Origin of the sequence: Affinirhizobium lemnae (genome assembly GCF_022968395.1) — a bacterium.
GTDB classification, from domain to species: Bacteria; Pseudomonadota; Alphaproteobacteria; order Rhizobiales; family Rhizobiaceae; genus Neorhizobium; species Neorhizobium lemnae.
Map to the genome: position 1 here is coordinate 1 of NZ_JALJQZ010000024.1, position 56,166 is coordinate 56,166.

At 58.7% G+C, this 56,166-nt stretch carries 54 protein-coding genes and 1 pseudogene; 22 read left to right on the forward strand and 33 right to left on the reverse strand.

Annotation, left to right across the window (positions count from 1 at the left end; translation table 11 throughout):
• Nucleotides 1-184: 184 nt before the first annotated feature.
• Complete coding sequence (locus MUU53_RS14875) at nt 185-577, reverse strand: hypothetical protein (protein WP_247261593.1); 393 nt, start codon at nt 575-577, stop codon at nt 185-187.
• Nucleotides 578-779: 202 nt separating this feature from the next.
• Between MUU53_RS14875 and MUU53_RS14880 the strand changes: the two genes are divergently transcribed.
• Nucleotides 780-3,011: a heavy metal translocating P-type ATPase gene (locus MUU53_RS14880; RefSeq protein ID WP_247261594.1), complete on the forward strand. Its 2,232-nt coding sequence runs from the start codon at nt 780-782 to the stop codon at nt 3,009-3,011.
• Between the two features lie 214 nt (nt 3,012-3,225).
• Here MUU53_RS14880 and MUU53_RS14885 read toward each other — a convergent pair whose 3' ends face one another.
• Nucleotides 3,226-4,137, reverse strand: a complete 912-nt coding sequence (locus MUU53_RS14885) for a CehA/McbA family metallohydrolase (RefSeq protein ID WP_247261595.1) — start codon at nt 4,135-4,137, stop codon at nt 3,226-3,228.
• A 118-nt stretch (nt 4,138-4,255) separates the two neighbouring features.
• Nucleotides 4,256-4,609, reverse strand: a complete 354-nt coding sequence (locus tag MUU53_RS14890) for a hypothetical protein (RefSeq protein WP_247261596.1) — start codon at nt 4,607-4,609, stop codon at nt 4,256-4,258.
• Nucleotides 4,610-5,023: 414 nt separating this feature from the next.
• On the opposite strand from MUU53_RS14890, the gene MUU53_RS14895 reads away from it, so the two are divergent.
• Nucleotides 5,024-6,064 (forward strand): LacI family DNA-binding transcriptional regulator, encoded by a 1,041-nt coding sequence (locus MUU53_RS14895; protein ID WP_247261597.1) that lies wholly within the window; start codon nt 5,024-5,026, stop codon nt 6,062-6,064.
• 554 nt (nt 6,065-6,618) lie between these two features.
• Here the strand turns inward: MUU53_RS14895 and cysN are convergent.
• From cysN to MUU53_RS14910, 3 genes are all read right to left on the reverse strand, one after another.
• Nucleotides 6,619-8,106 (reverse strand): sulfate adenylyltransferase subunit CysN, encoded by a 1,488-nt coding sequence (cysN, locus tag MUU53_RS14900; RefSeq protein WP_247261598.1) that lies wholly within the window; start codon nt 8,104-8,106, stop codon nt 6,619-6,621.
• Nucleotide 8,107: 1 nt separating this feature from the next.
• Complete coding sequence (gene cysD / locus MUU53_RS14905; protein ID WP_247261599.1) at nt 8,108-9,064, reverse strand: sulfate adenylyltransferase subunit CysD; 957 nt, start codon at nt 9,062-9,064, stop codon at nt 8,108-8,110.
• Between the two features lie 103 nt (nt 9,065-9,167).
• Complete coding sequence (locus tag MUU53_RS14910; RefSeq protein ID WP_247261600.1) at nt 9,168-9,908, reverse strand: phosphoadenylyl-sulfate reductase; 741 nt, start codon at nt 9,906-9,908, stop codon at nt 9,168-9,170.
• Nucleotides 9,909-10,210: 302 nt separating this feature from the next.
• Here MUU53_RS14910 and MUU53_RS14915 point away from each other — a divergent pair, with 302 nt between their 5' ends.
• The gene (locus tag MUU53_RS14915) at nt 10,211-10,666 is read left to right on the forward strand and encodes an RrF2 family transcriptional regulator (RefSeq protein WP_247261647.1); all 456 of its coding nucleotides are present in this window, start codon (nt 10,211-10,213) and stop codon (nt 10,664-10,666) included.
• 248 nt (nt 10,667-10,914) lie between these two features.
• On the opposite strand, the gene MUU53_RS14920 is transcribed toward MUU53_RS14915, so the two are convergent.
• The 9 genes from MUU53_RS14920 to MUU53_RS14960 form a co-directional block, all read right to left on the reverse strand.
• On the reverse strand, nt 10,915-11,130 hold the full coding sequence (locus MUU53_RS14920; protein WP_247261601.1) for a hypothetical protein: 216 nt from the start codon (nt 11,128-11,130) through the stop codon (nt 10,915-10,917).
• A 324-nt stretch (nt 11,131-11,454) separates the two neighbouring features.
• Nucleotides 11,455-12,765, reverse strand: coding sequence for a TRAP transporter large permease (locus tag MUU53_RS14925; protein WP_247261602.1), 1,311 nt, complete (start codon nt 12,763-12,765; stop codon nt 11,455-11,457).
• Nucleotides 12,765-13,307: a TRAP transporter small permease gene (locus MUU53_RS14930; RefSeq protein ID WP_247261603.1), complete on the reverse strand. Its 543-nt coding sequence runs from the start codon at nt 13,305-13,307 to the stop codon at nt 12,765-12,767. The genes MUU53_RS14925 and MUU53_RS14930 overlap by 1 nt, the downstream gene beginning before the upstream one ends.
• A gap of 133 nt (nt 13,308-13,440) precedes the next feature.
• The gene (locus MUU53_RS14935) at nt 13,441-14,475 is read right to left on the reverse strand and encodes a TRAP transporter substrate-binding protein (RefSeq protein ID WP_247261604.1); all 1,035 of its coding nucleotides are present in this window, start codon (nt 14,473-14,475) and stop codon (nt 13,441-13,443) included.
• Between the two features lie 435 nt (nt 14,476-14,910).
• Nucleotides 14,911-16,134 (reverse strand): DUF1501 domain-containing protein, encoded by a 1,224-nt coding sequence (locus MUU53_RS14940; protein ID WP_247261605.1) that lies wholly within the window; start codon nt 16,132-16,134, stop codon nt 14,911-14,913.
• Between the two features lies 1 nt (nt 16,135).
• Nucleotides 16,136-17,725, reverse strand: a complete 1,590-nt coding sequence (locus MUU53_RS14945; RefSeq protein ID WP_247261606.1) for a DUF1800 domain-containing protein — start codon at nt 17,723-17,725, stop codon at nt 16,136-16,138.
• Between the two features lie 76 nt (nt 17,726-17,801).
• Nucleotides 17,802-18,254 (reverse strand): periplasmic heavy metal sensor, encoded by a 453-nt coding sequence (locus tag MUU53_RS14950; protein WP_247261607.1) that lies wholly within the window; start codon nt 18,252-18,254, stop codon nt 17,802-17,804.
• Nucleotides 18,251-18,562, reverse strand: a complete 312-nt coding sequence (locus tag MUU53_RS14955; RefSeq protein WP_062552965.1) for a hypothetical protein — start codon at nt 18,560-18,562, stop codon at nt 18,251-18,253. Before MUU53_RS14955 ends, MUU53_RS14950 begins: the two co-directional genes overlap by 4 nt.
• Entirely contained in the window at nt 18,555-19,106 is a 552-nt protein-coding gene (locus MUU53_RS14960) for an RNA polymerase sigma factor (protein ID WP_247261608.1), read from the reverse strand. The genes MUU53_RS14955 and MUU53_RS14960 overlap by 8 nt, the downstream gene beginning before the upstream one ends.
• 223 nt (nt 19,107-19,329) lie before the next feature.
• Between MUU53_RS14960 and MUU53_RS14965 the strand changes: the two genes are divergently transcribed.
• Together MUU53_RS14965 and MUU53_RS14970 are read left to right on the forward strand one after the other, a co-directional pair.
• Nucleotides 19,330-19,551 (forward strand): ribbon-helix-helix domain-containing protein, encoded by a 222-nt coding sequence (locus MUU53_RS14965; RefSeq protein WP_247261609.1) that lies wholly within the window; start codon nt 19,330-19,332, stop codon nt 19,549-19,551.
• Nucleotides 19,548-19,910 carry a type II toxin-antitoxin system VapC family toxin gene (locus MUU53_RS14970; protein WP_343229115.1) on the forward strand — a complete coding sequence of 121 codons (363 nt, stop codon included), beginning with the start codon at nt 19,548-19,550 and terminating at the stop codon, nt 19,908-19,910. The genes MUU53_RS14965 and MUU53_RS14970 overlap by 4 nt, the downstream gene beginning before the upstream one ends.
• A 6-nt stretch (nt 19,911-19,916) precedes the next feature.
• Here MUU53_RS14970 and betA read toward each other — a convergent pair whose 3' ends face one another.
• The 3 genes from betA to betI all read right to left on the reverse strand — a co-directional run bounded on the left by betA (nt 19,917) and on the right by betI (nt 23,885).
• Nucleotides 19,917-21,569, reverse strand: coding sequence for a choline dehydrogenase (gene betA / locus MUU53_RS14975; protein WP_247261611.1), 1,653 nt, complete (start codon nt 21,567-21,569; stop codon nt 19,917-19,919).
• Between the two features lie 244 nt (nt 21,570-21,813).
• On the reverse strand, nt 21,814-23,277 hold the full coding sequence (gene betB, locus MUU53_RS14980) for a betaine-aldehyde dehydrogenase (RefSeq protein WP_247261612.1): 1,464 nt from the start codon (nt 23,275-23,277) through the stop codon (nt 21,814-21,816).
• Nucleotides 23,274-23,885 (reverse strand): transcriptional regulator BetI, encoded by a 612-nt coding sequence (gene betI / locus MUU53_RS14985; RefSeq protein WP_062552960.1) that lies wholly within the window; start codon nt 23,883-23,885, stop codon nt 23,274-23,276. The genes betB and betI overlap by 4 nt, the downstream gene beginning before the upstream one ends.
• Nucleotides 23,886-24,113: 228 nt before the next feature.
• Here betI and MUU53_RS14990 point away from each other — a divergent pair, with 228 nt between their 5' ends.
• On the forward strand, nt 24,114-25,919 hold the full coding sequence (locus MUU53_RS14990; protein ID WP_247261613.1) for a GGDEF domain-containing protein: 1,806 nt from the start codon (nt 24,114-24,116) through the stop codon (nt 25,917-25,919).
• Between the two features lie 124 nt (nt 25,920-26,043).
• Here MUU53_RS14990 and MUU53_RS14995 read toward each other — a convergent pair whose 3' ends face one another.
• Nucleotides 26,044-26,574 carry a hypothetical protein gene (locus tag MUU53_RS14995; protein WP_247261614.1) on the reverse strand — a complete coding sequence of 177 codons (531 nt, stop codon included), beginning with the start codon at nt 26,572-26,574 and terminating at the stop codon, nt 26,044-26,046.
• 351 nt (nt 26,575-26,925) lie between these two features.
• Between MUU53_RS14995 and MUU53_RS15000 the strand changes: the two genes are divergently transcribed.
• Nucleotides 26,926-27,927 carry an NAD(P)H-quinone oxidoreductase gene (locus MUU53_RS15000; RefSeq protein ID WP_247261615.1) on the forward strand — a complete coding sequence of 334 codons (1,002 nt, stop codon included), beginning with the start codon at nt 26,926-26,928 and terminating at the stop codon, nt 27,925-27,927.
• A 72-nt stretch (nt 27,928-27,999) separates the two neighbouring features.
• On the opposite strand, the gene MUU53_RS15005 is transcribed toward MUU53_RS15000, so the two are convergent.
• From MUU53_RS15005 to MUU53_RS15015, 3 genes and pseudogenes are all read right to left on the reverse strand, one after another.
• Nucleotides 28,000-28,503, reverse strand: a complete 504-nt coding sequence (locus tag MUU53_RS15005) for a hypothetical protein (RefSeq protein WP_247261616.1) — start codon at nt 28,501-28,503, stop codon at nt 28,000-28,002.
• Nucleotides 28,504-28,942: 439 nt separating this feature from the next.
• Nucleotides 28,943-29,089, reverse strand: a pseudogene (locus MUU53_RS15010) (type II toxin-antitoxin system RelE family toxin); the annotation flags it as partial.
• Nucleotides 29,090-29,281: 192 nt separating this feature from the next.
• Nucleotides 29,282-30,028, reverse strand: coding sequence for a DUF3750 domain-containing protein (locus tag MUU53_RS15015; protein ID WP_247261617.1), 747 nt, complete (start codon nt 30,026-30,028; stop codon nt 29,282-29,284).
• Between the two features lie 91 nt (nt 30,029-30,119).
• Here MUU53_RS15015 and MUU53_RS15020 point away from each other — a divergent pair, with 91 nt between their 5' ends.
• A complete protein-coding gene (locus tag MUU53_RS15020; protein ID WP_247261618.1) occupies nt 30,120-31,127 on the forward strand; it encodes an asparaginase in 1,008 nt (335 codons plus the stop codon).
• An 11-nt stretch (nt 31,128-31,138) separates the two neighbouring features.
• On the opposite strand, the gene MUU53_RS15025 is transcribed toward MUU53_RS15020, so the two are convergent.
• Nucleotides 31,139-31,492 (reverse strand): hypothetical protein, encoded by a 354-nt coding sequence (locus MUU53_RS15025; RefSeq protein WP_247261649.1) that lies wholly within the window; start codon nt 31,490-31,492, stop codon nt 31,139-31,141.
• A 220-nt stretch (nt 31,493-31,712) separates the two neighbouring features.
• Between MUU53_RS15025 and MUU53_RS15030 the strand changes: the two genes are divergently transcribed.
• Both MUU53_RS15030 and MUU53_RS15035 read left to right on the forward strand, forming a co-directional pair.
• On the forward strand, nt 31,713-32,333 hold the full coding sequence (locus MUU53_RS15030; protein ID WP_247261619.1) for a glutathione S-transferase family protein: 621 nt from the start codon (nt 31,713-31,715) through the stop codon (nt 32,331-32,333).
• Nucleotides 32,334-32,553: 220 nt separating this feature from the next.
• Nucleotides 32,554-33,258, forward strand: a complete 705-nt coding sequence (locus MUU53_RS15035) for a DUF2087 domain-containing protein (RefSeq protein WP_247261620.1) — start codon at nt 32,554-32,556, stop codon at nt 33,256-33,258.
• On the opposite strand, the gene MUU53_RS15040 is transcribed toward MUU53_RS15035, so the two are convergent.
• Together MUU53_RS15040 and MUU53_RS15045 are read right to left on the reverse strand one after the other, a co-directional pair.
• Entirely contained in the window at nt 33,206-33,871 is a 666-nt protein-coding gene (locus tag MUU53_RS15040) for a glutathione S-transferase family protein (protein ID WP_247261621.1), read from the reverse strand. The genes MUU53_RS15035 and MUU53_RS15040 overlap by 53 nt on opposite strands.
• Before the next feature lie 110 nt (nt 33,872-33,981).
• The gene (locus MUU53_RS15045; protein ID WP_247261622.1) at nt 33,982-35,370 is read right to left on the reverse strand and encodes a TIGR03808 family TAT-translocated repetitive protein; all 1,389 of its coding nucleotides are present in this window, start codon (nt 35,368-35,370) and stop codon (nt 33,982-33,984) included.
• A 238-nt stretch (nt 35,371-35,608) separates the two neighbouring features.
• Here MUU53_RS15045 and MUU53_RS15050 point away from each other — a divergent pair, with 238 nt between their 5' ends.
• Nucleotides 35,609-37,153, forward strand: a complete 1,545-nt coding sequence (locus tag MUU53_RS15050) for a diguanylate cyclase domain-containing protein (RefSeq protein ID WP_247261623.1) — start codon at nt 35,609-35,611, stop codon at nt 37,151-37,153.
• 34 nt (nt 37,154-37,187) lie between these two features.
• Here MUU53_RS15050 and bioB read toward each other — a convergent pair whose 3' ends face one another.
• Both bioB and MUU53_RS15060 read right to left on the reverse strand, forming a co-directional pair.
• On the reverse strand, nt 37,188-38,189 hold the full coding sequence (gene bioB / locus MUU53_RS15055) for a biotin synthase BioB (protein WP_247261624.1): 1,002 nt from the start codon (nt 38,187-38,189) through the stop codon (nt 37,188-37,190).
• Between the two features lie 181 nt (nt 38,190-38,370).
• Nucleotides 38,371-38,883, reverse strand: a complete 513-nt coding sequence (locus tag MUU53_RS15060) for a MarR family winged helix-turn-helix transcriptional regulator (RefSeq protein ID WP_247261650.1) — start codon at nt 38,881-38,883, stop codon at nt 38,371-38,373.
• A 114-nt stretch (nt 38,884-38,997) separates the two neighbouring features.
• On the opposite strand from MUU53_RS15060, the gene MUU53_RS15065 reads away from it, so the two are divergent.
• The 6 genes from MUU53_RS15065 (at nt 38,998) to MUU53_RS15090 (ending at nt 46,375) form a co-directional block, all read left to right on the forward strand.
• Nucleotides 38,998-40,512, forward strand: a complete 1,515-nt coding sequence (locus tag MUU53_RS15065) for an MDR family MFS transporter (protein ID WP_247261625.1) — start codon at nt 38,998-39,000, stop codon at nt 40,510-40,512.
• Nucleotides 40,513-40,551: 39 nt separating this feature from the next.
• Nucleotides 40,552-41,562 (forward strand): ligase-associated DNA damage response exonuclease, encoded by a 1,011-nt coding sequence (locus MUU53_RS15070; protein WP_247261626.1) that lies wholly within the window; start codon nt 40,552-40,554, stop codon nt 41,560-41,562.
• A gap of 181 nt (nt 41,563-41,743) precedes the next feature.
• Nucleotides 41,744-43,393 carry a cisplatin damage response ATP-dependent DNA ligase gene (locus tag MUU53_RS15075; protein WP_247261627.1) on the forward strand — a complete coding sequence of 550 codons (1,650 nt, stop codon included), beginning with the start codon at nt 41,744-41,746 and terminating at the stop codon, nt 43,391-43,393.
• A gap of 124 nt (nt 43,394-43,517) precedes the next feature.
• On the forward strand, nt 43,518-44,507 hold the full coding sequence (locus MUU53_RS15080; protein ID WP_247261628.1) for an alpha/beta hydrolase family protein: 990 nt from the start codon (nt 43,518-43,520) through the stop codon (nt 44,505-44,507).
• Between the two features lie 129 nt (nt 44,508-44,636).
• Nucleotides 44,637-45,455, forward strand: a complete 819-nt coding sequence (locus tag MUU53_RS15085; RefSeq protein ID WP_247261629.1) for a L,D-transpeptidase — start codon at nt 44,637-44,639, stop codon at nt 45,453-45,455.
• A gap of 206 nt (nt 45,456-45,661) precedes the next feature.
• Entirely contained in the window at nt 45,662-46,375 is a 714-nt protein-coding gene (locus MUU53_RS15090; RefSeq protein WP_247261630.1) for a L,D-transpeptidase, read from the forward strand.
• A gap of 80 nt (nt 46,376-46,455) precedes the next feature.
• Here the strand turns inward: MUU53_RS15090 and MUU53_RS15095 are convergent, their stop codons facing one another.
• Nucleotides 46,456-47,391: a LysR family transcriptional regulator gene (locus MUU53_RS15095; RefSeq protein WP_247261631.1), complete on the reverse strand. Its 936-nt coding sequence runs from the start codon at nt 47,389-47,391 to the stop codon at nt 46,456-46,458.
• 111 nt (nt 47,392-47,502) lie between these two features.
• Here MUU53_RS15095 and MUU53_RS15100 point away from each other — a divergent pair, with 111 nt between their 5' ends.
• From MUU53_RS15100 to thrH, 3 genes are read left to right on the forward strand one after another with little or no spacing between them, the layout of a single operon-like run.
• Nucleotides 47,503-48,261: a 2OG-Fe dioxygenase family protein gene (locus tag MUU53_RS15100; protein ID WP_247261632.1), complete on the forward strand. Its 759-nt coding sequence runs from the start codon at nt 47,503-47,505 to the stop codon at nt 48,259-48,261.
• Between the two features lie 60 nt (nt 48,262-48,321).
• Nucleotides 48,322-48,951, forward strand: a complete 630-nt coding sequence (locus tag MUU53_RS15105) for a LysE family translocator (RefSeq protein ID WP_247261633.1) — start codon at nt 48,322-48,324, stop codon at nt 48,949-48,951.
• The gene (gene thrH, locus MUU53_RS15110) at nt 48,948-49,559 is read left to right on the forward strand and encodes a bifunctional phosphoserine phosphatase/homoserine phosphotransferase ThrH (RefSeq protein WP_247261634.1); all 612 of its coding nucleotides are present in this window, start codon (nt 48,948-48,950) and stop codon (nt 49,557-49,559) included. The genes MUU53_RS15105 and thrH overlap by 4 nt, the downstream gene beginning before the upstream one ends.
• 35 nt (nt 49,560-49,594) lie before the next feature.
• On the opposite strand, the gene MUU53_RS15115 is transcribed toward thrH, so the two are convergent.
• The 5 genes from MUU53_RS15115 to MUU53_RS15135 form a co-directional block, all read right to left on the reverse strand.
• The gene (locus MUU53_RS15115; RefSeq protein WP_247261635.1) at nt 49,595-51,034 is read right to left on the reverse strand and encodes a serine hydrolase; all 1,440 of its coding nucleotides are present in this window, start codon (nt 51,032-51,034) and stop codon (nt 49,595-49,597) included.
• A gap of 111 nt (nt 51,035-51,145) precedes the next feature.
• Entirely contained in the window at nt 51,146-51,685 is a 540-nt protein-coding gene (locus tag MUU53_RS15120; protein ID WP_247261636.1) for a hypothetical protein, read from the reverse strand.
• The gene (locus MUU53_RS15125) at nt 51,675-51,941 is read right to left on the reverse strand and encodes a hypothetical protein (protein ID WP_247261637.1); all 267 of its coding nucleotides are present in this window, start codon (nt 51,939-51,941) and stop codon (nt 51,675-51,677) included. The genes MUU53_RS15120 and MUU53_RS15125 overlap by 11 nt, the downstream gene beginning before the upstream one ends.
• A gap of 177 nt (nt 51,942-52,118) precedes the next feature.
• Nucleotides 52,119-52,508, reverse strand: a complete 390-nt coding sequence (locus MUU53_RS15130; RefSeq protein WP_062552939.1) for a hypothetical protein — start codon at nt 52,506-52,508, stop codon at nt 52,119-52,121.
• A 115-nt stretch (nt 52,509-52,623) separates the two neighbouring features.
• Entirely contained in the window at nt 52,624-53,595 is a 972-nt protein-coding gene (locus tag MUU53_RS15135) for a YihY/virulence factor BrkB family protein (RefSeq protein WP_247261638.1), read from the reverse strand.
• Nucleotides 53,596-53,705: 110 nt separating this feature from the next.
• Here MUU53_RS15135 and MUU53_RS15140 point away from each other — a divergent pair, with 110 nt between their 5' ends.
• Nucleotides 53,706-55,298 (forward strand): helicase HerA-like C-terminal domain-containing protein, encoded by a 1,593-nt coding sequence (locus MUU53_RS15140; RefSeq protein ID WP_247261639.1) that lies wholly within the window; start codon nt 53,706-53,708, stop codon nt 55,296-55,298.
• An 81-nt stretch (nt 55,299-55,379) separates the two neighbouring features.
• Nucleotides 55,380-56,147: a hypothetical protein gene (locus MUU53_RS15145; protein ID WP_247261640.1), complete on the forward strand. Its 768-nt coding sequence runs from the start codon at nt 55,380-55,382 to the stop codon at nt 56,145-56,147.
• Nucleotides 56,148-56,166 lie beyond the last annotated feature (19 nt).

Consider the following 56,166-nt stretch of genomic DNA (forward strand, 5'->3'; position numbering starts at 1 on the left):
GCCAACTTCATGGGATTCGTCAAACTCGCAGCCATCGCCATCTGGCTCAAATAGCTAAATCGTCACTACCGCCTAGCTCCAGTGGATAGGCCCGCCGAAGCGGGCCTAAGCCTTCACAACTGATCTTCGTCAGGCACGCGGTTGCCGTTCACCGTGACTTCACTGGTGAAGGACATGCACACACTCAATGCCGATGGCCTTCGTCATCCTGGTAGAGCAGTTCATCGAGAATCATCCGGATCGAGGTCGGGCCGCCGTTCAGGGCATAGTGGGATTGCTGGGCCTCGTCCGTTACGACGAAGACATGCGGTATGGCACGCAGCGTCAGGAGTTCGGAAAGATCAAACAGATAGCTCGCCTGCAGCTTGATATCCAGAAGTGCGCCCGCATAGCGCTGGTTTGCGGCCTCTTCCAGCGGTGGATAATCGCTTCGTACGATGAGCTCGCACCCCTCCCGCTGCCAGGCCTGCCGGATCTCCAACGTCACGACATCAGGACGAACGAAAAGCGCGATCTGGTATCCGGTCATTCCCTGCCTTTGCTGCTTCACGGATGCAACACGAATGACCACCGTCAAGGTTCGCAGCCGATGACCACTCCAACCTATATTGGCTGAGTGTCAGGCAAATCAATGTGATAAGAATCAATCCAGCCCGTCTGAAGGCTGTTCTTTTTCACCGGTCATTCAACTCGGAAAAAATTCACCTGCCCTGCGAATTTGCGCTTGCACCTCTAGTGGCTAGAGGTCGCAGACTGTCTTTATCGAAAGGAAAGCAGTCATGGATAATGCGGTGAAGACGAGATTCAGTGTTGATGGGATGGACTGTGCATCCTGTGCAAACAAGATCGATACGGCGGTGCGGCGCATGCCGGGCATTGCCGATGTCTCGGTCTCCGTCACCACGGGTACGATGACCGTCCTGCACGACGGTACGATCGATCTTAATGCCATTGGCCAGAAACTCGCTGGCCTCGGCTATCCCGCGCATGAGGTGAGTACGGCAGCCTCCGGTCATCGGCATGGTCCCGACTGCAATCATGAACATCACTCCGGTCACGACCATGGACATCACGACCGCGCTCATGCCCATGGCGATCAGGATGTCGCGGTCGGGGAGGGGCTGCACGGTCATGATCACGGGCCTGTGGAAGGCCACTGGTGGCGTAGCGGAAAAGGGAAGCTAACCATCGTCTCCGGCGCAGCCCTTGCTGCCGCCTATGCGCTCGGCCATCTCGTTCCCTCCGTCGAAACCTATGCCTTTATCGCGGCACTGCTGGTGGGCCTCCTGCCGATTGGCCGCCGCGCCGGGATGGCGGTTTTGGCCGGAACGCCTTTCTCGATAGAAATGCTGATGACGATTGCAGCCATTGGCGCGCTCTTCATCGATGCGACAGAAGAGGCGGCAGCAGTGGTGTTTCTCTTCCTTGTTGGTGAACTGCTGGAAGGCGTGGCAGCGGGCAGGGCACGCGAAAGCATCCGTTCGCTGAGCGCACTTGTGCCGAAGACCGCGCTTCTGGAAGAGGGTGGCAAGACGCGCGAGGTTGCCGCCAATTCTCTCGCCGTCGGCTCTGTTATTCTCGTTCGTCCGGGTGATCGGATTTCGGCCGACGGCATTATTCTGTCCGGAGATGCAACGATCGATGAAGCACCGGTCACAGGAGAAAGCATTCCGGTGCGCAAGGCGGTGGGAGATCCCGTGTTTGCAGGCACCATCAATGGAGATGCGGCGCTGCGCATCCGCGTGACGGCCCGGGCCGAAGACAATACGATTGCGCGTGTGGTTCGTCTGGTCGAAGAGGCGCAGGAATCGAAGGCGCCGACAGAGCGCTTTATCGACCGCTTCTCCCGATATTATACGCCGGCTGTCGTGCTGGTGGCGGCCCTGGTCGCAATCATTCCGCCGCTCCTCGCGGGCGCAGACTGGAACGAATGGATCTACAAGGGGCTGGCAATCCTGCTGATTGGCTGCCCATGCGCGCTGGTCATCTCCACGCCTGCTGCCATTGCTGCAGCCCTGTCATCCGGTGCGCGCCGTGGTCTGCTGATGAAGGGTGGCGCTGTTCTGGAAGGCCTCGGCAAGTTGACGGCCGTAGCTTTCGACAAGACCGGAACGCTGACGCAAGGGAAGCCGGTCGTCACGGATATCCTGCCCTTCGGCAAGACCGGCTATGAGGTGCTGGCGCTTTCGGCGGCGCTGGAGGTGGGATCGAGCCATCCGCTGGCTCTGGCCATTCTCGAAAGGGCAAAGGACGATGCGGTGGAAATCCCCTCCGCAACAGAGCTTCGGGCACTGGGCGGCAAGGGTGTGAGCGCCCTCATCGACGGGGTCGAGGTCTTCCTCGGTTCGCCCAAATCCGCCGCCGAACGCGTAGACCTGCCTCTGGCGCATTCGAGAGCGATTGCTGCGCTGAATGATGACGGCAAAACGGTCTCGGTTCTTCTGGTGGGGCATCTCCTGGCTGGCGCGATTGCCATGCGGGATGAGCCCCGTGCCGATGCTGTTCAGGGTCTGGAGCGCCTTAAAAAGGCGGGCATCAAGACCATCATGCTGACCGGCGACAACCGGCGAACCGCGACCGCAATAGCCGCACGGCTCGGCATTGAGGTGCATGCCGAACTGATGCCGGAAGACAAGCAGCGGATCGTACGGGAACTGCAATCGCAGGGCTTCATCACGGCCAAGATCGGTGATGGCATCAATGATGCACCGGCGCTTGCCGCTGCCGATATCGGCATTGCCATGGGCGGCGGTACGGACGTGGCGCTGGAAACCGCCGACGCCGCCGTTCTTCACGGGCGTGTTGGCGACATCGCCCTGATGATTGACCTGTCGCGGCGCACGATGAAGAACATCGTCCAGAACATCACGATTGCGCTAGGGCTGAAAGCGGTCTTCCTTGTCACCACGATCATCGGTATCACCGGTCTGTGGCCTGCGATTCTCGCCGATACGGGAGCAACCGTGCTGGTCACGATGAATGCCCTGCGCCTGCTGCGCCCAATTCGTTGAGAGAAGTTATGCTGAAAAAGATCGTCTTTGGAGCAATCCTCGTGCTGGTGGCGCTGTCTGTTGTTTTCAGCATCGTCGGCGTCCTGGCCGTCTGGAACCCGGCTGAATTGTTCAATTACGGATAGGCCAACCAAGCACCTGGCGAGGTTAAGGACTTTTAATCGCGCCTGCCTTGTCTTGCGAAAGTCGTTCGGTTTGTGAGGTTTGGTGTCCGTCAATCCAGCCAAACAGGATTTGTCCAGGCCTGCCGCCCAAGCTCATCCATCACCACCACCCGGCACCAGTCGCCCGCAAAGCGCTTCAGCGAAAGGCGACCCTGCGTCAGCGGCACCGTCTCGGATTGCTCCAGATACTCCGCGCGGGAACCGCGCCCGACCACAGAAATTCCGCGCACCGCTGAACACTCGACGACGATTTCGTCTTCATCAACAGCAACGGAATGAAGCTCGGGGCCTCGAGAGGAGTAGTAGTCACCGCGCTTCATAGCTGCGAGCAGAGCTGCAGGAGTATTGGTTTCGGCTTTCACCATCATCCAGCCGCCCATCCAGTCCCTGATTTTAAAGTGCGCATCATCGGCTGCATAGCCGGAGAGCCGGTAACCTTCGCTCAGAAGCGAATCCAGAAGTGCCGTGCCGTCGCCACGGTCGCATTCGCGCGCGCAGCCGGTGTTCCAGATCTCGACGCTGTGGGCGATACTCGCCATCGAGCGTCCGTCATCGATCGACAGGCCTGACCATTGCGGATGGGCAATCCCGAGAAAAGCTCCGGCCTCCACGGCGCGGCGCGCGAGGCTCACTGCATCTTCGTTCTCGCCAAGCGGCGGAAAATCGAGCGGCAGTCCGCAGGCAAGCAGATGCCAGATTTCGCCATGGCTGTTGGCAGGCGCATGTATTTCGGCACCGAAGATCGTGGTGAAGGTTTCCGTACGGTAGGGTGTGGTATCGACGATCGGAAAATCGAAGTTAGGCACGAAGTGATCGGAGAGGCACAGGAAATCGTAGCCGCCCTCGCGATAGGCCCGGCAAACCTCTTCAGGAGAGCGTACGCCATCGGATCGGGTGGAATGCGTATGGATATTGCCGCGATAGAAATGTCCGGGTGCTGCGAATGCGGTGATGAGAGTCATCCTGTCCTCCGAATCAGATGCAGCTCCGATTCATAGCTTAATTTGATGACGTCAAAGCACCCGGATCACGAACCGGGGAAAATTCCGGCAGGTGACTATTGTCCTGCCGGATGAAGACTTATTCAGCTGTCAGCAGTTCCGTGCAGTAGCTCGGACCCTTGGCGCCGGGACGGTCGGAGGTGATTGTGATGGAGCGGATACGATATTCGGAATCCGCACGAATGGTTGCGCTGCAGCTGACGCTGATCGAGCGCCCCTTCCCATCCTTGATGCGGTTGAACCCGCCGCGCCAGTTGTAGACGGTCTGCGAACCTTCCGAAGAATCGCTGTAGGGCGGTGCGTAACGGGCAAAGAACGAACCGGCCGATTTGCCGACCCAGCGCGCCTCAATGGGGCTCGAGACGGGGCCGACCGTGGTGCATCCGGAAACGACGCCGGCAACGAGTGCCAACGCAACCAAGCGATGATTCATAATATCTTGACCCTTCGAAAGATTGCCGTCCCAGTGGATCTGGGCACCGCAATGAAATTCAGCAGCTCGAGCGTTTGCGCGCGCCGTACCATCTGCCAACTAGCAGATTTGCAGTGAGGGTCGTAAGCGGGATCCAGCACCACCCACAAAAATCCTCGTGAAAGTGCGATTTCTGCCACGTAGACGATGAAAACTTTGCCGTGTAATTGGACCTATGTTCAATTCAGCTCTATCTTGAAACTTGCGAGAACAAAAAGGTGCGTATATCCTTGAAATGGTAGCAAAAATGAGTGAAAGTCAGTTTTATTTCGGACGTCTCGCTTCGGTATACAAACTGCATCTCAGCAAAGCTGCCCGGTTCAATGGCCGTCGAATGTTTCGGACCCGGGTCTGGAACGCAATGCAGGTGAACGAGTGAAACGCGGTAGATCCGAACGGACCACCCTTCTGGACGTCGCAACACGTGCAGGTGTTAGTGCGATCACCGTTTCACGAGTCTTGCGCGAACCTGAAAAAGTTTCCGAGCAGCTGCGGGGACGAATCCTCGGGCTCATCGAGGATATGGGATACGTGCCGGATCAGGCGGCGCGCGCGCTGGCCAGTCGGCATAATTCCACGTTCGGCGTTCTGGTCTCCTCGCTGACAAATCCGGCCTTCGTCAGCTTTATGCAAGGGGTAGAGGAGCGTGTTCGCGAAACGAATTTTCGTGTTCAGTATGCGAATACGCATTTTTGTAGTCATGAGGAGAAGCGCCAGGTCAAGCTGTTGCTGTCGCAGAACACCGCCGGAATGATACTGGCCGGACTGGAAGGGGTAGACGCGGTGAAGGCGCTGTTGAAACACGCAGCCTGTCCGGTCGTGCAGGTGGTCGACATTCACCTCCAGACAGGGGGAGCCTGCATTGCTATCGATCATGAAAGCGCAGCGGCGACCGCAACACGCCATCTGCTGGACTGCGGCTATCGGAAGATAGCGATCTTTGGCCCCGTTGGAGACGAAAGAGGCAGACGGCGTCTGGCGGGATATCGTAAGGTCTTGCAGGAAGCTGGTCTATATGACGAGGATCTCGTGTGTCACGCCGGCCCTGCAACCGGAGCCCAAATCGGTGCCGAACTTTTGCGGGCCACCCTTGTTCGCCATCCGGATCTCGATGCCGTGTTTTGCCAAATGGATGATCTTGCGCTGGGCGTGCTGTTTGAAGCGCAGCGGATCGGCAAGCGTGTGCCGGAAGATTTCGGCATCTGCGGCTACAACGACCTCGATTTTGCCTCTATGATGGAACCGCCGCTGACCACGATTGAAGTCCCGCTGTTCGATATGGGCTACCGCGCCGCCGATATGATGATCCGCGGCGTCGGTGGAACCGTGCCAAGTGAAGCCACATTGGATCTCGGCTTCCGGCTGGTGAAGCGGGGCACGACCCGAAAATCCTCCCCCCAGCTTCCACGGGCATAAATGCGCAGACACCTGATTCTACATCGACCCGGACGATAAAAGCCGCTTATGCGCTGGCTGGCATCTCGCCATGGTGCCACTGGCCCTCTTCGCTGAAGCTGACTGTTTTTACCGTGTCTCCTGCACCGAAGGCCACATCGATCTTATTGCTGATGTTGTCGGAAATGGCGTTGTCGGCTTCCAGATGGCTCTGGAACCAGATCCTGTCCGACAGTTATAGCCCGCTCCAATCAACGCGACAATTTCACGCTCACGATCCGTGAGCGCCTGATTTTGCTCGTTTGACGTTTACATAGGAGCCGTCAAGCAGTGGTATCGATAAAAAATGTTGTTCTGTAGGAAAATATTTGAAAATCATCATAGCAAAAATCATAATTTGAAAGTTGCCACGATATTGAATTAGAGATACACAGTTCTGTATTTTTGTAGTAATATAGACAAGTGTTTAGGTAGTATTGTTTCTAGATTTTAATGGATAAATATTAATTTGATACAAAAATGGCCGACCCCCGATGGAGGTCGGCCATTCATATTCGAATTGGCTGTTGCTGATTCTAGTCCGGCGTTTCGAAAATCTCGTTCGAACGCTGGCCGCTGATCCGGCGGATATCCACGTCATCACGGCGGGCGGCGAACGCCTCGCTCGCCATCAGCTCTTCGGCGAGATCAGCCGGGAGCGACAGGAGAACGCGCTCTCCTTCGCGGTGAATGCCGCCGAGATCCGACCGCTTTGCCGTCACCATGCCGCCCGCAACCGTATTGTTGGTATCCGGATCAATCAGGATGAAGGCGCCCGTTGCGCGGTTCTGCTCATAGGTGTCGAAAACCGCCAGCTCGTCGAAGCTCAGGCGAACCTTGCCGATGGCGTTCATGGCCAGCGTTTCCGCATGAGGCTTCCACTTGCCGCTGGAAAGCTCCAGCTGGGACACTGGCTGCACGACAACACGCTGGCGGCGCGAACCGGCTTTCAGCCAATAGCGCTTGCCGGGCTCGATGCCACCGGGCTGCAGGGCAACCAGCTGCGCATCGAAGCCGAGACCGGTCATGGGCTGGCCATCCAGCGAAGCGATCATGTCACCGCGCGAGACATCCACTTGACGGTCCAGAACCAGCGTGATCGCATCGCCTGCGACGGCGGCATTGCGTACCAGGTCGAACGTGACGATCTGCTTGACGTTTGCCACCATGCCGGATGGCAGGATGGCGACGGAATCGCCCGGCTTGATCGAACCGCCTGCAACAGTGCCCTGATAGCCGCGGAAGCTTTCACCGGGGCGAGAAACGCGCTGGACGGGCAGGCGGAAACCACCGGCTGTTGCCGTGCGAATCGTCGCCAGTTCCAGCGCCTGCACGAGCGTCGGACCGTCATACCAGGGCATGATGGTGCTTGCTCCATAGACGACGTTCTCGCCCTTCAACGCCGACATGGGGATCGCCGTGATCTGGCGCACGCCCAGCGACAGGGCCAGTTCCTTGAACTCGTGCGAGATACGGTCGAACACGGACTTGTCGTAGGAAACGAGGTCGAACTTGTTGACGGCCAGCACGAACTGCTTGATGCCCATCAGTGAGGCGATGGTGGCATGGCGGCGCGTCTGCTCCAGAAGTCCGGCGCGCGCGTCAACCAGAAGAACGGCCAGATCTGCCGTGGAGGCACCGGTTGCCATGTTGCGGGTATATTGCTCGTGGCCGGGCGTATCGGCAACGATGAAGGACCGGCGATCGGTCGAGAAATAGCGATAGGCAACATCGATGGTAATGCCCTGTTCGCGTTCGGCCTGAAGACCATCCAGCAGCAGCGCAAAGTCGGGCAGGCCAAGATCGTTCTGTTTGCCGCTGTCGCGCGAGAGTGCGGCGGCCTGATCTTCCTTGACCGCCTTGGTATCCCAGAGCAGACGGCCGATCAGCGTGGATTTTCCATCATCCACGGAACCGCAGGTGATGAGGCGAAGCGGACGGCTGTCCTTAACGGCCTTCGCGGCCTCTGCTTCCGGCAGGTCCTGAACTTCGGCGAGAGCGGCTGTATTGGCGGGAGCAGTCATCTCAGAAATATCCTTCACGCTTCTTCTTTTCCATCGATCCGGCCTGGTCGCGGTCGATGGCGCGGCCCTGGCGTTCGGAGACGGTGGCGATTTCAAGTTCGGCAATCACTTCGTCCAGCGTCGTCGCGGTCGAGCGAATACCACCCGTCAGCGGCCAGCAGCCCAGCGTGCGGAAACGCAACATGCCTTCCTGGATCTGTTCTCCCGGCAACGGCTGGAAACGCGGATCTTCCGCCCACATCAGCATGCCGTCACGCTCCACGAACCTGCGGTTCTTGGCATAGTAAAGTGGCGGCAGTGGAATGTTTTCTGCCTGGATGTAGCGCCAGATGTCGACTTCGGTCCAGTTGGACAGCGGGAAGGCGCGTACGCTTTCACCACGACGGATGTTGCCGTTGTAGATGTTCCACAGTTCCGGACGCTGGTTGCGCGGATCCCATTTATGGTCCGGCGTGCGGAAGGAATAGATGCGCTCCTTGGCGCGGGAGGCTTCTTCGTCGCGCCGTGCGCCGCCAAAGGCCGCATCATACTTTCCGGCATCCAGCGCCTGGCGCAGCGCTTCGGTCTTCATGACGTCCGTATGGTAGGCCGAGCCGTGGCTGAACGGTCCAATGCCTTCTTCCTGACCGCGCGGATTGGTATGGACGACCAGATCAAGATCGAAGCGTTCCGCCATCTCGTCGCGGAAGGCGATCATTTCCGGGAACTTCCAGCCGGTGTCGATATGCAGCAGCGGGAAGGGCACGCGACCGGGGTAGAAGGCCTTCCGCGCGAGGTGCAGCAGAACGGACGAATCCTTGCCGATCGAATAGAGCATTACCGGGTTTTCGAACTCGGCCGCCACTTCGCGAAAAATATGGATGGCCTCGTTTTCAAGTGCCTTGAGATGCGGATCGAGCGGCGGCTTGGTGACGGGATCCTTTAGGTGAGGGTCGAATTCCGATGTGTGCTTGTGCATGTGGTCTCGGCTTTCCTGCCGGTTGGTCCGGCTATGCGTCTTTGAATGGTCGATAGGCTGTTCGGCGGCTTGCCGACTGCCCCTCATTGTGTGTCCGGGAAAATCAGGCTGGCTGGGGAATAGCGCTGGCCGCTTCGTGGACGTGAAGACCGCATTCGCGCTTCTCGTCGTTCTCCCACCACCAGCGACCGGCACGCTCGGGCTCGCCGGGCTTGATGGCGCGGGTACAGGGCTCGCAACCGATGGAAGGATAGCCGCGCGCATGCAGCGGGTTCACCGGCACGGCCTCACGCTCCACATAGGCGTTGATCTGGTCGAGAGACCAGTCGGCCAGCGGGTTGATCTTCAGCAGGTTGCGGTCTGCGTCATATTCCGCGAAAGGCGTGGTTGCGCGATTGCCCGACTGGCCACGGCGAAGGCCGGTGATCCAGATCTGGGCACCTTCGAGGGCCTTGGCCAGAGGCTTCAGCTTGCGCACGTGACAGCAGGCATGGCGTGCCTCGACGCTTTCGTAGAAACCGTTCAGACCATACTGCGCCGCATAGGCATCGATATCACCCTGCTCCGGCACGTAGCGCTTGATGGACAGATCGAACCGCTCTTCCGTTTCAGCAATCAGAGCAACTGTTTCGGCAAAAAGACGGCCTGTCTCCAGCGTCGAAACGTTGATCGGCAACCGCGCCAGACCGATGGCAGCCGTGATCACCTGGTCCTCGATGCCGAGGCTCGTTGTAAAAACGGCATTGCCCAGCCGCGAAGCAAGCGCCAGCCGGTCTGTTAGATCAAGCTCCGCCAACTGTGCATCCAGTTGAGCGGCCCGACCGGAGAAATCTGTCTGTTCCATGAAAACTGTCCAATCCTGATAGCTATCATTATGGCGGCTTTCAGCGGAACCTGCGAGCAATGCCCTTCCTGTTCGCAACCGGCCCAGAGCAAATCAGTCTCCCGCCGGGGGGCAGACGAAAAAATCCACTCCTGCCGCCGCAGAAATGCGCAATGGTCCCGATCTCCGACCGCCTGATGAAGCCATTTGTATTTTGCATCAGGTTGCGTTACTGGGGGCCGCCCGCAAAAGTACAGTTCGGCGAGATATTCAGCATGATCTGTACAGCTGCGGTTCAGGCATCTCCATTCATAGTGTCGCTGATGATTTCCCAGAAGGCTAAATACGCTTTACGCGCGCTGACTGCCCTTGCCCAGGCGGATGGCCAACGTCCACTGCTGATCAGCGAAATTGCAGTTCAGCAAGCCATTCCGAAGAAGTTTCTCGAGCAGATCCTGCTGGAGCTGAAGCGTAGCGGCCTCGTGGAAAGCCGCCGTGGGAAACTCGGCGGTTATCTGCTGCAACGGACAGCAAGCGAAATTACCTTCGGCGAAGTACTCCGCCTGATCGACGGGCCCATCGCGCCCTTGCCCTGCCTCTCGCTGACGGCCTACCGGCGCTGCGAAGATTGCGATGGCGAGAAACAATGCGAAATCCGGCATGTCTTTGCCCGCGTTGCCGATGCTAGCCGCGATGTTCTGTTCTCCACCACAATTGCCGATGCCGTCAAAGGCACTCGCAACACAACCGAAGAACTTGCCTCTTTGGAAGAGGCTTAGAGCGGAATTCGACCTGATTGGATCATTCTGCGAAAATACATGTCGCCTGAAAAGGTTGGCCGAAACCGGCCGTCCACCTCGTCGAAGAGCCTGGACGTATGCGATAGCGACACTACGCGCCCTTCGTCCCAAGTGGAACGAAACGGCTCGGGCCAATGGAGATGATCCAATCCGCTCGATCTCCGCTCGTATGGTGATCGGGTAAGCGAGACTGTATCCGTCGCAGTCCAATCGGCGTCGTCCGCCTGTCAGCCGCCGACGCCTTCTTTTGCGAAGACGTCGGCGACAAGCGAAGCCGGGACTTCGCCTGTTTGAACGCTGTGGCTGCTGCCAGCCAGGCGTAAAGTTTCGAGGAAGGCCAATCCTTCCTCGAAAATGTACAGACCGGTTTTTAAATTGCTTGCTTCTTTTACGGCGGGGACCGTAAAGAAAACCGTATCTGCTGACGATGCTTCAAATGGCATTGCGAGTAGTAATTCTAAAAATTCCTGTGATATATTGCCTGGGCGCAATATAATGCCCTGTGTAAAAATTATGGATCTTTTATTTATTTGTTTTAATTCGCCAGCTCCTGTTTGCTGGCAACGAGAAACTAGAACTATAGGCCGTGCATGTCTAGTTAAAAATTGCACGCTGTGATATTTAATTTATAAGAAATACAACCTTTTCTTATAACGTGCGATGCCGGGCGATTTTGCTTCCGGCCTATGGCACAGCCGAGAGCCTTTGAGAGGAAAAGGGCCCGTTGCGCGACCAGGCCCTCCAATTGGACGTGTGGATCGGTCCGCTTAGATCAGGAATGTCGAGATGATCGGAAACGCTGTCAGCAGAATGATTCGCAGGAGATCTGCTGAAACGAAGGGTACGATGCCTCGATAGGTGTCGCGCACCGGTACGTCTCTCGACATCGCCGAGATGATGAACAGGTTCAATCCAACTGGCGGGGTAATCATGCCGATCTCCGCCACCATCAGCACCAGGATGCCGAACCAGATGGCAAAGTGTTCCGGGCTCATGCCGAAGTCCATTGCGGTCACGATCGGGAAGAAGATCGGGATCGTCAGGACGATCATGGACAGGCTATCCATGATGCAGCCGAAGATGATGTAGAGCACCAGGATGATGATCAGCACCATCATCGGTGCGAAGCCCTGCGCAGTCACCCATTCCGCGCCAACCTGCGGCAGGCGGGAAAAGGCGAGGAAGGAGTTGAAGACGGTCGCGCCGAGCACGATGAAGAAGATCATGCCCGTGGAGACGGCCGTTTCCTTGAAGCAGGCGATCAGTGACGATCGGTCCAGCCCGCCGTTTTTCCAGGCAACCAGACCCGTTGCAGCAGCACCGACGGCAGCCGCCTGTGTTGGCGTGAACCAGCCGAGATAGATGCCACCCACCACGAGGAAAAAGATGACAACCACCGGCCACACGGCAATGAGGGCAGGAATACGTTCTGCCCAGGGAAGACGAGGGGCCTGACCGGCGCTTTCCGGCTTCAGGCGCACATAGATGGCGATGACCGTCAGATAGGAGATTGCGGCGATGATGCCAGGTACGAAAGCGGCAAGGAAGAGCTTGGCAATGTTCTGTTCCGCCAGGATGGCGTAAATCACCAGCACCACGGATGGCGGGATGAGAATGCCCAGCGTGCCGCCGGCGGCAAGCGTCGCGGTAGACAGTCCGCCTGAATAGCCGTGACGGCGCAGTTCCGGCAAGGCAACCTGTGCCATGGTGGCGGCGGTTGCCAAAGACGAGCCGCAGATGGAGCCGAAGCCCGCGCAGGCGCCGACGGCCGCCATGGCGACACCGCCTTTTCTATGCCCGAGAAAGGCTGCTGCTGCATTGAACAAGGACTGGCTCATGCCGCCGCGGGCCGCGAACTGGCCCATGAGCAGGAATAGTGGAATGATCGAAAGCGAGTAGTTGACGTTCGTCGACCAGATCACCGACTTCAACTGCGAAAGGATGGGCGCCCATTTTCCAAGGACGATCCAGGTGCCCACCACGCCACAGCCCAGCATGGCGGCGCCGATTGGCACGCGCAGGAAAATGAGAAGGATCAGAACCGGAAAGGACCAGAGGCCAATTTCAATGCTAGACATCAGTGGGCTCCCATGGCCGCGACAATTGCCTTGTTGTTGCGTATGTCACGCAGGTCGGCGAGGATGATAAAGAGGCAGACAACGACGTTGGCGATCAGAAGGATCAGCGCGACCAGATAGCCCCACCAGATTGGCCACAGAAGCAGCGGGGTCGTTTCACCGTTCTCCAGCTTGTCGAGAAAGCCGATGCAGTGACGCCAGGTGATCAGGGCGAACAGGCCCGCGATGATGATGTCGCCGATCAACTGCGTCACGTTCATCGCCTTCTGGCCGAAGGCGGCGATCAGCAGGTCGACACCCACATGGCCGCGCTTCAATTGGCAGAACGGAAGGAAGCCGAAGACCGCAAGCCCGCAGAGCAGTTCTACGACCTCGATCTCACCAGGTATTGGGCGAATGGTCAGAGCACCGATGATGGAAAGCCCTGTGAGTGCGCAGGCAGCGACGAGACATAGCCCCGCGAAACCGACGAGAACGACGGCGAGTTGCGTGATGCGTTTCTCCAGACTGGAGAAGGCTGAGTAGGATTCATGGGTTGGCATCGCAGGCCCCCGAGCGCAATTGATGTAAATTGAAACTGGTATGCTGCATCTTTGACAAGGCGCAGATGTCAATCAGACTAAAAAAGCTGGGCAAGATCGTCTGGTACAATCCTGCCCAGCAGTTGAGGGAGGATTATTTTGTGTTTTGCTGGATCAAGGCGACGGCGTCCTTGTAGAGGCCGCTTCCGTCGAGACCCTTCTTGTCCATCTCGGCGATCCAGTTCTTGGTAACCTTTTCGCCCTGTTCTTTCCACTTGGCGGTTTCTGCCTCGTCGATCGTGATGGTGGTATTGCCAGCCTTATCGGCTATGGCCTTGCCTGCCACGTCACCCTGGTCCATGGCCTGACCAAACTTTCGTGCCAGTTCTCGGCCGGAATTGGCGTCGATAACCTTCTTCAGTTCGGGCGAAAGTGCGTTGTAGCTATCCTTGTTCATCGCAAAGAGAAACGCCGCCGTGTAAAGGCCGGTCTTGCCGGAGAACTGCGTATGGTTGGGCGCAAGCTCTGCGATCTTGATCGAGGGCGTCACTTCCCAAGGAACGACGGTTCCATCGATCACGCTCTTTGAAAGCGATTCCGGTACTGCCGTTACCGGCATGCCCACCGCTGAAGCACCCATGGCTTCCAGCATCTGGTTCACCACCTTGGACGTGCCGCGAAGCTTCAGACCCTTCATGTCGGCCAGCGACTTGACTGGTTTGGAGCCGATCGTATGGATCAGGCCCGGTCCGTGGGTATGGACCGCAAGCACGTGATAGTCCTTGTACTCGCTCTTCAGATGCTTTTCATAGAAGTCGTAGAAGGCAACGGAGGTGGCTTCACCGCTCGTGACCATGAAGGGAAGCTCAAAGGCTTCCGATTTGGGGAAGCGACCGGGCGTATAGCCGACGAGGGTCCACACCAGATCGACGACCCCATCCTTGGCCTGATCGACGAGATCGGATGGTTTGCCGCCCAGCTGCATCGCCGGATAGAGCTGAACCTCGATCTTGCCGCCCGAATCGGCCTTGATCTTTTCTGCCCAGGGAGCAAGAACCTTGGCTGGAATGGTGGCCTGCGGCGGCAGCATCTGGTGCAGCTTGAGCACCACATCAGCGGCCGATGCCGAAAAAGCTGAAATCGATAGGGCAACCGCGGAAACACCCGCAAGCATAAATGTGCGCAACATATTCTCCTCCCAGAGCGATACGGTTTCAGGGGTGTGCGGTCATATGTCCAGGATAGGCCGATCAATCCACCGGTTGCCCCCGACACTCCTCCCTCACAGTCACCCTCCGACCTTATCGTATAGACGCCTGCCATCGCCGCAAATAAAAAATCTCATCGAACATATAACTGAAATGATATGTTCTGGTTCAACCATTGGCGGTGTCGAGCTAACCTTAAGGGTAATTCGCCGACCGGTCAGGTCTTTGCGGACTCTCTATTGGATTGTTGGCGAATGGGATCGACAGAAAGGGTTCGGCATTGTCGCGCATTCGGCGCCCTGGGGAGAAAATCCACGCTGTAACATAACCAAGACTGAAGAGTGCGATCGGGCCAGAAACAGCGGACCGGCCGCGGAGGCTGCGACCGGTCCGGGGCAAGGGGCTGCCTGCAGGGTTCAGGCAATCAGCCCCTTCATGGGAGCCACCGCCTGGCTGCCGGGGAAGACAGCATCGGCAAGATGCGCGGCGCTCGCTCCAAGAAGATCGACCGCAACACCCTTGATGACGGAGCGTAGATCGATGGTGGGGTTCAGGTCTCGGGCCTCGAAGAGCTGTTTCTCCTTCAAGCCCGGCCAATCGGTAATCACGCGACCGCCGCGAATTGCGCCGCCCGCCAGGAATGCGACCGTGCCGGTGCCGTGGTCGGTGCCTTCCGTGCCGTTGATGCGTGCGGTGCGTCCGAATTCGGTGGCGACAACGATGGCCGTATCCTTCCAGGCCGGTCCCAGTTCCTGCTGGAACGCGAGAAGCGAATTATCCAGCCCGCGCAGAAGCTTGGCCAGTCGTTCGGTTTCCTGCGCATGGGTATCCCAGCCCTCGAAGGCAAGCGCTGCAACGCGTGGACCATCCTCCTGCGCAATCAGGCGTGCAGCACCACGCGCCATCTGTTCCATGCCGTCAGGATCGCCCGCGCCACCCTTGGCCTTGACGTCGAGGCCGGAGGCTATGCGCCCTGTCTCGATACCCTCCTGCAGCAGTTTTGCCAGAAGCGGATCGGTCTTGCCGTAGAGGTCGGTCAGTCGTGGTGCCAGATCGCCGTCTGCTGCCCGCAGAATGGAAGGCGCCCAGCCGAGCACGGGTGCCTTGCCCCGGATGACCAGCGGCGCCGTGGAACCGACGGACAGGGCGCGCACCCGCTCCGAAGGGCCGGGAGCAATGCGTTCGCCCTGCGGCAACCCCTCCAGCAACCGGTTCAGCCAGCCCGTTTCCACATGGCCGGGGGTCGAATATCCGCTTTCCAGCACATCCTGACCGTCGAAATGAGAGCGCTCGCGATAGGCCGTGGCGCTGGCATGCACCACAGCTGCCTGCTTTGCCTGAAACATCCGCTGGAAATTCGGCATGGAGGGGTGGAGCGCAAAGAAGCCATCCAGCGGCAGCGCTGCGTTGTCGCCGGAAGTATGCATGGCGATCTGCTGGCGCAGGCCCTCATAGTCGGGATCGCCAACCGGGGGAACTGCCGTCAGCCCATCCAGCGCACCGCGCAGGATGATGGTGACGAAGCGTGGATCGCGACCCTGCGCTGCCGTTGCGAATTTCGGCATGAATGCCCAGGCAAACAGCGCGCCGGAGGCACCCAGGATTGCGCGACGGGTGGGGTTGAGGTTTTCGCACAGCATGTCAGCACCTCTGGAATTCAGGGGAAAGGAAGGCGATGGAAAGGCCCTGTGGCCGCGTTTCGGCACGAGATACGGCCTGCAGCGTCTCTGCCGTCAGCAGCGGACCGAACCGATCACCGGCAAAGGAGCGCGGATCGACGGAACCGGGAGCCTGATGGGCAAACAGGTTGGCTGCGTCGATCCGCGTGGCAAGCCCTTCCGAAGAAGCCCAGCCATCGGTGACGTCCGAAAATCCATTCGGTCCGGACGGATCCCAGAGCGGTTGTCCCAGTGCTTTCAGGGTGGAGAGGATCTGCTGTGGCTTGGGCTTGATGCCCGTGCTGCGCAGAAGCGCCGTGACATATTGCAGCGGCGGGCGCAGCTTTTTCAGTTGCGGATCCCATGCCTCATCTGCGTTCAGCATCGCCTTGTAGACGGCAGATAGGTTGCCTTGCGATTTGGTATAGGCCGCAGTCATCTTGTTCACGAGAGAGGGTGGCGGGTCATCCGCCACGAAGTGACGGGCGAGCTTGAACGCCAGATGCCGCGCGGTTGCCGGATGGCGCGAAAGATCGCGCAGCACGGCTCGACCCTGCTCAATGCCACCTTCCGGATAGGTGATGCCCATCACCGTATGATCGCCCGGTTCATGGGCATTGGCGTTGAAGGTAAATGCGCCCTGCGGTCCCGGCCGCTTTTCATCGCGATAGACGGCCCAGCCGGTGATGATCTTCGCGAAGGAGGTGACATCCGTCTGGCTATAGCCGGTGCCGACGCCCAGCGTATGCAGTTCCATGATCTCGCGGGCAAGGTTCTCGTTCAGGCCGCGCTTGCCGTTCTTGTTGGCGGGAGAATTCGGTCCGATCGACTGCCGGTTATCGAGAAAGACCAGCATTGCGGGATGCGTTTCGACAGCGGTCAACAGGTCTTCGAAACGCCCGAATATATGCGGGCGAATTGCCTCCCGCTCGAAGGCGCCAGCGGCAATATGAACCTCGCCGCCCTTGCCGGTCGCAATGGCAAAGTGGTTGGCCCAGAACATGGCCAGCCTTTCGCCAAACCCGATCAGGGGCTGATGGATGGTGCCGTTGAAGCGGGCATCCGCTTCCGCCAGAAGGATCTGCTGTGGCAGATAGGGACGCTTGGACGGCTGTACGTCGGCCTTGTTTGCCTTGCCGTTTCCGGGGGCGCCATTTCCAGTCGCGCCAGTTCCCGGGGCAGGGCCAGCCATTGATCCGCCCATTCCGCCGCCACCCATTCCGCCGCCACCCATACCGCCTGCATCCATGGTGCCGCCCGCCATTTCGGCAGGCTTGGCGCCATTGGCAGCCATCGCCGTCGCGGCTGCATTGGCGGCAACAGCCGGAAGAGGGCGCTCGCGCTCCGCCTTCACTTCGGCTTGAAAGTCGTAGAGGGAAACCAGCAGATCCTGCGTCGAGCGAAGGCTGCCGCCCACTGGGTGCGGCACGGCCTGCTCCGTCACCTCCTGCAAAAGCAGGTCACGCGGATCGCCCTTGATCGCCGAAATGCTGCCTTCCTGTGCGCCGAGGCCAAAACGCCAGAGCGTCAGTGCCGCTTCGAGATCCTTTGAAAGGCCGGGATTATTTGCCATGGCCGATACGAACTCCGTTTCGTTATCGGCTCTTCAACGCACGGACTTTAGAAAATCCGTCGGTTCGAAATTGTGATTATTTCGCGGCAGGCGGTCGAGGTGCTTCACGCTGCACCAGACCATCCGCCAGACGGCGGCGTTCATCCAGCGAAAGACCCGTCGCGAACGAGATTGCACGCTCCTCCGTCGCGGCCCTGACCGCGTATTCCGCATCGCGCGCCCGTTTCAGCGCATCGCGCAAGGCATCGGCATCGAGGTCCGGCTTGCCCATCAGGGCCGCAGCCTCCACGCGCGCCTGCCTTGCCTCCAGCGAAACGGAACGCACATCCCGGCGTGCTTCGGCCAGTGCCTTCTGCAATTCACCCCGCTGCTTCCCCGGCAGTTGCTCGCCAGCCAGCGGCAGGCGGGACGGCGGCTGACGTGTGTCGCCATAGAGATAGTACAGCCCGCCGCCGAAGATTGCGGCAATCAGGAATGTGTTGAACGCCAGCAGGCCGATGACGAGCCTGCGGTAACCTTGCTCGGTCATTGAACCTCCTGCATGTGGCTGGTGTCTCCATCCGGCTGGATGCTGCCGAATGCGGTGTCATAATCGGTCCTGATGATGGATTGGCTGGGCAGCATGAAAGCCACGGCTGTTGCACCCGTCAGTCCGCCTGCCAGCCCGAGGCCCACCAGACCCGCACCGACAAGCCAGCGGATCATCCGGTTTCTCATGGTCAGTCGGCGCTGACCGCTCTCCAGAATTCGGCCGACAAGCGCTGCATCCGGCGGCGCCACGCGGTAGGTTGAAAGCAGGGCTTCCAGTTGCTTGTCGCGATCTTTGCTCTCAGGCATGGTCGTCATCTCCCAGCAGGATGGTTTGCAATGCCCGCTTGCCGCGCGCAAGCAGGCTTTCCAGCGCATCGACGCTGATATCGAGAACCTGGGCCGCCTCGCGGTTTGACATCTCCTGATAGTAGACCAGAATGATGGCTTCCCGCTGGCGCGGAGCAAGGTTTTGCAGTGCGCGTTCGACTCGGGCGGCATCGCCTTCCGCCGCCATGAGACCCGCATCTGGCAGAGCGCCGGGGTCGATCTGTTCCGGCAGGACATCCGTCAGCACGTCACGCTTCTTTCGCAGCCGGTCGTAGCACAGGTTCAGCGATATGCGGTGCGCCCAGGTATCGAATTTCGCCGTGCCTTGCCGCCAGTTCCCGGCATGCTTCCAGATGCGCAGGAAGGTCTCTTGCGCCACGTCTTCCGCCTCGCTGCGGTCACCCAGCATTCGCTGCGCCAGCGCCAGCAACCGCGGCAGCTTGGCAGACACCAGTTCGCGCATGGCGGACGGATCTCCCGCTGCCACACGCCGCACCAGTTCTGCATCGGGATCAAGGCTCATCGTTTGCTGCTACTGCACACGGGCCTCGCGCCACGCGGAGCCCATGATGCTGGCAAATCGCAAAAGGTTCAACAGGATGCGGATCTTTGTTCTCCCGACGCAGAATTTGGTTCAGGTTCGTGTTGAGCCTTGAACGGGCGAGAAAGCCAGATCCGTCGGTCGGGATTGAAACAAAATCGTAGGCAGGATATATATGATATCGTCAATTGATATAAGAGGAACCATGCGCACGCTTGTCGACATTGAAGAAAGCGCTGTCTCCGCTCTGGACCGTATTGCGCGGGAAGAGAAGGTCTCCCGAAGCGCTCTCATCCGGGAGGCGGTGGCAGAGCTTCTGGAAAAGCGGACCCGCTCCGATATGCAGGATGCCTTTGGCCTGTGGTCCAAAACGGCGGACATTCAGGATGGCGTGGAATATCAGCGATCCCTGCGGGAGGAGTGGTGAAAGCGCTCTTCGACACCAACATTCTCATCGATTATCTGAACGGTATCGATGCTGCCCGAAACGAGATCGAGCGCTATCGGCAGCGCGCCATCAGCATGGTTTCATGGATGGAGGTCATGGTCGGCACCGCCGACGACTATCGCCAGGCAACAGAAGCGTTTCTCTCAAACTTCCAACTGGTCGAGATCGATAAGTCTGTGGCCGAGGAAGCAGTGCGTCTACGCCGTCAGTATCGATTGAAGCTGCCGGACGCCATTGTCTGGGCAAGTGCTCGTGTGGGGGATTGCCTGCTGGTGACGCGGGATGCGAAGGATCTGCCGGTCGACGATCCCGGCGTGCGCATCCCTTATCGCGTCTGATCGCATCTACCTATCACTCACCTGCCAATTCGGGTTCGTCCAAGCTTCCTGGTTGCTGCGGGGCAGGGGGTCACGGCCCAGAATATGATCGGCGGCCTTTTCGCCGGTCATGATCGAAGGGCCGTTCAGATTGCCATAGGTCACATGCGGGAAGATCGATGAATCCGCCACGCGCAGACCCTCGACGCCAATCACCTTCGTTGTCGGGTCCACCACGGCCATCGGGTCGCTCGTCCTTCCCATCTTGCACGTGCCGCATGGGTGATAGGCGCCCTCCAGATGTTCGCGCAGGAAGGCATCGATCTCGTCATCGCTCTGGACTTTCGCGCCCGGCTGGATCTCGCTGTCCACATAGGGCGCGAAGGCCGGTTGCGAAAAGATTTCCCGCGTCACCCGCACGGCATGGCGGAACTTCACCCAGTCCTCCGGGTCGCTCATATAGTTGAAGCGCAGCACCGGTGCGTCCTTCATGTCGGGCGAGCGCAGCGTCACCGAGCCGCGTGACTTCGACATGTTGTAGCCCACATGCGCCTGGAAACCGTGGCCCTCAGCCGCCGATTTCCCGTCATAGGAGACCGCGATCGGCAGGAAGTGATATTGAATATCCGGCCATTTCACACCCGCTGCGGAACGTATGAAGGCAGCTGCCTCGAACTGGTTTGAGGTGCCGAGCCCTGTCTTGAAGAACAGCCATTGCGCGCCGACAACGCCCTTCCAGAACCAGTTGTTCTTTGAATGCAGCGTGATCGGCAGCTTCGATTTGAACTGGTGATAATATTCCAGATGATCCTGCAAATTCTGGCCAACGCCCGGACGATCCGCCACAACCTCGATGCCCATTTCCTTCAGATGCGCGGCCGGACCGACACCCGATAGCATCAGGATCTTTGGCGAGTTGAAGGCAGATGCCGCAACGATCACCTCCCGGTTTGCGCGCACCACCTCGATGCGGCCATCGATTTCCACTTCGACGCCGACCGCCTTCAGGCCCTCGAAAACCACGCGCCGCGCATAGCAGCGAATGAGCCGGCAGTTGGGGCGCTTCAGCGCAGGCTTCAGATAGGCATTGGCGGCGGACCAGCGGCGACCGGCCCAGCTCGTCTGCTCCATCAGGCCAAAGCCTTCCTGTTGGCGGCCGTTATAATCGTCCGTCACCGGGAAACCGGCCTGTCGCCCTGCCTCGATGAAAGCGCGGTAGAGCGGGTTCTTCACCTCGCCACGGCGCACATGCAAGGGGCCGTCCGTGCCGCGCCAACCGTCTTCACCACCGTGTGAATTCTCCATGCGCTTGAAGTAGGGTAGCACATCGGCATAGGCCCAGCCTGTCGCGCCCATCTCGTCCCAACGGTTGAAGTCTTCCGCATGGCCGCGCACATAGACCATGCCGTTGATGGAGGAGGAGCCGCCCACCACCTTGCCGCGCGGCGCAATCATGCGGCGGTTATTGAGATGTGGCTCGGGTTCGGAGAGATAGCCCCAGTTGTAGCGGTCCATGTTCATGGGAAAGGCAAGCGCCGCCGGCATCTGCACGAAAGGCCCGATGTCGGAACCGCCGAATTCCAGCACGATCACCGTATGCCTGCCATCCTCGGAAAGACGGTAAGCCATGGCAGAGCCCGCCGAGCCGGAACCGATAATGACGAAATCTGCGTAGCTCATGATAGTCGTTCCGTTAGGTCTTCTGCTTGGGGCTCACCCCCCTCTGGCTTGCCAGCCATCTCCCCCTCAAGGGGGGAGATCGATTTGCGGCACCGCCTCGGTTCTCTTCGGCCATAGGTGGCCTTGTCTTCATTCCGCACCGCCAACAAGTGGGCGATCGGGTACCGTTCTGCCGATCTCCCCCCTTGAGGGGGAGGTGCCCGGCAGGGCAGAGGGGGGTGTTTCCACCCTCCGGCAGTGCTTCTCAATACGGCGCTTCGCACTTACCCATGCCGACGTAGACGGTCTTGAGTTCGCTATAGTGTTCCAGCGCGGCTGCGGAATTTTCACGCCCAAAGCCGGATTGCTTGGAGCCGCCGAAGGGAATTTCCACCGGGCAGAGATTGTAGGTGTTGATCCACAGCGTGCCTGCTTCGAGCTGATCCACAACGCGGTGCGCGCGGCTGATATCGGCGGTGAACACGCCGGCGGCCAGACCGAATTCGGTGGCATTGGCGCGGGCCACCACATCGGCCTCATCCTCGAAATCCAGCACGCACATCACCGGGCCGAAAATCTCTTCGCGCGCAATCACCATGTCGTCGCGCACATCGGCAAACACCGTTGGCTGCACATAGAAGCCTTCGCCCGACACTGCATTGGGAATGCCGCCCCCGGTCACGAGCCTCGCTCCTTCCGCCTTGCCCTTTTCGATGTATGAGAGAACCTTTTCCCGCTGGGCACGCGATACCATCGGCCCCATCTGGGTTGCCTCATCGCGCGGATCGCCCAGCATGATCGCTTCCGTGCGCTCCTTCAGCCGCGCCAGAAAACGCTCCTTCAGCGCCGTGTGAACGAAGACGCGCGTGCCGTTCGAGCACACCTGGCCGGTCGAATAGAAATTGCCGAGCATGGCGCCGGAAATCGCGCTTTCCAGATCCGCATCTTCAAACACGATGAGCGGCGATTTTCCGCCAAGCTCCATGGTCACATGCTTCAACTGGCTGGCTGCGGCACCCGCCACCTTGCGGCCTGTTGGCACCGAGCCGGTCAGCGAAACCTTGGCGACATCCGGGTGCGAGACGAGAAGCGGTCCCGTATCGCGGTCCCCCTGGATCACGTTGAACACACCCTTCGGCAGGCCCGCCTCAATGAGGATTTCAGCGATCTTCAGCGCGCCGAGCGGAGTGACTTCCGAAGGCTTGAACACCATGGCATTGCCCGCGGCCAGCGCCGGTGCCGCCTTCCAGCAGGCGATTTGCTGCGGATAGTTCCAGGCCCCGATGCCGACGACGACGCCGAGCGGCACGCGCTTGGTATAGGCGAAGTCTGACCCCAGCGGGATCTGCGATCCGTTGAGCGCGGTGGCGATGATGCCGCCGAAGAATTCAAGGCTGTCTGCGCCAGACGTCGGGTCGGCCACGATGGTTTCCTGAATGGGCTTGCCGGTATCCAGCGTTTCCAGTTCAGAAAGCTCGCGGTTGCGCTCGCGCATGATGTCGGCAGCACGGCGAAGGATCCGGCCACGCGCTGTCGGGCTCATGGCCGCCCATTCCTTTTGTGCCCGCTTGGCTGCCTGAACCGCCTTTTCGACGATGGCAGGCGTTGCGGCGTGGAGACGCGCAATTACCTCGCCGGTGGCCGGGAAAATGCTTTCGATGACCGTGCCTGCGCTGTCCTCGACATAGGCACCATCAATGAAGTGAGAGGCTTGCGGCTGGGCTTTCATGCTTGTTCTCCGGGGGCGGATGTCTGAGGAAACTGAGTAAGTTGCGCCGTCACATACTCTTCCACCAGCGCAATCGACGCATCGATGGAAAGGGGTGCTGCCCGCAAGGACTGGCGGATATAGAGGCCGTCGATCAGGGCCGCCGCACCTTCGGCAATGCGTGCGGCCTGCGGGGCAGGGGCAAGCTGCTTCAGCGCATGCATCAGGTTGGAATGCAGGCGCCGCGCATAGAGCACCAGCAGGCGCCTCGTTTCCTCTGAACGCTGCGCTTCCACATAGAAGGCAAGCCAGGCCGCCACCGTTTCCGGCGTGAACTGGTTGGCCTGGAACGAGATGCGAATGACGGCGGAAAGCCGTTCACGTGGTGTGTGAGCCTGCTGAATCGCTGTCACAGCATCACGGCGCAACTCCCTCAAAAGACTCCGGATTGTGGCGATCAGCAATTGCTGCTTGCTACCGAAATAATGGTGCGCCAGCGCCGGAGAAACGCCTGCCTCGCGCGCGATGTCGGACATGGTGACATCCAGCGAGCCATGGCTGCCAATCGTCTTCAAGGCTGCGTCCACCAACGCCTTGCGGCGAACCGGCTCCATTCCAAGCTTAGGCATTTCAATCTCCTGTTAAAGCGGATTATATTTTTGATTGACTGATCAATCAATAAAAATCGAAACCACAATTGGTGAGGTCGATGTAGTCGAGTCGATAGTCAAAAGGCCCAATATTCCGGTGATTTAGAGGTTGCTTCTTCACAAAACTATCATACTACATCAACCATCTGTTGATGACTCGGATGTGATGATCTCTCGCAATAGAAAATGCGTCAGGGAGACGTCGTGATGTCCGGGGCCGTGCCCATCGAAACTCCTGTGCTGCGGCGTTTTGCCGACGGGCAATTGCTGAACCTGAGCAAGCTTGTCATCGAAAGCGCCCTGCAGCCCATTGTCGAACTCTCGACGGGCAAGGTCTTCGGCTATGAAACGCTTCTGCGCGGCCATGGCAGGCTGGGCTTTGCATCCCCGCTGGAGCTTCTGGATACGGCAGAAGAGGCGGGCCAGCTTCTAGCGATCGAACAGATGCTGTCGGCCCGTGCTCTGGCGAAATTCGCCACCGTGCCGGATTTCGCTCATGCTACCCTGTTCATCAATCTGGATGGCCGACTCATTCGCTCTGGCGGTCAGATTGTTGACCGAATGCTGCAACAGCTGCGACAAGCCGAAATCCCGCCATCCTCTGTCTGCTTCGAACTGACCGAGCGTTTCGACAATACCAGCGCACCTGAGTTTGCAGCTTTGATGAAGCGCATGCGTCAGGCAGGATTCAAGCTGGCAATCGATGATTTCGGCGTCGGCCATGCGGAGATAAAGCTTCTCTGCGATTTCCCGGTCGATTATCTGAAGATCGACCGGCACTTTATCGCCGGTCTGGATGCCAGCCCGCGCAAACGCCACCTCGTGCGCAATCTCGTCAACATCGCCCATGTACTGGGCATCCGGGTGATTGCGGAAGGTGTCGAGCAGGAGGCGGAGTGTCTGGCCTGCCGTGAGGCGGGTGCGGATATGGTTCAAGGCTGGTTCATTGCCCGCCCCACGACCTTTGTGAATGAATTGCAACCCGCCTATCCTTCGCTTGCCGATTTGGGCCGTGCACGCCGCACCAGCCAGTCGCTGGACGAGATCCTGATTCGCAGGCAGATTGAGCGTCTGCCGACCGTGTTCGAGCACGAAAGCATCGATGCGGTTTTCGAACTCTTTCGTGCCAATCCACGTCAGGCCTTCTTCCCTGTTCTGAATGCCAATGGCGAGCCGCGCGGCATTATCAGCGAGCATCACCTGAAGGAATTCATCTATCGCCCGTTCGGTCGCGACCTTTTGAAAAACAAGCTTTACGAGCGCTCCATTGCGCACTTCGTGGAAGGTGCGCCGATCATCGGGCTCGATGCCAATGCCGAGAGGCTGATGACCATCTTCGCCAACATGGATGGCAGCGATTGTGTGATCCTGACGGAAAACATGCGTTATGCAGGCGTAGTGTCTGCCGCGTCGCTCATTCGCGTCATCAACGAGAAGCAATTGCAGATCGCACAGGATCAGAACCCGCTGACGGGTCTTCCGGGTAATCGGGCGATCCGGGATTTCATGCTGGAAGCGGGTCGCGATGACGACCAGACCCGCTTTTTCTGCTATTGCGATTTCGACTTCTTCAAGCCGTTCAACGATCATTACGGCTTCCAGATGGGCGATCATGCCATCACCCTGTTTGCCGCTCTGATGAAGCGCTACTTCTTCTCGCAGGGCGATTTCCTTGGTCATGTCGGCGGCGATGATTTCTTCATCGGTCTTCGCGACTGGACATGGGGGGAGGCGCAGGAAATTCTCGGCCGCCTGCTGTCGGATTTCCATGATGATGTGGTCCAGCTCTATTCCAGCGAGGATCGCGCCTCTGGTCGAATTCGCGGCCATGATCGCAACGGTATAGAGCGCGATTTTCCGCTGCTGCGTTGTTCGATCGGAGTCGTGGAATTGCCCAAAGGCCTTCTACTGGATGATGTTGGCCGCATCGGCGCCGCCATTGCAGGTGTCAAGGCCAAGGCTAAGGATAGCGAGGCCGGGCTTGCGGTCGCTGTCTTCGATCCGCATCTTTGATAGAAGGAGCGTTTGCCGTTTTTATGAAAACCACAAACGCTCTTTCCTCGAGCATCTTCACCATGTCTGACGGATGTCACGTCGACAGAGATTGTGCGTTCCTGCTCGATAAGGTCACATCAGATCAATAGGGGCAATTCACGGTTGGTGCATTGTTGAGCGTGGAAGATACGCCGGCGGTAACATAGCCCGTCGCAATGTTGAGTACCTGGGTCTGCGTGCTGATGAGGCCGCTGATCGTTGCGCCTGCGTTGGAAGCCGCGCCGCTTGTTGCTGCGCATGTCCAGGCGGTGCTACCGTTTGGAGATGTGGTCTTCATCATCGTCGCCACATTGTAGCAGCTACCGCCCGGCAGGTTGAACTGGCCCATGTTCGATGTCCATTCTCCGCCAGCGCCGTTCTTGTAAAAGTTGTTGGCTGCAACCACAACCTTGCCACCGGTATTAGTCAGGGCGTTACCAACATTGGTAACGACGATGCCCGTTTCTGTGGCTGATGTTGCGCCCGCCACGAATACGGCATCACTGGCCAGGCAAAATGCGAAATCGCTTGCTGGCAGCGCAGCGAGCTTGAGATCCGCAGACTGAGCATGACCGACGTGTGCCATCGTCGCACCCATAATCAAAGCGAGGGAGGCGGTAAGATAGGTCTTCATTGCAATTTCTCCGTGTTAATGAATCATGTGCGCAATCTAGATACGAAAACCCATCTGCTTTGTCTTGTGAATTCACGTAAAAGAAGCGTGAAAATATTTAAATCAATCATACGTAGATTTTGTCCGAGTTCCAAATTCTCGGCTTGCCTACCTTCTGCTTATCCTTCGAGCTGTGAGGGCAATCTGCCGCCTTTAACCGCGTAGGCTTGCGCCCTATCTTGCCATTCGACTTGAGCACATCGGCGAGGATGAAGAAGCTTTGCGTGCGAATATGCGTGAAAGCGCAAAGAGCGAGCATTGAAGGCAAATCCGTGTTTGCCGCATATATAGCCTAATGGGAGAATTTATTTAATGTCTTTGGCAACCACCATGCGTCACGTCGATCTGACATCCTTCGGTGCCCCCGACGTCATGAGCTTCACCAACGGTCCGGTGCCGCAACCGGGAGCGGGCGAAATTCTGGTGAAGGTGCAGGCGGCAGGCGTGAACCGTCCCGATGTCGCGCAGCGTCAGGGCATCTATCCGCCGCCGAAGGATGCAAGCCCGATCCTCGGCCTGGAAGTGGCCGGAACGGTTGCCGCAGTGGGGGCAGGGGTCACGGATTTCGCCGTCGGTGATCAGGTCTGTGGCCTTGCCAATGGCGGCGGCTATGCGGAATTCTGCATTCTCCCGGTCGGTCAGGCACTGCCTTTCCCCAAGGGATATGATGCGGTCAAGGCGGCAGCGGTTCCGGAAACCTTTTTCACTGTCTGGGCCAACCTCTTCCAGATGGCGGGCCTGACCGAGGGCGAAAGCGTGCTCATCCATGGCGGCACGTCAGGTATCGGCACGACCGCGATCCAGCTTGCCAAGGCGTTTGGCGCCACCGTCTACACGACGGCGGGGTCTGCAGAGAAGTGCGAAGCCTGCGAAAAGCTCGGCGCCACCCGCGGCATCAATTACAAGTCGGAGGATTTCGCCGCCGTCATCAAGGAGGTGACCGGGGGCAAGGGCGTCGATGTCGTGCTCGACATGATCGGTGCTGCCTATTTCGAGAAGAACCTGAACTGCCTTGCCAAGGATGGCTGCCTGTCCATCATCGCGTTTCTGGGCGGCAATATCGCGGAAAAGGTGGACCTGCGGCCCATCATGGTCAAACGCCTCACGGTGACCGGTTCCACCATGCGCCCGCGTACGGCTGAGGAAAAGCGCGCAATCCGCGACGAACTGGTGGCTCAGGTCTGGCCTCTGCTGGAAGCCGGATCGGTCGCGCCGGTCATTCACTCCGTCCTGCCCTTCGATCAGGTGGTCGAAGCGCATCGCCTGATGGAAAGCAGCAGCCATATCGGCAAGATCGTCCTGACGCTGGAGTAACTCGGGCGGCTATCCGAATACTCACCAAGGTGTTTCAGCCTCCCATTGGCAGGGAGGCTGAAACGCAAGAACTCAATTGCCAGTCGGCGGGCAGTTGATAACCGGTGCATTTTCGCTGGCATGCACCACGCCTATGACTTGTCCCGAAACTACTCCGGCGCTGAAGAGCAGAACTTTACCTGTCACATTCAGATTTCCGCCCACGCATGACCATGCAGCGCTGCCATCCGGCTGGCTTGGTTTGGTCATGATGGCAATATTGTAGCAGCTTCCCCCCGCAAGCCGGTGCAGGCCCATGCCTGATTTGAAGAAGGGGCTTGTTCCAGGCTTTCCAAAATAGTTGTTGGCCGAAATGGCGATCTGTCCCTTCGGGTTGGTGGCGGAGGCGCCGACATTGGTAACAACGACGCCCACTTCATTCTTGGTCAAGACGGTCAGGTCGATTGAGCCTTCGTCCTTGAGGCAGAAACCGATGTCCGTTTTTGCCTGTTCTGCAGCGCTGGCAATATTTCCCAAGATACTAAGGGGAAGGGATGTCGAAAGAAAAATAATACCAGAAATAAAGGAAATACGCATCAATAATCTCCGCATCTATGCGATCTGTAAACCCTCCATAATCCTGAACCTGCTTCCGCAACAAGGACGAATTACAATCTCTGGATGAAAAAAATATCTGATACTTTCAACGGAACTGATGCATGAGGCGGCTTTAAATGAGGAGTGACTGGATCACCCTCCGCCCGTTCAAAATCAGCGTCGGCAAGATACATTTCGTGCCTTGAAATAACGAAAGGTCGAGCCTACCTTCTTGTCATGTTCAACGAAACGAAAGGAGGTGATCCGATGTCTAGTGAGATTGCGGTTAGCGAAATGGACATGGGAAAGGTTTTGGTGACGACGGGGCAGCCCTCGGCCTGATCCACACCTCCTGCAGGTTCCAGCCGCTTCGGTGGTGCTGAACCGGGTTCCTTTCGGACCAATACTCATGGAAGGGTCGCCAGTTGTGCGACCCTTTTTATTTTCTGTAGACTTCCCGGCGATGGCCGATTTCAATCACAAGGATGTCGAATGAACTGTCGGTAATGCGGCAGATGATTCTGTGATCCTTTATAAGATACGACGCGAGAGGTTCCGGCCTTAGACAGACCCCTCCCCAACCCTCCCCACAAGGGGGAGGGAGTTCCCTCGCATTCTTGGCGACCGCCTGTGTTCCCGTTCCAGGTGATCATGGTAGCGGCTTGCTCAACCTGCTCCCTCCCCCTTGTGGGGAGGGTCGGGGAGGGGATCTTTAGCTGCGCCGAGAACTGCGCTCCGCGCTCTCCGAGCCAACATTATAGCGAAGAAGCGGCGGGTGTCACACCCCGATCCGGCCGAAGGCGGGGATCTTGATGCCCGGCCGCATCACGTCGATGCCAGCCACCAGCCCCAGAAAATGCACCTCGAAGCCGCTGCGTACGCCGGCAGACAGGCCGATCAATCCGCGGATCGTCAGGTGCAGATCCTTCCCATCCTGATCCAGATGCACGAACGCGCCATCCGGCAGATAATCGCGGCCCACCGCATGCGGTGGCAGGACTGCGCCCAGTTCCGGCACGCTGCGCAACACATGTGCGACGAAGGTGTTGGAGTTCGGCCCCGGCCAGATGGTGTATCCACCGGGCTCGGCATAGGGGTAGGCGGCAATGGCCGCTTCCACCTTGGGAATGAGCGCCTGCGCATCTTCGCCCGTTATCTTCGTCACCAGTTCCGGTGGGTTGGAATACCAGAAGGCGTCCGCTGGGCGGTGATTACGCCGGATGGGTGAACCCCAGCCCACCTTGTCATAGCGGGTATAAATCCTTGCGCCTTGTTCCTTCGTCACGATCCACGCATGGCTGGCAACGGCGCCTTTCAGTCCACCGGTCTTGGCGGAAAATACGTAGACCGCTGCCTCGTCGCTTTGGGAAGCTTCCGGCAGAATGCCCGCAGAACCCCAGTTGGCCTCGCTCCAGCGGGCAGGGCGGTCCTGCAGCGCCCACCATCCGGCAGAGGCAAAGGTAGGCAGAAGGTATATGGCGAAGATCGCCAGAAACAGTCGCTTGAGGAAGATAAAGGTCGTCATGAAGAATACGGGTGCTCGTCAAAATCTGGCTGGTTGTCGTCCTGTTCTCTCGCTATGAAGATCAGCAAAGCATCATCTTCGAGGCAGGCCCATGCAAAATCCCGTGACCGTTGAAGTAACCCGTGGTTCTCTGGTCGAAAGCCGTCATCGCGGCATGGCCGTGGTTGTGGATGGCGCGGGCAAGGTGCTGTTTCAGGCAGGCGATATCGAGGCCGCCGTGTTTCCCCGGTCCGCCTGCAAGGCCATGCAGGCCATTCCGCTGATCGAAAGCGGCGCTGCGGATGCCTTTGGCCTAGCTGCAAAGGAACTGGCGCTCTCCTGTTCCTCCCATTCCGGCGAAGACGAGCATGTCTCGACGGCAGCGGGAATGCTGGCGAAAGCCGGACGCGATGTCAGCGCGCTCGAATGCGGTGCGCATTGGTCGTCCGACCAGAAAACGATCATCCATCAGGCCCGCACGCTGGAGGCGCCCAATGCCTTGCATAACAATTGCTCCGGCAAGCATTCGGGCTTCATCTGCACCTGCGTTCAGTCCGGATGGGACCATGCAGGCTATATCGGTTACGATCACCCGCTTCAGGCTGAAATCCGCGCCGTGATGGAGGATCTGACGGGGGCGGCACTCGGAACCGATAATTGCGGCGTCGATGGCTGTTCCATTCCCACCTATGCCGCACCCTTGAAAGGTCTCGCCCACGGTTTTGCGAAGATGCTGACGGGAACGGGTATCTCCAGGACCCGGGCCGACGCCTCGCGCCGCCTGATGGAGGCCTGCATGGCGGAACCCTTCTACGTGGCGGGTACGGGTCGCGCCTGCACGAAGCTGATGCAGATTGCACCCGGCAAGATTTTCGCCAAGACGGGCGCGGAAGGCGTGTTCGTCGCGGCGCTGCCGGACCACGGCGTGGCCATAGCTGTGAAGTGCGAGGATGGCACGACGCGCGCGGCGGAAAGCATGATCTTCGCTCTCGTCGCGCGCTATTTCGAAGCCGGCAGCCAGGAGCGCGAGGCGCTGATGGCGCTCGCCAACCGCACCATGAAAAACTGGAACGGCATCACCGTCGGCGAAATCCGGGCGACCGACGCCATGTTCGCCTGACTCTTTGAGGGTCAGATCCCGTCACCGATCCGGGCGGTGCCCACCTGACCATTATCGCGCACCCAGCGCAGCGTCTTTGAGCCTGTCTTGTAAAGCTCGAAGCACATGGGCGCGCCCTTGTACCAGGTCTGGAACTGCTGGCAGAGGCGGTCGCCCTTGATCCACCATTTGCCGGTGTCTTCCGGCTTGACGAAACGGCCGAGCCCCAGCGCTTCGCCGGATCCATCCACGACGCCGTTCTTGCGATAGTTCAGCGGGAACTCGCCGCCCATCGGCGTTGCCAGATAGATCCGCTTGCCGATGATCATCGACTGGATGTCCTGCGCGGAATAGGCCTGCTCTGAAGCCTGCGCGACATGCGGCATGACGAGACAAGCGGAAACAATCGCGGCAAAAAGAGGTTTGGCCCACAGCACGGGAAGCAGCGTTTTCAAGGTCGTTCTCCTGTTACGTGCACACATGCAGAAATAACGCAGACTGTGCTGAACCGGATCACCCTTCGCGAACGGGAAAGCCCAACTTCCCATCTTGCGCAACTGTACAAACATCGAAAAACTGCCAAGCCGAAAGTGGAGGATTCGCCAAGTGTATCAATTGTTTTTCTCTCCGGGTGCCTGCTCGCTCGCCTCACATATTACGCTTCGAGAGGCGGGACTTCCCTTTGAGCTGAAACGGCTGAAATTCGCAGAAGGCCAGCAGCGTTCACCGGACTATCTGAAGGTTAATCCGAAAGGTCGGGTCCCGGCGCTCGTCACTCCGGAGGGCACCATTACGGAAACCCCGGCCATCCTGTTTTATATCGCGCAGATCGCGCCGGACAAGAAACTCGCGCCGCTCGACAATCCGTTCGAGCTGGCACGGCTTCAGGCCTTCAACAGCTTCATCGCGTCTACCGTTCACGTGGCCCATGCCCATGGACCGCGCGGCTCCCGCTGGGCAACCGAGCCCACCTCGCTGGAGGATATGCGCCGTAAGGTGCCCGAAACCATGCGGGACAGCTTCCGCCTGATCGAGCAGGATCTGACCGGGGATTTCGTGATGGGTGACCGGTTCACGATTGCCGATCCCTATCTTTTCACCATGTCCAGCTGGCTGAAGGACGATGCCGTAGAGATATCCGAGTTCCCCAGAGTCAAGGCGCATTTCGAGCGTATGCAGGCCCGGGATGCTGTGCGGGAAGCACTTGCGGCAGAGGCGGCGGGTTGACATTGGACACATTACCCAGAGTCAGCCGGTTGACGTCTGCGGCAACTATGCGTATCCCTTGTGTCACAGGGTCCGCAGTTCACCCAGGCGTCACCGCCCGTTTTTGACGGGAGCTAAACCTGCCATCACTCCCGTTTACACGACAGGTTGTCCTTCGTGCCGGGTCGGAAGACGGTGACCACCGACAGCATTCCACGGCACGATATCGAGGATAATGACGATGTCGAAACCTGTATCGGGCATGGTGGTGACGGATGTCTCCGCCTTCGCCAAATCCATCCGCAAGGAGCTTCTGGCGCGTGAGACCGGACCTGATCATAAGCCGGTCAGCCATCTGGAGCTTCTCAACATTCTGGCTCGCAGCGCAGGCTTCCGGAATTTCCAGCACTTGAAAGCATCGGACCGAAAAGTGGACACCGGTTTTCGGGCAATCCGATGCGAGGAAGAAGCATCGTGCCGTGTTGCCGAAACCCGTCTTGATGCGCGCGAGACGTTAGAGCCGGAACCCGTCGATCACCGCAAGATCGAGCAGATCCTGCGCTGTTTCGATGCGAGCGGCGTGCTTTTGCGCTGGCCGAAAAAGACCTCGCAACAACGGCTGGCACTGTGGTGGTGCTGGGCGGCGATGCCATCCAGACGGGATCTGACCGAGCCGGAGGTCAATGTAGTCCTGAAAGCGTTGAATGGCTTTGGGGATCACGTGCTGATGCGCCGCGAGATGATCGACTGGGGTATGATGACCCGCTCGCTGGACTGCAAGGTCTATCGCCGGGTCGAAACAAAACCGCCCGCGGAAGCGGCAAGCCTGATTGCCCGCCTGAAGGAGCGCAAGCGGGCAGGGATTGTTCCAAGACCATCAGGCCGCGAACAGTTCAGACTGGCCCGGATGCAGGCTCCGCCAGCCGCTTCTCCCATATCGCCTTGAAGGCGGGGCGGGCCTGCGCCCACTCCAGCCAGCCTTTGAGGGCAGGGCGGGTCTCGAACAGAGGTGCGTAGGGTTGAGCATAGCGCACGATTTCAGCCACGTTGATATCGGCCGCGGTGAAGCGCTCGCCCACCATCCAAGTCCTGGCTTTCAGGTGCTTTTCCAGCACGTCGAAGGAGCGGGTAAGTGCCGCAGCGGCAGCTTCCATCGTCGCCTTTGTCTCGTCCGTCTGCTTACCGAGCGAAGCATAGGAAATCTTCAGGGCCGTCGTCTCAATTTCCGTGGCAACGAACAGCGACCATTGCATCATCGCCGCATCTTCAGCGACATCGCGAGGGCCAAGATCACCGCCGTATTTCTTGGCGAGATAAAGCGTGATGGCGAGCGATTCATGGACTTTGACATCTCCGTCTTCCATGGACGGGATGGTGCCCATCGGGTTTACAGAGAGAAAGGCTTCAGACTGGGTATTGATCGGCGCATCGGAGCCAAGCGGGTTTTCCAGTCTCTTGGCCTGCACCACCGGAATATGCTCGAACGGGATCCCGAGTTCTGTCAGAAGCCAGAGCGGGCGCGTGGCGCGCGAACGGTAGGAGCCGTATAGTTTGATCATGTCTTGCAATCCCTTCTGATCGTGCCCACTGATCGTGGTGGTCGCAGAGTAGGGAGGGCCGAGGTTGGAGAAAAGCTCAATCCCCGTGAACTGGCCATGATATTTTTAGATCAACCACTCCGATTGTTCATGATCGTCAGGTGCTTGTATGCGCTGCTGCCGGCAACGAGATCGCCTGTTGCTGCATCGTGCCAGCGATACCCGATGATGGCGCCCTTGGGCGTCTTCTCGAACAGATTGTTGGCTATGCTCGCTTGTCCGGCCTCTTCCACCACGGAAACGGCCATGCCCGTTTGCGCCTCGCGGATGATGTTGCCGGTGACCAGCACATTGCGCAGATAGGCGCCCCAGCCCGCCAGAAGCCCGAAGCGTGCCACGCGCTCCACCACATTGGCCGAAATCACGGCGTCTGCCTCCGCCGCAATACCATAGCCGAAGCCGACGCTGTCATGCACGTAAGGGCCGGTATCCCGGATATTGCGCACGATATTGCTGGAGATGACACCCAGCCTGCCGCCGGAATCGAAGTTCACGACGGAAATGCCGTTCGCGCCGCCATCCACCAGATTGCCGCTGACGAGCGCTCCTTCGAAGCCGAACTCGGAATAGATCGCGGTTTCGCCGGAGTTGAGACATTGGTTGTTGGTGATCTGCACATTGGAAGCTGCATTGGCGCGAATGGCCGTGAATGCGCTGTCTGCAATGTGGTTGCCGCTGACGAGCACATCATCGGCGCGGTAGAGGTTGATCGCATTGCCAAAGGGGCCGGTGCCGCCATAGTCGGCCCTTGTTTGCAAGATCCTGTTGCCGGTCACCAAGGTGCGGTCGGACCCTTTGACCGTTCGGTGAACCAGGATGCCGCCATTGCCGCAGTTCGTAACCTCATTGTCGGTCATGGCACTGTTGGTGCCATCGACGGCCAGAACACCGTATTCCGCCACATTGCCAATGCGGCTGCGGCGAAGCGTGGCGCGGCATCCCTCCATATAAATACCGCTGAGACGGGAGCCTGAAAATTCGCAATCCTCGATCACTAGGTCGTTGACCGATTGCGCGGAAAACAGAGCCTTCGCCTCGGCGCCAAGCGGCAGGTTGGCGCCATCGATGACAAGGCTGGAAAGGCTGAGGCGTTTCAGCCCGCGCGCGCGCAGAAAATGACTGCCGCCGGTGAAGACGATGCGGCTGGAACCGGCAATGCCGGTCAGTCGCGTATTCTCCGGAAGATCCAGCTGCGAGAGAGGATAGGTGCCAGGCGGCAGGAATACCGGCATATCGCGCGCTGCCGCCTTGCGCAGAAGATCGCTGAGGTAAACAGCGCTTGAGCGAGAAGCGTCCGCTACTACACCAAAGCGGCCGGGATCAATCGTGCCGCGAAGCTCAGGTTTCGTCTCCGGGCGTGATGCAGCGAGGGAAGAAGAGGGGCGAATCATAACCGTGCCAGCGGCCGCACCCAACAGGAAAAAGTCTCGGCGTGACAAAGACTTAATAAAGTTCATCATGATGCGCTCATTGATCGGCATCCGTCACTGTATCGGATTGACGCACCGGTTTCACCCCGATCCGGCACAAATGGAAATCTCGTCGTTTTGCGCTGTGCAAGTTAAGCAAGGGTAAGGGATTCTACCCCATTATTCACACTGTTGCACCTACGCGTGCATAGTTCGGGAGTTATGTCTGCCAGCAGCGGGAAAGTGGTGGAGCCCGGATATGTCGAATGTGCGCGGGAAGAGATTGCTTATGACAGATACTTTGGCTGGTGGCGGTTCTTCACCGTCGCTGGATGATCCCCTGCAGGAACTGAAACAACGTCTTATCCGGATCTCGACACTGTTTTCACCGGAGGATGGACAGTCGACCGTTTTCCAGACGTTCGATGCCCGCTCGCTGCTGGATCAGTTTTCAGAAGAAGTGCATATGACCGACCGGCTGGGCCGATTGATATTTGCCAATTCGGCGGCCATGGCGCGTATACGCACCTGCGCGCCGCTGACCTTGACCGCCGAGAACATCTATTGCGATGAGGTCGAAGCACGCTTCCTGCTGGAGCAGGAATTGATGGCGCGCGGCACGGTGGACGAACGCGAGGAGGTTATTGCCGAACCGGATGGTCGAAAGATCTGGTTGCTCACCACCCGCACGCCGCTTCGTAACGATGAAGGTCAGGTCGTTGGTCTGATGGTTATGTCCCGCGACATTACGGAACGCAAGCAGCATGACGAAATTCGTCAGTCCTATGCGCAGACGCTGGAGATGATTGCCCGAGGCAAGCCACTTCGTGACATTCTGGAACGCATCTGCCTGATGGTGCAGCAGCCTTTGTCGGGCATCTACGCGTCCATTCTTCTGTTCGAGGAGGAGACTGCCACCTTGCGGCACGGTGCTGCGCCAAGCCTTCCGGATGCCTATACCCGGATCGTCGATGGCATCCAGATCGGGCCACGCGTTGGCTCCTGCGGAACGGCTGCCTGGCGTCGGGAGGCCGTCATCGTCCGCGATATCCAGTCCGATCCTCTGTGGAGCGACTTCAAGGAACTGGCGGGCGCCTTCGATTTGCACTCCTGCTGGTCGACACCGCTTCTGGGCGCGGACGGAGCGGTGCTCGGCACGTTTGCCCTCTATTCGCAAACCGTTCGCGAACCGAGCGATGCTGAGATCAGGATGACGAGCCTCGCCTCGGATCTCGCGGGTATCGCCATAGAACGTGCGCGCACCGAACAGAAGATCCGTTTCATGGCGCACCACGATCCGCTCACCGGCCTGCCGAACCGGGCTATGTTCTGGCCGCAATTCAGCCGGGCGCTTGCACAGGCCGCACGCGAAAATCGCAAGATCACCGTCGCTTATATCGATCTCGACAATTTCAAACAGATCAATGACGGACTCGGCCATGCGGTGGGAGACGAGGTCCTGAAGGTGATTTCGCACAGGCTGATCGAGTCGATCCGCTCCACGGATCTCGCAGTCAGGCTGGGCGGCGATGAATTCGCGATCGTCTTCAGCAATCCCATGCAGGATGAGGCGCATGTCCTGCGGCGGCTGGATGATATCCGCAGGCTCATGGCGGCTCCCATAGAACTGGAGGGTCACAGCATCCATGCGACGTCCAGCATGGGTGTAGCCTTCTTTCCAAAGGATGGAACAACCCCCGAGGAGCTTCTTGCGCGTGCCGATGCGGCCATGTACGAGGCCAAGGCCGGAGGGCGCGATAAGCTGGAGGTCGCCCCAATGACCCGTATCGTCTCCGGGCGCTCGCTTCTGGCAGAAGCCTGTCCGGCCGAGTGAGCGGCTTCCCGTGGCCGCTCTCCGCCATCCTGGTTTAGGTCAAAGCAGTATCGTGAACTTGTGCGCCGATGGCACCGAAGAGTGCTGCATCCTCGCCAAGTTCCGCGTTGGGCGTGGTCAGCAGCTTGTCGCCGTAAAAGACGGAATTTGCTCCGGCAACCAGGCAAAGGATCTGCGCTTCCCGGTTCAGGCTGGAGCGTCCGGCGGACAGGCGGACCGTGGACGTCGGCATCACGATTCGTGCCGTTGCCACCATGCGCACCAGTTCAAGCGGATCGATAGGCGTGCGATGCCCGAGCGGCGTGCCTTCGACCGGCACCAGCGCATTGATCGGAACGCTTTCGGGATGCGGGTTCATCGTTGAGAGAACATGCAACATGGAGGCACGGTCGCGCAGGCTCTCTCCCATGCCGATTATACCGCCGCAGCAGAGATCTATGCCGTAGGAGCGAACGGTTGCCAGCGTCTCCAGCCGGTCTTCATAAGTGCGGGTGGTGATGATCTCGCCGTAGAATTCCGGGCTTGTATCGAGATTGTGGTTATAGGCTGTCAGTCCTGCTGCGGCCAGCCTTGCCGCATGGTGGGGCTTCAGCATGCCAAGCGTGACGCAGGCCTCCATTCCGAGATCGCGCACGCCTTCCACCATCTGCACCACGGCGTCGAACTCCTTGCCGTCGCGAACCTCGCGCCAGGCAGCCCCCATGCAGAAGCGTTCGGCACCCGCCGCCTTCGCCTTGGCTGCAAGGCCGATCACCGTGGCCGGGTCCATCAGCCGGTCCTTGGTCAGGTCCACCTCGCGATGATGGGCCGACTGCGGACAATAGGCACAGTTTTCTGGGCAGCCACCGGTCTTGATTGAAAGCAGGCTCGCCTTTTGCACCTTGTTGGGGTCGTGATGCTCGCGGTGAACGGCATTGGCGCGACCGAGCAGTTCCAGCAGGGGCAGTTGGTGCACAGCCAGGATTTCATCCACCGTCCAGTCCACCTGGGTGTCAAGGGAAGCTACCTTTGATGTCTCCTTGCCGTTCCTGACCATGCCACAATCCATCACGTCACCTTTTTATCTATAATTTTGAAACAGAGTGACGCATACAGTCACAAAAATCTCGTTGCCGCAACCTTCTGTGGATGTGATTCCAGATGTTTACGGTGCAGGGTTCAATTTTATAGATAATTTTGTGTTGGATAAACAAAGGCGATGAGGATGATTGCGAAATTCAATCCTGATCGGAAAGCTGCGAGATCTGGTCGAAGCGGTCGATGAAACGTTCGAAAAGGGCACCGAAGACGTGACGTTCTTCCGGGCTCCAGTCCTCCAGAACCTGTTCGATCATGTCCTGTTTGACATTGCGCAGTTCTGAGAGAAGGGCTTCGCCCGCATCTGTGATCTGGATGAGCGAGCGCCGCCCGTCTTCCTGGCAGGCGTCACGGCGCAAGATGCCGCGCGCAACCAGTTCCGCCACCAGCCGACTACCGCGCGAGGCATCCAGCCGCATTGCATCGGCAATCGCGCCGACGGTCACCGGCTGCTGGTCAGCGCGCAGGCGCCGCACGACATCGAGAATATCCAGTTGCGAAAGTTCAAGTCCCGGTGCTGCCCGCGCAATGGCCAGACGGCTGATGACACGGCGACCCATCATCACCCGCATGCGCGTCATCGTATCGCCGATGCGCTGCACATCGGGGTAGGCCTGTTCCGCGTTTCGAAGTCTGAGCTGATCCTTCGTCATCGCGAAGCCGTATACCAAATGCATGTTTCATTCAAGCATATGCATAGAACATGCGTTTGACGTTGACAATTATGTGCGTTCAGCACATGAATTGCCAAAATTCAGGATCAGCTCATGGATATGCCCTCCCGCCCGGCCGAACCGATGGCCAGCCCTCTGGTGACCAGTCACGCCCGTCGGCTTGTCATCTTCCTCTTTCTGCTCACTGCCATGTTCATGGCAACGCTCGACAACCAGATCGTGTCGACTGCCCTGCCGACGATCGTGGGCGAGTTTGGCGGGCTGGAAAGGTTCGGCTGGGTGGGGTCTGCATTTCTGCTGGCCACCAGCGCCGTCATGCCAGTCTATGGCAAGCTGGGCGACCTGTTCGGCCGCAAATATGTGATGATCGGCGCTGTCACCCTGTTCACCATCGGGTCTCTGCTCTGCGGTCTCGCCTGGTCGATGAATTCCCTCATCGCAGCGCGTGTGTTCCAGGGGCTGGGCGGCGGTGGCATCATGGTCTCCATCTTCGCCATCAATGCCGATCTGTTCGAGCCGCGGGAGAGGGCGCGTTACCAGAGTTATTCCAGCCTCGTCATCATGGCCTCGGGCAGTCTCGGGCCACTGATCGGCGGCACCATGAGCGATCTTTTCGGCTGGCGCTCCATCTTCCTCATCAATTTGCCCATCGGCATCGTGGTTCTCGCGGGCCTCATCTTCCTGCTGCCGAACCGGCGTCCGAGCCGCCAGCCGAAGATCGATTATCTCGGTGCAATCCTGCTGGCAGTGGCCAGCACTTGCGTCGTGCTATTGACCGATGGGGTCTCGCTGTTTGGCTCTATTTTCTCACTGGGCAGTCTTGCTGTACTCGCGCTCGGCGTGGTCGCAGCCGTTACCTGGGTTATGGTGGAGCGGCGCGTCCCGGAACCCATTGTTCCGCTTCGCCTGTTCAAGGATTCGACCTTCTCGCTGTTCCTGATTGTCTCATTGATGACCGGTGGGGTGGCCATCGGCATGGTCAACTATTTCGCGCTGTTTTTGCAAACCACGACGGCGCTGTCGCCCACGCAGGCGGGACTGTTCTTCATCGCGGTCACGGGCGGTATCGTCATCGGCTCGCTCACGGCCGGTCGCCTCATCTCGATCACGGGGCGCTACAAGCCTTTCGTGGTGGCGGGCCTCGTGCTGAATGTCATTACGCTGCTGCTGTTCTCGCAATTGCATGCGGGAAGCTCGCTGGTCTTTGTTGGTATCATCATGTTGCTGCAGGGCCTGTCTGTCGGGCTTGGTCAGCAGGGGCCGATCATCGGCGTCCAGAACGCGACGCCACGCGCCGATGTGGGATCGGCAACCGGAGCCGTGACCTTGACCCGCATGGGTGGCGCGGCAATCGCGATCTCCGTCTATGGCGCGATCATCGCCTCGCACATGCATGGCGTCAGTATTCCTGGCGTCGAGAATGCGGCGGCCATTTCACCAGACCAGATGGCGAAGTTGCCGGACGCCACGCGTCAGGCCATCGCCAACGCCTATGCCAGTGCCTTCGAGCCGATGTTCCTCACGGCAGCGGGTTTTGCTTTGGTCGGCCTGATTGCGGCGCTGATGTTGAAGCCCATTCGCCTGCCGGTGGCAGACAGAATAAAATGATCCCTTTCAAAGGTAGGATTTCTGCCTATCTTCAAGGGCATGAAACCAGAGGCGCTGCTGCATCCCACGCCCGCCGGGCTCTTTTGCCCGCTCGGTAAGTTCCACGTCGATCCCGTGCGCCCTGTTGAGCGGGCGCTCATCACGCATGGTCATTCCGATCACGCGCGCGCAGGCCACGGCAAGGTGCTGGCGACACGCCAGACGCTGGATATCATGGCGTTGCGCTATGGCGAGGATTTCACCCGCAGCGAACAGGCGGCCGAGTGGGGCGAGGTGATCGATGTCGATGGCGTATCGGTCCATTTTCATCCCGCAGGTCACGTGCTGGGATCGGCTCAGATCGCCATTGAACGGGATGGCCTGCGCATCGTGGTATCCGGCGATTACAAGCGCGGGGTCGATCCGACCTGCGCGCCCTTCCAGCCGGTGCCCTGCGATGTCTTCATTACGGAAGCCACCTTCGGCCTGCCGGTTTTTCATCACCCCGATCCCAAGGCGGAAACGCGCAAACTGCTGGCCTCCATTCGCCAGTTTCCGGAGCGTACGCATCTGGTAGGCGCCTATTCGCTTGGCAAGGCACAGCGTGTCATCCGCCTCATCCGCGATTGCGGCTATGACAAAACCATCTTCATCCATGGCGCTTTGGCAAAGCTTTGCGACTACTATGTGAGCCAGGGCATCGAGCTTGGGGAACTGCGCCCGGCAACCATCGAGAAGAAAGATCCTTCTGCCTTTCATGGCGCCATCGTCGTCGGCCCGCCTTCGGCGTTTCAGGATCGCTGGGCGCGACGTTTTAATGAGCCCCTGATTTCGTTTGCCTCCGGCTGGATGATGGTGCGCCAGCGCGCCAAGCAGGGGGGTGTGGAACTGCCGCTGGTCATTTCCGATCACTGCGACTGGCCGGAGCTGCTTGAGACAATTCGGGAAATTTCCCCGCAGGAAGTGTGGGTCACGCATGGCCGGGAAGAGGCGCTGGTGCGCTGGTGCGAGCTTCAGGGCCTGCCTGCCAAGCCTCTGCATCTGGTTGGCTACGAAGACGAGGGGGATTGAACGTGGTGTTGACCATGGTGAAGGAAAACCCCTCCCCACCCTCCCCACAAGGGGGAGGGCTTAACCCAGTCGCACTGTCGCGGTTTAGTCGAAGCGAGCGCTTGCCGCGGGGTTTCTCCCCCCTTGTGGGGGAGATGCCCGGCAGGGCAGAGGGGGACTTTCTTGTCGGAGCGTTACTCCCATGAAACCCTTCGCAACACTGCTCGACCGCCTCGTTCTCACCCCATCGCGCAATGGCAAGCTGACTTTGCTCACCGATTATTTCCGCTCGACCCCGGATCCGGACCGTGGCTATGGGCTGGCGGCACTGGCCGGAACGCTGGATCTGAAGGCCATCAAGCCTGCACTGCTGAAGGAACTGGCGCTCGAAAAGCTCGATCCCGTGCTCTTTCAATATTCCTATGATTATGTCGGTGACCTCGCCGAAACCATATCGCTGATCTGGGATGGCGGTGAGAAGGAGCATGTCGGCGAGGCGGAGCAGCCGCGTCTTGGCGACGTGGTGCATCGCATGAATTCGCTGGGCCGCACGGAAGTTCGCGCCGCCGTGCGCGATCTGCTGGATCAGCTCGATCACTCCAGCCGTTTCGCTTTCCTCAAGCTCGCCACCGGTTCTCTGCGCATCGGTGTTTCGGCGCGTCTTGCCAAGCAGGCGCTGGCCGAGATGAGCGGTCCAGATGGCCTGAAAAAAGACGTCACCGAAATCGAAACGCTCTGGCACGGACTTGAGCCGCCCTACGAGCCGCTGTTTGCCTGGTTGGAGGGCAAAGCACAGAAGCCGGTGCTGGCAACGCCTGCCATCTTTCACTCCGTCATGCTGGCCAATCCCGTGGAAGAGGGCGATCTCGACAAGCTCAACCCGGATGATTACGCCGCCGAGTGGAAATGGGATGGCATTCGTGTCCAGATGTCGAGCTTCGGGGGAACGAAGAAGCTCTATTCTCGCTCCGGCGACGATATTTCTGGCGCCTTTCCGGATGTGATCGAGGCGATCAATTTCGAGGGCGTCGTCGATGGCGAGCTGCTGGTTGGAGGCACTGCCCGCTCCAACAGCGCCACTCGCACCTTTTCTGATCTTCAGCAGCGGTTGAACCGAAAAACCGTCAACACCAAAATGCTGGAAGACTATCCGGCTTTCGTTCGCGCCTACGACCTGTTGTTCGACCGCGATGAGGATATCCGCGCACGCAACTATCTTCAGCGGCGCGAGGAGCTGGCAGAGGTCATCGAAAAAGCGCCGCATGACCGCTTCGACATTTCCCCGCTGATCGATTTCCAGAGCTGGTCGCAACTCGATCAGCTACGGCTCGCTCCCCCCGATCCCGTCATCGAAGGTGTCATGATCAAGCGGCGCGACAGTGTCTATCAGGCCGGACGTCTGAAGGGGCCTTGGTTCAAGTGGAAGCGCGACCCGTTCAACATTGATGCCGTCATGATGTATGCGCAGCGCGGCCACGGCAAGCGCTCCAGCTATTACTCGGATTTCACCTTCGGCGTCTGGGCGGAAGGGGAAGGCGGGGCTGAGCAACTGGTGCCGGTCGGCAAAGCTTACTTCGGCTTCACCGATGCGGAACTGGAAGTGCTGGACAAGTTCGTGCGCGATAACACGGTGGAGCGTTTCGGGCCGGTCCGGTCCGTCAGGGCCGAACCCGGTTTCGGCTTCGTGCTGGAAGTGGCGTTCGAAGGCATCAACCGCTCCACGCGGCACAAGTCGGGCGTTGCCATGCGGTTTCCCCGCATCTCCCGTTTGCGGATGGACAAGCTGCCGCGCGATGCAGACCGGCTTGTGACGCTAACTGCCCTGGTGGATGCCAAGGGTGGTGGGGAATGAAAGCATCGATTGATTCCCAAAGCACAATCCCGTTTCACTTCAGCGAGTTGTGAACGCGGGCATCTTGAGTTTCGTCTTTGCTGCGCTAGCATTTAAGCCATAGCGTCATGTCTCGGGTCTGCCCATGCTCCTCAATCGCCGTGTTTTGCTTTCGGGTGTAGGTTTGAGCCTCGCTGCACCTTATCTCGCTCGAGCACAGGCTCTGTCAGCGCCAACTGGTCAAGTTTCGTCGGGGGGCCTAGTTGCGCCCGCCGCTCAAGGCGCAGCAGCAGAGCGCAAGCCGGAATTTCCGATTCCCGAAGTTCCCCCGCTGGAGCAGATGGACTATGCCGAGGCTCGCAGGCATTTCCGCACGCGGCTTCTGGTCAAAGGCCCTTCGCCGGAAACATCCTCTCCGCTTGGCAAGCCGCCGGGTGCGCAGCGCATCACCTATGCGGGCGGACCGGATGGAAGCCTGCAACTGATCGCCTGGGTCAACGAGTACGAGCCTTCGGATCAGTTGAGGCCCGGCATTCTGTTCCTGCACGGGGGTAATGCGACCGGCGATGGACATTGGCAATTGATGAAGCCCTATGCGGATGCGGGCTTTGTGGTCATGCTTCCCTCTTTCCGCGGCGAGAACGGCCAGCCGGGGGATTATTCGGGTTTCTATGACGAGACGTCTGATGCGCTTGCCGCAGCACGCCATCTGGAAAGCCTGCCGGGGGTCGATAAGAATCGGCTCTATCTTGCCGGTCACAGCAATGGCGGCACGCTGGCCCTTCTGGCCAGCATGGCTGTTCCCATGTTCAAGGCATCGGTCCCCATGTCAGCCGGTGTCGACGCATGGCGCTATTTTGGCCGTTTTGACGAAGAGATCCGGTTCGATCCGCATAACCCGCAGGAATTCATCATGCGCTCCTCTGTCTGCTTCGGGCATAGCCTCAAGTGCCCGACGCTTCTTTTGCGCGGAACGGAAGAGCGGCCCTTCGATCGCAATCATCAACTAATGATCGAGCGTGGGCGCACAGCGGGCATGCGCGTCGATCATCGGCTGCTACCGGGCAATCATAACGGCGTCGTCCCCGGTGCCGTGGTCGAAAGCATCCGCTTCTTCAAGGAATATGGAGCCTGAAGCAGGCCGCAAAAGTGTGACGCCGTTTCGCGGCACCGCCATGCGTTCAAGAACTGATTGCATACGCCAGCCTCGCGAAAGTTGGGGCTGGCATGATCGCGCCCGACGTCATCTGCCGGAAGCGATCTCATGCCGCATCATCTTCGTCCATCCAAACGCCTGTCCACGCTCGCCGCATTGATGGCAACCTCCACCATGCTTTCGGGCTGCATTCTGGTGACGGATACAAGCCGCATGAATCCAGATGTCTTCGTGCAGGAAACGGCACCGGTATTCTACAATCCGTCTTCGCCGCCTGAACCGCAGCCGCAGCCGACGCAGAAGCAGCAGGCAATCCCGCAGAAGCGCCAGCTTTACCAGACGCAGTTTCAGCAGACCTATGGCATGCCGGTTTCCAACCCGGTGCATCGCACCTATTACGCCGGCATCCGCGATGACGGGCATACGCTGCCGGCCATTCCTTATAGTCGCGTCGATCAGCGCTATCTGCGCCAGGAAGTCGATTACCAGACGATGGAGGCCCCCGGCACAATCGTGGTCGATACGAAGCAGCGCTTCCTCTATCTGGTTCAGCCCGGCGGTAAGGCGATCCGCTACGGTGTCGGTCTCGGTCGCGATGGATTTGCCTGGACGGGCAGGGGCGTCATTCAGTGGAAGGCGAAATGGCCGCGCTGGACACCGCCGCAGGATATGGTTGAGCGCCAGCCGGAACTGCGCCAGTTCGCCGCCGCAGAAGGCGGGGCTCTGCCGGGGTTGAACAATCCGCTCGGCGCGCGTGCCCTCTATATCTTCAAGGATGGCAAGGATACCCTCTACCGTGTCCATGGCACGCCAGACTGGCAGTCGATCGGCAAGGCGACATCATCTGGTTGCGTGCGCATGTTCAATCAGGATGTGATTGATCTCTACGATCGCGTTCCGGCGTCCAGCCCTATTGTTGTCATATAGAATGACAGCTACGTAAATTGTGTTTCTAAGATCACACCCGGCTCACGTTAAGGTGCTGGATGCAACACTATCTCTCGAATCTAGGCGGGCTATACTTCTTCTGGCCACAATCGGGGAACCATTGTCGCGATCATCCGTTGGTTGGCGCTTTGGAGTACCGTCCGGTGTTCCAGTCGCCGTTCTAGTGAAGAAGTATATCTGTCCACATGACCACTGATCTTTTGAGCCGTCGCCGCCTCCTTAGCTTACTCGCCGTCGGCACAGCATCCACGCTTGCGGGTTGCGCGTCCTCCGGCCCCCAGCGTTTCACGCCCATTGCGGCCGTTTCCCCTGCATTCGCTCCAGCGCTTCCACCCGGCCGTTCGCCGGAACTGGATGCAACCTATGGCGAAATCGTCGATGGCGGCTTCGTCATTCCTGCAGTTCCCTACTGGAAGATCCCGCCACGCTTCTACCGTCAGCGAGTGCCGAACGAAACCGGCGAACCGGCAGGCACAGTGGTGGTGGATACGCAGCAGCGTTTCCTCTATCTGGTCGAACCCGGCGGCCAGACCGCCATGCGCTACGGCGTCGGCATTGGCCGCGAAGGCTTCGCCTGGCAGGGTGAAGGCGTCATTCAATGGCGCCAGAAATGGCCGAAATGGACGCCGCCTTCCGAGATGGTCGCACGTCAGCCGGAGCTCGCCAAATACGGTCCGGGCACGGGGGGTATGGAGCCGGGTCTCATGAACCCGCTCGGTGCGCGCGCACTCTACATTTTCAAGAACGGCCAGGATACGCTCTACCGACTGCACGGAAATCCGGAATGGAACTCCATCGGCAAGGCCGTGTCGTCCGGCTGCGTTCGCCTGATGAACCAGGACATCATTGACCTGTACGAGCGCGTTCCCAACAAGGCCCGCATCGTGGTCTGGCAGTGAGTGAGCTTTAGCCTCACTCAGAAATAGCGCTGTGGTGCTCACGCGAAACGCTATTTAAGTTTGTGTTGTGCCGGATCATGCTATTCTGTGGAGTGGCAGACATCTTGCAGTTTTTCAATATGCGCCTGCATGCGTCGCGCCAACCAGTCGATGAATATCAGGTGCCGTGTATCCGTCTTATACGGCGAGGCGGACAGTGCTAGATATTGTGTTCCATCTGGCTTGAATGGACCAAGAGCCTGCAGCCGACCAGAGGCGAGGTCGGACGCAACCATGTGTATTGACGCAAGACCCACCCCCTGACCCGCCATGGCGCCTTCTATTGCCATGTAGAAGTGTTCATAGATCACGTTTGATGCAAAACGAGGGGACTTAGGCTGCGACAGACGCCAATTCTGCCATGCTTCGGGTCGCGAGCGCGTATGCAAGGCCGGTACAGAATCTGCATGCTGTTCAAGAATTTTTGCCACCGATGGTGCGCAAACCATGCCCATAAATTCCGGTGCCAGTTCCTTCACATGCAATTGCGGATCGATTGGGAAGTCGTTACGCCGTACCGCCAGGTCAATATGGTCGCGACGGAAGTCAATCCGTCCGCCTGCAGCCAGCACCTTGACTTCCAATCCCGTTGAACTTTTCAGATCCGCCAGATTTGGGATCAGAAATTTTAGACACAGCGTCGGTTCGCAGGAGACAATCAGAGGCTGAGGCTCCTGATTGCCTCGAAAGTCAGCTACGGCATTATCCAGATCCTGGAAGACGGCTGATAGCTTCATTGCCAGTTCGCGCCCGCGATCCGTTAAAAACACGCGGCGGTTGCGTCTGACAAATAGAGCTTCGCCCAGGATCTCCTCAAGATTTCCGATCTGCTTGCTGATGGCCCCATGGGTCACATGCAACTCTTCTGCTGCAAGCGCAAAGCTTTCGTGCCGCGCCGCCACCGTAAAGGCCTTCAATGCTCCCAGCGGAGGCGTACGCGCAGGTCTACTTTTCAAGTCACTGTTTCTGCTCATCATAAGTGAGTTTTCCTCACGCAGTTATTAGAGGATTTATCGTTTTTCACGCGATCATTGATATGTTTGAAGATTTTTGTCGGCCTTGCCGAAGGAAATGGAGACATTAAATACATGCAGTCGAATACTTCAGTACTAAAAAATCAAAATTATAACGATTTTAGCAAAAGCGGAATTGTACGGGAACTCGCTGAGCACAATTTTATTTTTATCGATAGTAGCGATTTCCTGACACTCATCAACTCGGGCAAGTTCGCGCAACAGGACATAGCCGACTTTCAAGCCTCCTGGAACGATCTCAAGCCTGACACCTACATGGCAGATGGCGGCAAGTACAGGCTACGCCGTCATGCAACCTTGTCGGCCTCGCCGCGAGGAGGAGCTGTCGTGGTTGAAAAACATCAGCCCCATTATCAGACAACGGACTACAACCATCTGAATGGTGGTATCGAGCGTCATTTCGAGCCGGTTCTTCCTGAGACCATCGCCAATCCGGTGATGCAGTCCATCTTGCAGGTCTCCTCCCAGACATTCGGCGCCTTGGAGCCAGAACATTCCTGGCATATCGAGATGCATCAGTTTCGTATCGAGGCGAAAAAGACTGCTGGCAAGCCTACGCCTGAAGGCATCCACCGCGACGGCGTCGACTTTGTCGCGATGGTTCTCATCAACCGCCACAACATTGAGGGCGGCGAGACGACAATCGTTGATCGCGATGGACATCATCTGGCACAGTTCACGCTTACGGCCCCCTTCGATGCGGCCCTTGTCAACGATCTCCATGTTGCGCACGGGGTGTCCCCCATTTCGGCCCTCAATGAAAACGAGCCCGGTCTGCGCGACGTACTCGTCGTAACCTTCCGTCGCAAATAACAATCGATGGCAGCTGCATGCACAAGCGTGCAGCTGCTTGTTCGGTCTGGAGAACTAATTATGGAGCAGATCCTTTTAATTGCGTCTATTACATGGCTTGCGGTCCTGAGCCCCGGCGCAGATTTCGCAATGGTTTCCCGCAACAGCTTTCTTTATGGCCGCAGATCCGGTCTTGCGGCTTCCGCCGGGATTGCCATTGCCTGCTGGTTCCATGTGATTTACGCAATGTTCGGTATCGCCGTTATTCAGCACACCTTTCCCAACATTCTTGATTTCATCAAATTTGTCGGTGCCGCATATTTGATTTACGCCGGTGTATCAACGGCCTTCGGTACGATCCGCGATGTGGAGGGCAGCCTGCTTCCTAGCGGCAGGTCCATGGCAAGAGAAATGATGACGGGCATTCTGACGAATGGCCTGAATCCCAAAACCTCGATCTTTGTCATCAGTCTTTACACCCAGTTTATCGGGAAAGACACGCCGCTCTCCCATCAGCTTCTGTGGGGTCTGTTCATCTCTCTTTCGCATCTTCTCTGGTTCGCGACTGTTTCGATGTTCTTATCCAATCCCGCCATTCGCACGGTCGTGCTGCGTCGTCAGCGGATATTCAATATTGTTATCGGTATTGTACTTGCTTCTCTCGGCGCAGTCTTGTTTTTCTCCGGAACTCTGGGGAGCGGCGCTCAATGACGCAGGCCCTTTGCTCCTTCGTGGATCTGGAGGGCGTGCTGGCACCGGAGATGTGGCCATACCTGGCTCGCAGGTTCAGTGTCGCTGAACTGGAAGCCACGACGAGGACTATTCCGGACTATCGTCAGTTGCTGGAGCAGCGCATTCTTGCTTTGGCCCGTCATCGCATCACTCTTGCACAGATTTGCGAGGCTGTTCGCGGGCTGGATCTCTTGCAGGGAGCCCAGAAGTTTATAAGTGCGCTGAAACAGCGCGGGCAGCTTGTTCTGGTCACGGACTCGTTTCAACCGATGAACAGCCATTTCCTGAATGCAATCGGTGCCGATCTTGTCTTGTGCCACACCTTTACGTGCAATGACTACGACATCGTCACCGGCTTCGATTTCTGGAATGGCCTCAAAGGTAAGCACCTGTGCTTCGATATGGTCAAAACACAGGGGCGGTCCACATTTGCAATCGGTGACGCCTTCAATGATCTTTCCATGCTGCGACGGGCGCAATATGGCGTCCTGTTTCAGCCATCTCGCTCAACCCGCGAAGCCGCGCCAGATCTTCAGTCAGCCACGACTTACGGGGAAGTTCTATCCTATCTTGATTCGGTTGCATGATCGTAACGAACGCGCAGCCGGTGTGATACCCGGGCTCAACCGCCCGCTGGAACGACCTGGCATGCGAACTTGGCGGATGACAGAAGCTTGCAGGCCGATTGTGCCGCCGCCTGATTGGTGAAGCCGGAGAAGCGGGCGCGATGCAGGGTGGCAGAACCGCTATGAAGCGTTTCCGTGTAGGGCGTCAGATTCTGGAACTTGCCGTCGAGCTTGTCCATTGCGCGGCCCAGCAGGCTGATCGCCTCGTCTTCGCTGCCGGTGGCACCCAGCTGCACGCGCCAGCCGGGAGCGGCGGCGGTCTTGAAGGGCAGGTCTGCCGGTGGCGCGAGATCCGATTTCGAAGGCGCAGCATAGCCAAGGCTTGCAGAGGATGGTGCGACAGACGCGACCTGTGTCGGAGCCTGTTCCGGCTGGCTGCGAACAGGTACGGATGGCACCGGCTGATAGCGCTCGGCCACAACCGGACGAACCGGTGCAACGGCAGCCACAGGCGGTTCGGACATGGCGGGTGCCATGGCAGGAGAAGCGGGTCGCGGAGGCTGCGTCGTTGCCACTTCCTGCGCCACCACCGGCATCGGCACATTGTTGCGCGGCAGGCGCGTCGGGAACAGTGGCGCCGGGCTGCTGGGCGCTTCCGCCACAAGGCCTGCACCGGCGCGTGTGCCGGCCTTCGGCATGGCCTTGTCCAGCAGCGAAGCCATTTGCGCATCGCGGGCGCGGGCGGTGCGGCCGCCCAGCACGACGCCGATTACGCGACGGCCGTTGTCGTTCACGGCGCTGACGAGGTTGAAACCGCTGGCATTGGTGTAGCCGGTCTTGATGCCGTCCATGCCCTTGTAGCGATACATCAGGTTGTTGTGGCCGCGAATGGTTCTGCCGCGAAAGGCAAAGGACTGGGTAGAAAACAGGCGGTATTCCTGCGGAAAGTCGCGAATGAGCGCCAGTCCAAGCCGCGCCATGTCGCGCGCCGTCGTCACCTGCTGGCTGTCCGGCAGGCCGGAGCCATTACGAAATACGGTCCGGCTCATGCCGAGCTGGCGCGCCTTGCGCGTCATTGCCGCCGCAAATTTTTCTTCCGAACCATAGAGATGATCGCCAATTCCTTCTGCCACGTCATTGGCGGATTTTACGATCATGCCCAGAACCGCCTCGCGCACCGTGTAGGTTTCGCCCTGTCTGAGGCCCAGCTTGGTGGGTGTGGTGCGCGCGCCATTGGCCGACATCACGATGCGCTGGTCCCAGCGCAGGCGTCCGTCATGCAGCGCCTCGAACACCATATAGAGCGTCATCATCTTGGTCAGTGATGCTGGATGGTTTAGCGTGTCGGCGTCCTGCGCATCCAGAACCTTGCCGCTATTGGCATCCATGATGAAATGCGCATATCCCGCCAGTGCAGGCGTGGACGCGGCAACCGCCAGCGTCAGAACCATTGCCTGCGTCGCGCGTCGCCACATGGTGCGCACCCATCCACTCATCGAAAACCCCCGAATTGCCAGTCCTCCTACCATATTGGGCAAAAGCGGCGGAAAATTAGATACAATTTTAGTTTTTCAAATTGTGGTTAACAGGGGGTTTCTGAGGGAGAATTAGAAATTGGGCTTCGATCGTAGTTCCAGAGAGACGGGATCGAGCTCCTGCATTGTCAGCCGCGCATTCAGCTGCCGTGCCGCCTTGCCTGCTGCCAGCCACTTCATAGCTTGGGAAAGGTTGAGGCGTGTCTTGCGCCCCCCGTCGCGCGCAATTTTGCTGAACGCATCGGCCAGTTCATCGATACGGTAGAGCCCGCCCAGGCTGGGAAGCGGCATTTCGGCGCGCTTCTGCAGAGCCTGACGCTTCACATTCAATTTCTCAGCCACGTCTGCAAGGCTGACGAGATCTGGACGAAACTCGCGCAGACGGGTTCCCGCAGGCAGGTTTCGCAATATGTTCTTCGCAGCGGATAGAATGGCATCGGTCGCATCTGTTCCTTCTGCCTCCAGTTCTACACCCAGCAGCTTCGGATTGCCGGTTCCGATGACCGCATCTTCGTATCCGGCAGCAAATACTGCATCAGAGAGCGAATAGGCATCGTTTTCAGTGGAGGGGAGTTCGAATACCAACTCGAATTCAAAGACTTCACGTGTCATTCATCGTCTCCTTCTCCGCCTGTTTGATGCAAGCCAGCGCCTTCTGTTTCAGCTTGGCCGCATGATTTGACGGATTCTGCGGGGTCGAATTGATTGTCATCTGGCAATATTTGTTGTCACGGCAGTCCCTTGCATTGGCCGGGCACCGCAAAAGGCCCCATGCATGGCCGCCGCCCCGAACCTCCACAGTCCATCCCAACGCTTCCAGCTCACAGAGAACCGTCTCAACGTCCTTTTTCGGATGACGACTACGCATTCATAAACCTCGAAATACAAAGTTGTCAATCGACAACATTATAAATTGCTTCTATAGGTTGAATAAATTTCTACTGGCCGTGAATATCAGTTGTGCAAAGTCTCTTCAATCGCCCATGAAAAACGCCGACCTGCACAGGCAAGTCGGCGTCTTGAAATACAGATAGAAAGCGTCTTGTCAGACGAACTGGCTGAGGCCCGGAACCGAACCGACAACCTGGTCCACGGTTTCAGAACCGGCATGTTCGCGGGCAACGGCGATTGTTTCGCGTGCGAGTGACGTGATCTCTCCCATGCCGAGGCCGAGGCCCATCAGCTGCTGGCCAAGTGCCATGACACCGCCGCCGAGGCTTGCCATCAGTCCGCCCAGAAGTCCGCCGCCACCGGCACCTTCACCGTTGAACTTGGCAACCAGTTCCGGCGCGCCGGGAATGGCTTCGATCATGCGGGCAACGGCGCCATCATCGGCTTCGCGCTGCAGGAAGCCCAGCATCATGCCCACGGCCTTTTCGGCGACATCCGGTGCTATACCAACATTGTCCGCCACGCGGGTGACCAGCTCGTTCATCAAACTCTCCTCAAGGTTTTTTGACGTTCACGTCAAAGTAAAGAAATCCGCAGCCGCTGGCAAGGTGGGCACGGTGTTGTGCCACCGCAGTTTTGCGGGAGGAGGGAAGGATACGTCAAGTCAGCGTTTCACCCACCGTATCCGCCATGACGGCACCCCGCTGACCGAGTGGCTTCGGGTGCCCGGTGGTGGAATCCATCGCCGTCTGATGTTCCAGTTCCGCGTTCAGCTCAGCACCGAGGATAACGATGATTGCTGAAATCCACGTCCAGAACAGAAAGCCGATCAGCGCGCCCAGCGTGCCATAGGTCGCGTTGTAGTCCGCCACATGCGAGAGATAGAAGGTCACGCCCAGAGAGCCGAGCAACCAGAACAGTGCTGCGAATGCCGCACCCCAGGTTAGCCAGCGCATCTTGGCCGGTTCGCGGCTGGGCCCATAGCGATAGAGCATGCAGATGCCGATCGTGGCCAGCACCAGCAGCAACGGCCAGCGCAACAGGCTCAGTAGCATCTCTGCCGTTTCATCGAGATGCAGGAACGTGATCATGGCCGGAACCACGCCAAGTGCCACGATGATGATGATGGCCGCCAGAATGCCGCCGAAGGTAAAGGTCAGAGAGACAAGGTTCAGCTTGAAGAAACTGCGCTTTTCTTCCTCGCCATAGGCAATGTTCATGGCCTCGAACAGCGCCTTGATGCCGTTGTTCGCGCTCCACAGCGCCACCAGAAGACCGAAGATGAGGCCGAAGCTCAGCGCGCTTTTCTGTTCTGTCGCCAAGGCCTTCAACTGATCGATGAAAATGTTCAGGCCGTCGGAAGGCATGACCTGCGCAAGAAACAGAATGCGGTCGGCAATCGTCGTCGGGTCCGCCACGAAACCATAGACGGAAACGAGAGCACCCATGGCGGGAAACAGGGCCAGCAGCAGGTAGAAGGTCACGCCCGCTGCCACCAGCATCACGCGATCCTGCGTCAGCGAGACATAGACGCGGTACAACACATCTTTCATGCCCTTGAAGGGGATCTGGCCGGGATGCTCCGCATGCCGCCCATGTTCGCGTTCCGCTGCCGTCATCATATCCACCATGGCTCTGCCCCTTTTCGCCTTACCCCGCCTCCTGTCAGGCGTTGCCGTTCCGCAAACGGCAGCCTATACATTTGCAAACACTTGAACGTTGATAACCGGGAGGCAGTTGCATGGATGACGCGGGAAAACTCTTTCTGGGCGGCAGCCGCAAACCGGATGACACGCTGAAGAAGGCGGAATACCTGCATCTGAAGTTCGGCAACCGCCATGGTCTCGTCACCGGCGCCACGGGAACGGGCAAGACGGTAACGCTGCAGGTCATGGCGGAAGGGTTTTCCGCGGCGGGCGTTCCCGTCTTCTGTTCGGATATCAAGGGAGATCTGTCCGGCATTGCCGCCATGGGCGAGCCGAAAGACTTTTTGCTAAAGCGCGCCGAGCAGATCCAGTTCGCCGACTATGACAACGCCGCCTTCCCGACGATTTTCTGGGATCTCTATGGCGAAAAGGGCCATCGGGTCAGAACCACTATTGCGGAAATGGGCCCGCTGCTGCTGGCCCGCCTGATGGATGCGACGGAAGCGCAGGAAGGCGTCCTCAACATCGCCTTCAAGATTGCCGATGAAGGCGGTCTGCCGCTTCTGGACCTCAAGGATCTTCAGGCGCTCCTCACCTATATGGGAGAGCATGCGGGCGAGATCTCGCAGCGTTACGGCTTCGTGTCCAAGGCATCGGTCGGCTCCCTCCAGCGTGGTCTGCTGGTGCTGGAACAGCAGGGCGCAGAACATTTCTTCGGCGAACCCGCGCTGAAGATCACCGATATCATGCGCACCAGCCAGGATGGGCGCGGCGTCATTTCCGTGCTCGCCGCTGACAAGCTCATGATGAACCCGCGTCTCTACGCCACCTTCCTGCTCTGGCTACTGTCAGAACTGTTCGAGGAACTGCCGGAAGTGGGCGATCCGGAAAAGCCGCGTCTCGTCTTCTTCTTCGACGAGGCGCATCTTCTGTTTTCTGAAGCGCCGAAAGTACTGCTGGAACGGGTGGAGCAGGTGGTTCGCCTCATCCGCTCCAAGGGCGTGGGCGTGTATTTCATCACGCAGAACCCGCTCGATGTGCCGGAAACGGTTCTTGCCCAGCTCGGCAACCGCGTGCAGCACGCGCTACGCGCCTATACGCCGCGCGAGCAGAAGGCGGTGAAAACGGCGGCCGATACCTTCCGCGCCAACCCGGAATTCAAGACGGATGAGGCCATCACCCAGCTTGGCACGGGTGAGGCGCTGGTCTCGACGCTGGAAGGCAAGGGCGCGCCCTCCATGGTGGAGCGCACGCTGATCCGCCCTCCGGCCGCCCGCATCGGACCGCTGACCGATGACGAGCGCCGCAAGATCCTGAACACCAGCCCTGTCGCCGGTCAGTACGACAAGGATATCGATCGCGAATCCGCCTTTGAAATTCTCATGGCCCGCGCTGAAAAGGCGGGCAAGGCACCGATGCCGAAGCGTGCCGAAGTAGAGCCGGAAGCGGAAGCCGCGCCGAAGGATGATAGCGCCGCGGGCCGTTGGTCGCTTCCCGGCTTTGGCAATGATGAGGCAGAGGAAGAAGAAGCGCCGCGCAAGAAGGCAGGAGCAGGGCGAGCCGGCTATCAGCGCGAAACGGTCATCGAAGCAGCCATGAAAAGCGCTGCCCGTTCCGTGGCAAGCCAGGTGGCAAACCAGATTGGCCGAGCGCTGGTGCGCGGCATTCTGGGCAGTTTGAAGCGGTGACGACTGCCCACGGTTGTGCAAGGATAGGTTGACGCAAGGCATGGAGACTATCCTTCCGGCATATTAGGAAGGAGAGTTTTCATGACTTCAGTAGCATCAACTTCATATTATTCGTCGCCCTCATACCGCACCAATGCAGGCTCATCGAACAGAGCCTCTGAAAGCGCGTATGATGCCTTGTACAGCAATCAGCAGCGTGAAACGAAGCCGGAAGCCAAGGTGGCGGTTGACACGTCAGGTTCCGGCGTTCCTATCGACACCACACCCTCAACGGCAACAACCAGTTTTCAAGGGAAGCTGATTGACCTCTCTTCCATCTTTCAAGGAAGCGACCTTCCTCTTGCTAAGCCAGTATGGGAGTTGCCAGAAGACCAGTATCGCGATTACTTAGAGACACAGCGCAGCTTTCTCGAAATGGATGAGCGTGTTCTCGCCCAGCAGCATACTCGTTATCCGGATTTGTCAAACGATCCGCGCTTCAAGCCTTATGCGGAGATCGTTGTGAAGGGCAAGGTCGTTGCCACGATTGACAATCAGGGAATTGCCGTTTCGAAAGATCCTGCCTGGAGCGAGCGTTACAGGGATGTCATGGGCAGCTTGAATGGCACTGTTGGCCCGGATCTGGCTGAAAGAACGGCAAAAGCCATCGCCAAGGCTCTCGGCGGTCGTGTTGTCAAACAGGAGACGGCGATGAATCAACTGAGTTTTGAGCGGTTTCAGTCACCTGATCCGTGGATCGACTATGATGCCATGAAAGGTGACAAGGCTTATGCTGAACTGCAAGAAAGACGGTTCGATCTTCAGAAGTTGGAAACACGAAGAGCACAATATCTGAGTGAGGTAGCTTAGGCCAAGCTTCCTTGGCGGG

Bases quoted from the DNA above. Each gene is read 5' to 3' on its own strand.
- MUU53_RS14880 (WP_247261594.1), top strand. From the start codon at position 780: ATGGATAATGCGGTGAAGACGAGATTCAGTGTTGATGGGATGGACTGT.
- MUU53_RS14885 (WP_247261595.1), bottom strand. From the start codon at position 4,137: ATGACTCTCATCACCGCATTCGCAGCACCCGGACATTTCTATCGCGGC.
- MUU53_RS14890 (WP_247261596.1), bottom strand. From the start codon at position 4,609: ATGAATCATCGCTTGGTTGCGTTGGCACTCGTTGCCGGCGTCGTTTCC.
- cysN (WP_247261598.1), bottom strand. From the start codon at position 8,106: ATGACTGCTCCCGCCAATACAGCCGCTCTCGCCGAAGTTCAGGACCTG.
- cysD (WP_247261599.1), bottom strand. From the start codon at position 9,064: ATGCACAAGCACACATCGGAATTCGACCCTCACCTAAAGGATCCCGTC.
- MUU53_RS14910 (WP_247261600.1), bottom strand. From the start codon at position 9,908: ATGGAACAGACAGATTTCTCCGGTCGGGCCGCTCAACTGGATGCACAG.
- MUU53_RS14915 (WP_247261647.1), top strand. From the start codon at position 10,211: ATGATTTCCCAGAAGGCTAAATACGCTTTACGCGCGCTGACTGCCCTT.
- MUU53_RS14920 (WP_247261601.1), bottom strand. From the start codon at position 11,130: ATGCCATTTGAAGCATCGTCAGCAGATACGGTTTTCTTTACGGTCCCC.
- MUU53_RS14925 (WP_247261602.1), bottom strand. From the start codon at position 12,765: ATGTCTAGCATTGAAATTGGCCTCTGGTCCTTTCCGGTTCTGATCCTT.
- MUU53_RS14930 (WP_247261603.1), bottom strand. From the start codon at position 13,307: ATGCCAACCCATGAATCCTACTCAGCCTTCTCCAGTCTGGAGAAACGC.
- MUU53_RS14935 (WP_247261604.1), bottom strand. From the start codon at position 14,475: ATGTTGCGCACATTTATGCTTGCGGGTGTTTCCGCGGTTGCCCTATCG.
- MUU53_RS14940 (WP_247261605.1), bottom strand. From the start codon at position 16,134: ATGCTGTGCGAAAACCTCAACCCCACCCGTCGCGCAATCCTGGGTGCC.
- MUU53_RS14945 (WP_247261606.1), bottom strand. From the start codon at position 17,725: ATGGCAAATAATCCCGGCCTTTCAAAGGATCTCGAAGCGGCACTGACG.
- MUU53_RS14950 (WP_247261607.1), bottom strand. From the start codon at position 18,254: ATGACCGAGCAAGGTTACCGCAGGCTCGTCATCGGCCTGCTGGCGTTC.
- MUU53_RS14955 (WP_062552965.1), bottom strand. From the start codon at position 18,562: ATGCCTGAGAGCAAAGATCGCGACAAGCAACTGGAAGCCCTGCTTTCA.
- MUU53_RS14960 (WP_247261608.1), bottom strand. From the start codon at position 19,106: ATGAGCCTTGATCCCGATGCAGAACTGGTGCGGCGTGTGGCAGCGGGA.
- MUU53_RS14965 (WP_247261609.1), top strand. From the start codon at position 19,330: ATGCGCACGCTTGTCGACATTGAAGAAAGCGCTGTCTCCGCTCTGGAC.
- betA (WP_247261611.1), bottom strand. From the start codon at position 21,569: ATGAGCTACGCAGATTTCGTCATTATCGGTTCCGGCTCGGCGGGCTCT.
- betB (WP_247261612.1), bottom strand. From the start codon at position 23,277: ATGAAAGCCCAGCCGCAAGCCTCTCACTTCATTGATGGTGCCTATGTC.
- betI (WP_062552960.1), bottom strand. From the start codon at position 23,885: ATGCCTAAGCTTGGAATGGAGCCGGTTCGCCGCAAGGCGTTGGTGGAC.
- MUU53_RS14990 (WP_247261613.1), top strand. From the start codon at position 24,114: ATGTCCGGGGCCGTGCCCATCGAAACTCCTGTGCTGCGGCGTTTTGCC.
- MUU53_RS14995 (WP_247261614.1), bottom strand. From the start codon at position 26,574: ATGAAGACCTATCTTACCGCCTCCCTCGCTTTGATTATGGGTGCGACG.
- MUU53_RS15000 (WP_247261615.1), top strand. From the start codon at position 26,926: ATGTCTTTGGCAACCACCATGCGTCACGTCGATCTGACATCCTTCGGT.
- MUU53_RS15005 (WP_247261616.1), bottom strand. From the start codon at position 28,503: ATGCGTATTTCCTTTATTTCTGGTATTATTTTTCTTTCGACATCCCTT.
- MUU53_RS15015 (WP_247261617.1), bottom strand. From the start codon at position 30,028: ATGACGACCTTTATCTTCCTCAAGCGACTGTTTCTGGCGATCTTCGCC.
- MUU53_RS15020 (WP_247261618.1), top strand. From the start codon at position 30,120: ATGCAAAATCCCGTGACCGTTGAAGTAACCCGTGGTTCTCTGGTCGAA.
- MUU53_RS15025 (WP_247261649.1), bottom strand. From the start codon at position 31,492: ATGCCGCATGTCGCGCAGGCTTCAGAGCAGGCCTATTCCGCGCAGGAC.
- MUU53_RS15035 (WP_247261620.1), top strand. From the start codon at position 32,554: ATGTCGAAACCTGTATCGGGCATGGTGGTGACGGATGTCTCCGCCTTC.
- MUU53_RS15040 (WP_247261621.1), bottom strand. From the start codon at position 33,871: ATGATCAAACTATACGGCTCCTACCGTTCGCGCGCCACGCGCCCGCTC.
- MUU53_RS15045 (WP_247261622.1), bottom strand. From the start codon at position 35,370: ATGATGAACTTTATTAAGTCTTTGTCACGCCGAGACTTTTTCCTGTTG.
- MUU53_RS15050 (WP_247261623.1), top strand. From the start codon at position 35,609: ATGACAGATACTTTGGCTGGTGGCGGTTCTTCACCGTCGCTGGATGAT.
- bioB (WP_247261624.1), bottom strand. From the start codon at position 38,189: ATGGTCAGGAACGGCAAGGAGACATCAAAGGTAGCTTCCCTTGACACC.
- MUU53_RS15060 (WP_247261650.1), bottom strand. From the start codon at position 38,883: ATGACGAAGGATCAGCTCAGACTTCGAAACGCGGAACAGGCCTACCCC.
- MUU53_RS15065 (WP_247261625.1), top strand. From the start codon at position 38,998: ATGGATATGCCCTCCCGCCCGGCCGAACCGATGGCCAGCCCTCTGGTG.
- MUU53_RS15070 (WP_247261626.1), top strand. From the start codon at position 40,552: ATGAAACCAGAGGCGCTGCTGCATCCCACGCCCGCCGGGCTCTTTTGC.
- MUU53_RS15075 (WP_247261627.1), top strand. From the start codon at position 41,744: ATGAAACCCTTCGCAACACTGCTCGACCGCCTCGTTCTCACCCCATCG.
- MUU53_RS15080 (WP_247261628.1), top strand. From the start codon at position 43,518: ATGCTCCTCAATCGCCGTGTTTTGCTTTCGGGTGTAGGTTTGAGCCTC.
- MUU53_RS15085 (WP_247261629.1), top strand. From the start codon at position 44,637: ATGCCGCATCATCTTCGTCCATCCAAACGCCTGTCCACGCTCGCCGCA.
- MUU53_RS15090 (WP_247261630.1), top strand. From the start codon at position 45,662: ATGACCACTGATCTTTTGAGCCGTCGCCGCCTCCTTAGCTTACTCGCC.
- MUU53_RS15095 (WP_247261631.1), bottom strand. From the start codon at position 47,391: ATGATGAGCAGAAACAGTGACTTGAAAAGTAGACCTGCGCGTACGCCT.
- MUU53_RS15100 (WP_247261632.1), top strand. From the start codon at position 47,503: ATGCAGTCGAATACTTCAGTACTAAAAAATCAAAATTATAACGATTTT.
- MUU53_RS15105 (WP_247261633.1), top strand. From the start codon at position 48,322: ATGGAGCAGATCCTTTTAATTGCGTCTATTACATGGCTTGCGGTCCTG.
- thrH (WP_247261634.1), top strand. From the start codon at position 48,948: ATGACGCAGGCCCTTTGCTCCTTCGTGGATCTGGAGGGCGTGCTGGCA.
- MUU53_RS15115 (WP_247261635.1), bottom strand. From the start codon at position 51,034: ATGAGTGGATGGGTGCGCACCATGTGGCGACGCGCGACGCAGGCAATG.
- MUU53_RS15120 (WP_247261636.1), bottom strand. From the start codon at position 51,685: ATGACACGTGAAGTCTTTGAATTCGAGTTGGTATTCGAACTCCCCTCC.
- MUU53_RS15125 (WP_247261637.1), bottom strand. From the start codon at position 51,941: ATGCGTAGTCGTCATCCGAAAAAGGACGTTGAGACGGTTCTCTGTGAG.
- MUU53_RS15130 (WP_062552939.1), bottom strand. From the start codon at position 52,508: ATGAACGAGCTGGTCACCCGCGTGGCGGACAATGTTGGTATAGCACCG.
- MUU53_RS15135 (WP_247261638.1), bottom strand. From the start codon at position 53,595: ATGGTGGATATGATGACGGCAGCGGAACGCGAACATGGGCGGCATGCG.
- MUU53_RS15140 (WP_247261639.1), top strand. From the start codon at position 53,706: ATGGATGACGCGGGAAAACTCTTTCTGGGCGGCAGCCGCAAACCGGAT.
- MUU53_RS15145 (WP_247261640.1), top strand. From the start codon at position 55,380: ATGACTTCAGTAGCATCAACTTCATATTATTCGTCGCCCTCATACCGC.